Raw genomic sequence first — 46,635 nt, forward strand, 5'->3', positions numbered from 1 at the left:
CCCCTTCCACGGGAATCGGTGATCGCAACGTCACCACCGTGCCATGGCCGCTCGCCCCTCAGAGCAAGCGCCGTTCTCTCTCCAAAACTTTTTGCAGAACCTTCGGCACACTATCCCGGCTGGCGGCCGCCGCCCTGTGGAAGCAGGCGCGGCGCCGTCGGTCACGACGGCTGGTTGTCGTTGCCGGATTTGCCCTTGAACTCAACCGCACCCGACCAGGCTGCGCAACCCCGACCAGCTGCGCCTGGCCAGTGCTCTACCTCAGCCAAGTCGTGAGGGACCACGGCAGCAGCTAGCGCCGGTGGCGGGAAAAGTCATGCTCTCCTAAAGGGAGAGACGAGCGCCTTTGTCGGAATGTCGCAGTGGGGTGGAAACCGGAAGTTCGACGCGAACCCAACAGAGAGCTTGCCGGCTGTTCACGGCTGCTCTACGCGCTCAGTCCTCAGACAAGCCGGCCAGAGAACTGTCCTTCCAGAAGCGAAGGGGTCAAGGGAACGTCGCCTCGCCGGGCATTGCAACCGCGACGATCACTCCGGCACGCCGGAGATGCCCAGCGCCTCGACGTAACGCTCGGCGAACACCTCGTCCAGCCACGGGTTGATCTGTCTCTGCAGGGTGAGCGTGTAGGTCGGGAACCCCTTCATAAGCCGCCGCGCCGCCGCCTGCGCTTCGTCCAGCCGGTTGAGTTTGATCAGCGCCATGATCACCACCCGGTGCGAGGAGCCGTAGTTAGGCATCTCGTGCAGCGCACGTTCTCCCCATGCCAGCGCTTCCTCGTAGCGCTCGAGCATCAGGTAGCTCATCCCGATGCCGGAGAGCGCGATGCCCTTTTCGGGGTCGACCGGGCTCAGCCGCATTGCCCTGTGAAAGTGCTCGATGGCGACGAGCGGGCGGCTGGAATGTGCGTTCACCCAGCCGCTGCCCATATGGCCCTGCGCCGAATTGGGGTTGAGCATCAGGGATCGCTCGATCGCGCCCAGCGCCACCTCGTAGTCCTTCGCGCTGTAGGCGAGCACCTGCGCGGCGAAGCGTAGGCTCGTGGGGTCGTCGCGCGCTTCCGCCAGTACCTCGCGCGCCATGCGCGCGGCGACTCGGGTATCGTCCGGCTCGTGCCAGCACTGGCTCACGGATAGGCTGCGGATATAGGCGCCGAGTGCCTTCGCCAGGATGAAGCCAGGGTCGATGCTGAGCGCCTCGTTGGTGAGCCGGCGCACGTCGGCAAAGCCTTCGCGCGTCATGCTGTAGAAGCGCGGCAGCGCGCGAAGGTAGAGGTCGTAGGCGCTGATGTACTCGGTCGGCTTCATGCGCGCCTGTTTGATCTCTTGCAGCCGGATGCTCGGTTCGACTGCGCCGACGACGCTCTCGGTCACTTTGTCCTGCAGGTCGAAGATGTCGCTCACGTCGCCCTCGAAGCGGTTGGTCCAGACATGGTGCCCGCTGATCGCGTCCACCAACTGCCCACTGATGCGCACCCGCGATCCTGCTCTGCGGATGCTGCCTTCTAGCACGTAGCGGACGCCCAGCTCGCGCCCGACCTGGCGCAGGTCAACCGCCCGGCCCTTGTAGGTGAACGACGAGTTGCGGGCGATCACGAAGAAGGAGTTCACCCGGCTCAATCCCGTGATGATGTCCTCCACCAGCCCGTCGGCGAAGTATTCCTGGTCGGGATCGCCGCTCATGTTTGTGAAAGGCAGAACCGCGATCGAGGGTTTCTCGGGCAAGGGAGGCGGTGCAGCCACCGAGGCGCTGGCGTCGCTCTCGACGCGGTAGGCGCGCACAGGCCGCTCGATGTTCTTGAGGCGCAGGTTGCCGAGCGGCGTGAAGCCGCAGTCGAGCTTGCCCTGAAGGTGGTCGTACGCGGTGCCCGAGACGACCACGGTGCCGGGATCGGCGATGCTGTCGAGGCGGGCGGCGATGTTGACCCCGTCGCCGTAGAGGTCGCCGTCGTCCTCGCAGACCACGTCGCCGAGATTGACGCCGATGCGCAAGCGAATCCGCTCTTCCTCGGGCATCTCCGCCTCGTGTTCTGCCAGGGCCTGCTGGATCGCCATCGCCGAGGCCACCGCGTTGACGACGCTCGCGAACTCACACAACATGCCGTCGCCGGTGAGCTTGACGATCCGACCCCGGTGCTCAGAGACCAGCGGTTCGAGGAGGTCCTTGCGGTAGATCTTCAGCCGCTCGAGCGTGCCGCGCTCGTCCCGCTCCGTCAGGCGCGAATAGCCGACCACGTCGCAAGCCAGGATCGCTGCGAGGTGGCGCTGCGTGGCCATTGCACCACTCAGCCAAGCGCCTGCACGCGGGCCGCCCCGCGTCCATGTCCTGCCAACTTCCTGACTCCCCGTGTGCATGGTATCCATCTCTCCCAGTCGCCGCCCGTCGACGATTCAGAACGCAGAACGCAGCTCGACCTTGCCTTCACGAGATTTCGCTATCCCGCTTGCGAGGCGTGGAGCGTTCCAGTCGCCGCGCTAACAGCCAAGCGACGACACGCCCACGCAGCCTGTAGAGACGCTGACACGCCACTCCCAGAAGGCCGGAGATATTTCCTGCCCTGCGTAACCGGTTGATGCCACCGTGGCGGTGCTTTTGTCACCGCGATGTAACAGCGAGATGCCCTACGAACTCGCGCATCGGGCATCACACCAGACGTTCGCGCTTAGAGGTGCTGAGGTTGGCAAGTGGCGCTATCGACTCCTTGCTGAAGGCGCCGCCCGAGTACCGAATCCTGCTGGAGGCGAAGGAATGACCCAAAGCGGACACCACTTTCGCGGCGCGCTTGAGACAGGTATCAATATCGCATGCTCGACATCGAAGCGGAAGCAGCAGCATTGGCAGGACTTTTCGGCACGGGCCAATCGGCGCCCGTTGTTGACTGCTACTCATCCATCCCTCGACATGCCCACCGCATACCAGATTGACTGTTCAATCTCGCGATCGACAGCAAGTTGCGGGGTTGCGACCTGGTCACGATCACCGTCGGAGACGTTGGATTGGACCCTCGACCTCTACAAAAGCACACGGAGCTTCTGGTCGGACTACGACGGCATTCCGAAGCGATCGCTTCGGCGAGAAGTCGTCGTTCTCAATCGGGCGACGGGGGATACATCGGCGAAGACGGCATAAGGGAGGATGGGCCAGACCGAGCCGACGGAATGGTCGTAGCCAAGGCCTTGGAGCGCATAGCGCCTGGCCGGGAGGCCGCCGCCAGCCAGATTTACGCGGCGCGTCGTTGAGCGAGGTGAAGACCCGAACGGGCTCGACGAGGGTCCACTGCGGTCACAATATTGTGGTGGTGATCGCAGTAGACGCGATCCGGCGAAGTTGGCCCAGCACAAAAACGATAACCGCCGGGTACTGACGGGTCTTCGCTCACCGGGAAGCGGCACTGATAGAGGCCTAGCTGAATGAGGGGGACATCTCTCGAAGTTAATCTGATATTTTCAGGCATGATGGTTTCCTAGTTCATGGCAATTGCCGGCTGACGGCCGCAGTGCGACCCGTCGGGGCGAGCTTGTCTCGTTTTGGAGGGCTATGGATCACCATATGGTGTTGGTAGCACCGTCAATGAAGCCCGACGTCCTGCTTCTGAAGCCAATAGTTTGCGACTTAAGGCCACACGCGCGAACGCATTGGCAATCTACCATCGTGTCCCCGAGGCACCCGCCCGCCGGGGTTTGTCGGCGGGGGGTGGCACTGGCTTGTGGGCCCCCTATGAGACGCGCTCTGCCGACACCCCTCGTTCACAGTCCGGACCACCTCATGCCGGGCCGCTCTAGCCGCCAAAACCCAATCACTCTGAACGACCGAGTTCGACCCTTTGCCGTCATCCAGTTGGGAGCGTCGCATGACGCGATCTGACCCTGAGGCGACCTTCGGCGGCCGATACGCCAATGTCGGCAGTACGACAAAGAACAGACGCTGGTCGGTAGCCCGCGCTGCATAATAGGGAGGGTAGGCGACAGCAGCAGCCTCGGCCGAGCGCGATTGTAGCGGATGTTACGCTATAAACAGAAAGCAGCTAACGCCCGATGTCGTCCGGCCCAGCCGCGGGATTCGACCATTCGCGTGAGAAGATCGCGGTCGATCCGGATAGGGAGTGCCCTCCGGTGTCACCACGCTCACCCTGTCATGGACGCCCACCACGCGCTGACGGTGCGATCCAGCCCAAAATTAAAGGGCCAGCGACTATCGTCGAAGCGAGAGGCAATCAACCAGGCGATCTACGAAACCGACTTCGACCTGCGGCTGCAAACGGTCAGCTGCTTGATCGAGACCTCCTCTAGAAACTCTGGAAATAAATTACCAGCGCGCATTCATATGTGATATGGTCAAACGTTGGCCAAGAAAAATTAACAAAACAAAGGAGGCCGCGATGAGAGATTATTTTTCATTTCAGCTATTCATGAGAATGTCGACCGTGTTGTTTATTGGAACCGCTATCTATGCAATGGTCTTTGGGACTACATGGTAACGTTTAGGCTCAACGCTTAGACTATCTCGCGACTACCCCTGACATTTGGCACTCCGCGCCGGAGCTACGAGGCGGCGCGCAAGCGCATCGCGAACCGCGTGGACCTGCCAGGCGATCGTTCAGGGAAGAATCCATCCCCATGGACTAAATCCGCGGCAGCTCTTGACCCCCTGAGCGGACGTTGATGCTGTCCAGATGCTGGGTGGAGAAGCCCAGCCTCGCCAAGCCCCAGCGCACTTCCGGCGCGCCCATGAACAATCTCCACAAAAGCCCTGTACGGTGGTTTTCTATCATAGCGATTATTGGCCCCTGATTGATCGCCAGATAGGTTCGGGAGTACCAGTTGCGACCTTCGCAAAACGCGTCGACAAAGCCGAACCGGCCCCATATGCGGTTTAGAGGCTTGGTCAGGAAACCACGCAGTGCGCGCATCGCTTCGGCCGGGGCATAAGGGAAACTCGACAGGGCAGCGGACGGAGCGATTACGCCAAAGTCCCTGTCAGGTGCACTCGCGATGTATCCCCGCGGCCCATGGCTCGCGGTCAAACCCCAGCAGTCAGGGCTGTATCCCAAATGTTTATGGGGATTGCGAACGCAATGCCGATAATTGATCTGCGTATGACAGAGGTTCTGTTGCCAGTAGTCGGCATATCGGTCGCTTAGGCCTCGCGGATCGAGCCCGCAGAAGGAATAGTGCGAAAAGAAGAGCGGACCACCAGAATTCATTCCCAACGGCAGGGCGATCCCGTAATGGTCGCGCCCGTTTCGAAAGTCGGGTCCACCAGCAAAGCCTTCGTGATAGATGCCCGGATCAATGGAGTGGCGCGCTGATCCCGCCGCCAGCACGAAAGTGAGCAGGCATTCGTTCCAACCCCTGATCGGGCTGTCCATCGCCCAGCCGTGGTTGGGGCTCCAGTGCCACATGAGTTGCCGAGCCCCGCGCGTGAACCAGTTCCATTCGGCCTGTGACAATAGCTCGTCTACGCTCTGGCGAAGGCGCGCCTCCTCGGTTGCCATCCCGGCGAAATACTCGCGGGCGCAAATCAGGCCTTGAAACAGGAAAGTGGTTTCGACCAGATCAGCGCCGTCGTCCTTGCGACGGAATGGAATTGTCGCACCAGTGCGGCCGTTGATGAAATGAGGAAACACGCCCTGATAGCGCGGCGAGCTTTCCAGAAAATCCAGCATTCCCTGTAATCGGCTTAACGCCGCCGTGCGATCGATCCATCCGCGTTCAACCGCAACGATGATGGCCATGATGCCGAAGCCAGAGCCGCCGATCGCCACGAGATCGTTGGCCGGAGCACCGGTGGTCTTCTGTCGATCACGGGCAAGGCCGCTAATGGGATGTGCGCCTTCCCAGAAGTACCGGGCCGTATGCCGCTGCACGATGTCCAACAGCGCGTCATCGTCAAATTCGAGAACATTTGCCGGGAGGTCAGGGGCTTGGAGCGTGCTGGGAATCATCAAGCCGGTTCCCGAAATTGGCATACAGACCACCGGTCATTGTGCCATGTCAGGTCAAATGCCGCCATAGGTCCAACCGCCTCGCCCGCGCTTCGTTTGGCTAGTGCGGATGTTCCGCAGCGGCTGCGGTTATCTTGCCTCGCTATTGCTAGCCAGTTCGGGAGTGCGTCCAAGATTTAGCCGTCCTGTAACTTGCTAGCCGCAAACGGTTCATTCGGGGGGTCGAGAGACATCGAAAAGAGCAACGCCGAGCCCGCAGCGATCAAAGCCACGCATACGATTGCGTACATCGTTCGTTTCATGCCCGCCTAACCCCAATCCATCAATACACAACGCTTGGCCGCTGCATGTTCGAGAATGTGCCTCCCATGACAGCGAGATTGTTTTTGATCGGAATCGCAAAATCGGTGCCATCGCTGCACTTCCGCACCGATCGCCTAAGCAGCCTGGCGTGGGTGACGTTCCCGACCATCCCGCCGCTCATTCCATGGCAGGCACATCTCCGCTGACGAACAAGGTCGAAGGCTCGCCATACTCGCCGAGCGCCGGATTGGCTTCTCGCGACCAGGCGATGACGCCGGCATGCTTGGGTGCCAGCGCCTTCGCTGTCCGAATTGCACGCTCCTCGCTCTGCTGCTCGGCTGGGCCGAATACAACCTGAAGCACGCCGTCGTCATCAGGGTCGAACGCCATGACGACGACCAGCTTGGGCATCTTCTGCTTCGGAAGGATAGCGTCCGACATGTGTTGTTTCCTTGTGGGCCGCTCTCAACTTTAGATTTGGAGCGAGTGGAGTCCGAGATTTGGACGAAATCGACTTCAAAACGGCAGGGTTGTCGGCAGTTTATCCGAAGAACACGATGAGGATAATAACTAAAACCCATAATGTTGATCAGAAACCCGACCATCGCGGTTCGGTCCGACGACGTCAGATACTCTTTTATCGGGGCGCTCCAGCGAGCCGAGTGGCCTGCTGCGACTGCCTTGGTGGGGTTGTTTGAGGTCCCCGGATGCCAAAGGCACGGGATACTGGTTTTCTCATTCTGCTGCCCAGGTCGTTCGATCCGGCATCTCAGATTGCCAGTGGCGCATGCGATGTGTACTTCGAGAGAGCATCGCCAGTTGTTGTGGTCGAATATTTCGCTGAAAGGCACCGGGCGTTCTAGTGAGGTAGGCCCGATCGCTACATCGCGTGGACGCAATAAAACTGACATACGCCTATATTTGCCGGCCTGATAACTCGATCTCGAAGGTCATTGTCGCCTTCAAGATTGGTTGGCTGTGTTCGTCGCGAACCTCGATTGCAAGGCAGCAGCGGCGGTCGGGTGGTGCGATTTCTCTCACATAGTCCGCCAGGGCCGCGAAAGCCTTCGCACGAGCAGCATTGAGGCTTCCAGCAAGCCTTGTCCCCTCATCGTCGGGAAAGAGCCGGTCATTGTCGCGCACGTCGAAATAATACAGCGCCATGGCGACCGAACTACACTTAGGTCGGCCTGTTTCATGTCTTATTTTGTACGATGCCGCTCCAGCTCGCCTCAGATAAGCCGGTTGTCCTCGGCCGTCGAGCGAGCACGGCGACGGGTGCCGTCCGTATCCGCCTTCCGGTGCCGTTCCGCGGCCTCCTTGCGGATCTGCTCGAAGCGATTGTCTTCGACTTCCCTGCTCGTCGGCGTCGTGTCCGTCTTTTTCACAAAAGAGATCATTATCGTGTTCCTGGTTTGACGCGAAGACGTCCGAAGACGATTACATTTGCGTGGCTTAGGCTGCGAGTGCTGCAGCGCAGCCTTCGGCGGCGCGCCTGTCGGGAGACGTCTGACCAGGCATCGTCGCCCAGCCTCCTGCCTCCACGAACAGCCGCCGCTTGTAGCTGTCGGAGATTGCGTTCAATGCGGTGAGTTGCGCCGACTTATCCGGAGACGCATTGAACTTGTCGATGCAGATGACTGAGGCCAATTCGCTGCGCGCCGAGTCGCCGGCGGCCTTTGCCTGTGCTAGCGACGTGCCGCCCGTGACCCACCCGCCCCAGCTGAAGCCGACGATCATCGTTGCGACAGCCGTCGCAGCGCACGCCCAGACGAGCGCCGATTTGGATGGCTGATAGGCTTCCCAGCGCTGGGCGAGCGATTGCTTGGTATTGGTCTGCATGGCCATGTAAGTTCTCCTCCTTGAGTGTTGTTCTGGATTGCGCCCGGCCGCCAGCCGCCGGGCATTCAGCCGCTGCTTAGTGTCCCATTCCACCCATGCCGCCGCCATTGCCCGCAGCGGCTGCATCCTTCGGCGGAACATCCGCAATCATGGCTTCGGCGGTAATCAGAAGCGCGGCGATGGAGCCCGCGTCCTGCAGAGCGGTGCGGACAACCTTGGCGGGATCGATGATGCCGGCCTTGATCATGTCGACATAGGTTTCGGTCTGGGCATCAAATCCCTCGCTGGGGTTCTTGCCGCCGGCCAACTTGCCGACGACGACCGAACCTTCAAAGCCAGCGTTCTCGGCGATCTGCCGGATCGGTGCTTCGAGTGCTTTCAAGACAATCGAAATACCCGCCGTCACGTCGGCATTGGTTCCGGTAAGCCCGGCCAAGGTTGCCGTGGCACGAAGAAGCGCTACGCCGCCGCCTGCCACGATGCCCTCTTCCACAGCGGCGCGGGTGGCGTTCAGCGCATCATCGATGCGATCCTTCTTTTCCTTGACTTCGGTCTCGGTCGCGCCGCCGACGCGAATGACGGCAACACCGCCGGCAAGCTTCGCCAGCCGCTCCTGCAGCTTCTCCTTGTCGTAGTCCGAGGTGGTCTCCTCGATCTGCGCTTTGATCTGCTGGATGCGGCCGGCGATCGCCTGCTTTTCGCCGGAGCCGTCGATCACCGTCGTCGTGTCCTTTTCGATGACTACGCGCTTGGCTCGGCCGAGCATGTCGATGGTGACATTTTCGAGTTTGATGCCGAGATCTTCCGAGATCAGCTGTCCTTGCGTCAGAACGGCGATGTCTTCCAGCATAGCCTTGCGGCGGTCGCCGAAGCCTGGGGCTTTGACCGCCGCGACCTTCAGGCCGCCGCGCAGCTTGTTGACGACCAAGGTCGCCAGCGCTTCGCCTTCGACGTCCTCGGAGAGGATCAGCAGCGGCTTGCCGCTCTGCACCACGGCCTCGAGGATCGGCAGCATGGCCTGCAGATTGCCGAGTTTCTTCTCGTGCAGGAGTATGTACGGATCCTCCAGTTCCACGCGCATCTTCTCTGGGTTGGTAACGAAGTAGGGAGAGAGATAGCCGCGATCGAACTGCATGCCCTCGACCACCTCGAGTTCAGTCTCGGCCGTCTTGGCTTCCTCGACTGTGATTACACCTTCATTGCCAACCTTCTTCATCGCCTCGGCGATCATCGCACCGACGGACGCGTCGCCATTGGCGGCAATCGTGCCGACTTGGGCGATCTCCTCCGATGATTTCACCTTTTTGGACCGGGCCTGGATGTCCTTCACGACGGCGGCTACGGCAAGGTCGATGCCGCGCTTCAAATCCATCGGGTTCATGCCGGCGGCAACAAGCTTTGCACCTTCGCGAAGAATGGAGGCGGCAAGCACAGTTGCGGTCGTGGTGCCGTCCCCGGCCAGGTCATTGGTCTTCGAGGCCACTTCGCGCACCATTTGCGCGCCCATATTCTCGAACTTGTCGGAAAGCTCGATCTCCTTGGCGACGGTGACGCCGTCCTTGGTGATGCGCGGCGGGCCATAGGCCTTGTCGATGATGACATTGCGGCCCTTGGGACCGAGCGTTACCTTGACGGCGTTGTTCAGGATTTCGACCCCGCGCAGCATGCGGTCACGAGCGTCGGTTGCGAATTTGATTTCCTTGGCAGACATGATTTTTCGTCCAGTTCAGTCTTGAAATGAGGAGAGCGGGAAAATCGCTCGGTCAGGCAGCTTTCTTGGCCGCTTTGGCCTTGTCGATGATGCCCATGATGTCGGTCTCCTTCATGATAAGGAGATCTTCGCCGTCGATCTTGACCTCGGTTCCCGACCATTTGCCGAACATGACGGCGTCGCCAGCCCTCACGTCGAGAGGGATCAGCTTGCCGCTTTCGTCGCGCGAGCCCGGACCGACGGCAATCACCTCGCCTTCCTGCGGCTTTTCCTTGGCATTGTCGGGAATGATGATCCCGCCCTTGGATTTGATATCGCCTTCGGCGCGTCGGATGACGACGCGGTCGTGAAGTGGCCGGAATTTCATTGGGATTCTTTCTGCGGCCGGCGCATAGGTGGGCCGCGCCTTTGTATTAGGCCCTTTGGCACTCGAATGATAGGAGTGCCAAAAATAAAACCTGATAGCCTGGAAACAGGAAAATATAAATTGGTGGCTGTCTAATTATTTCCGTGTAAAGGTAGTTGGCTTAGCCTCTCCTTTTGCCGTTACGCGAAAGTACCCAAATTTAAAAGTGCTCGCGCCTTGTTCGCAGCTCGATTGAGGAGCATATATAGAGTGCGTTGATTTTGGCCGATTGGCTTTCGCGGTGTCAGAGACCTAGACCCGCCATGCACCCCGAATCTCGACAGTGAATGCATACCGCCGATCCGGCGCGCACTTCGCTCTGTTCGATCTGGATTGGACCCTGGCGCTGACCACGGATGTACTGGCAGCATCGGGGTCGTCCGGTTCGAGCGGGAATGATGCAGGAGGCGCATCCGCGTGCTCCTGCGGAGGCCTGCAATATGACCAGCCGCACCACGCAAACTGTCGTTCACTTTTCATCGGATTTCCGCTTGCCGGGTTTTGACGCGCCGCAACCGGCGGGAGACTACCGCGTCGACCACGACGAGGAGCTGGTAGAGGGCACCTCCCGGCTTGCCTGGCGACGAGTCGGCGCTTTCATGCACCTGCCGGCGGTCGCCACGCAGGCTCCGACGCAGCAGATGGTGCCGATCAATCCAGCGGACCTGGAAGCCGCCCTCGCAAAGGACCTTGAACAATCATGATGGCACCATCCCGCCGTGCAACCCCGCGCGACGCTGCAAAACATCTTTTTTCGATTGGGCAGTGCGTCCGGCTGAAGGGCGGGTTCCAAACGTCGCCCAAGCTTGGGGATATATACCGGATCACCGCAACGCTACCTCCGCGCGACAACTCGTTTCAATACCGCCTTCGCAATGACGACGAGCGCCATGAACGGGTTGCGACCCAAGACCGCTTGGAACCGCTAGGCCCGGATCAACCGGATGGCGCAACACTCATAAAAAGGACGTTCGGCAATGGCCAAGGGACAGAAACGCAGCAGCCGCGAGATCAGAAAGCCGAAACAGGTGAAAGCACCGCCGAAACCTGAAGGCGCATTCGGCGCGCAGAGTAAGCAGGCCGAGGCCAATGCCCCACGTGGCAAGGGCAAGAGCTGACAGCCATGGCGCTCGTTCGGAACGGGTCCGGTCAGTGATGAAGATCGTGATCGAATTCTACCGCACCCGAAACGCGGACGACGCTCATGCCGTCGTCGGCCGCGAAACGAAGGAAGCGGTGAATACCAGTGACGCGATCGAGATTGCGCGGCTGCTTTCGCAAACCCTCGACATGCCGCAGCGACCAGACGCCATGACGATCACCGACGCCAACGGCGCGACACTCTATTCTGGCGTCACTAACGCTGAAGCGGCCAATGACGAAAGGCAACAATCATGAACGGTCAAAACAATCAAACCGAGCTGCGACGCAATAGTGTCGCGATCGCCATCTGGGAAAATGAGGGCGGCGCACCGGGCAATGATTTCACGGACCACCAATACGGTCGTCGTATCGAAGCGGATAGGTCCTGGACGGTCTATCATGTCTTCACGGGCGTTACGGCGCGTGTCGGCAACGATGACTTGACTGGCCTAGACAGGTCACAGGCCACAAGCAGGATGATGTCTCTCAATATTCGCAACGCCGAATGCCGCAAACAGCCCATCAGCCTGCCGGCACTCGCCCGGGATGCGTCGGGCGAAGCGATGGGATGCCGGTCATGACACTGTCCTTTCCAAACCCGAGCCGCAGCTTCGATGATGAGCAGAACGTCGTCCGCTTCAGCGGCCATGACGGCATGTCCCAAGTGCGATTCCTGGTGGAGGCCGCTGCACTGGAGAAATCGGGCGCGGAGTTACGTGGGACAGCGCCATCGGAGGCGAAGTGCCTCGCCGCGTTCGATTCAATGCGCACGTCCATCTACGACGCAGCGCGCAAGGCTTATTCTCACCGACGTCGCGAATTCTATATTTTAACGGCCGCCGATTTCCGGTAGTCGGATCAGGAGCGAGTATCCTCATGCTGATCCGCTATGGCTATGAAATCACGCTGACCTGCCAGCAGCCGACCGCATTGGTATGTCTCCTGTCGGTCCACGAAGATCGTGCGGCCGACATCAGGGTTCCAGAAACGACATTCACCGCCCCCGACGTTCCGGTATCGACCTACGCGATCTCTTCGGCAACCGATGTCGCCGGCTGGTCGCGCCGGCCGGCGACCTGACGATGTGGGGCGATGCGACGATCGAGGATGACGGCAAGTTGGACAGGGTGCTGCCCAACGCACGGGAACTCGCGGTGGCGGAATTGCCGGACGACTGTCTCGTCTACCTCATGGGCAGCCGCTATTGCGAAACCGACCGTCTCAGCCAGATTGCGTGGGACCTGTTCGGCACGATCCCGCCCGGGTGGGGTCGCGTGCAGGCGATCTGCGACTTCGTCCACAACCACATACGCTTCGACTACATGCAGGCCCGGTCGACCCGGACAGCTTTCGAGGCATTCAACGAACGCATCGGCGTCTGTCGCGACTTCGCGCATCTCGCGGTGACCTTTTGCCGCTGCCTTAACATCCCCGCCCGCTACATCAACGGTCATCTCGGTGACATCGGCGTCCCGGTCGTCGATCCGATGGACTTCAGCGCTTGGATAGAGGTATTCCTCGATGGCGAATGGCATACCTTCGATCCGCGCAACAACACGCCGCGGATCGGCAGGATAGTAGTCGCACGCGGCCGAGATGCGGCCGACATACCGCTCATCAATTCCTTCGGCCCGCACGTCCTGAAGGCGTTTCGAGTTTGGACCTATGAAGTGGTGCCGGATTTGCAATGACTCGAAGCGTCGTGGATGAGACCTGGGGATCGATATCAAGTGAGAGGATAACCTCACTCGATAGAACGATTTCGAAAAGGGGCTTGGCTGAGATTTCCTCCTCCCGAAAGCCGAAACCCATGACTGGTGACGGCCCCAAACCCGACTTTCCGCGCTTGTAGCGCGGAGGTCAGCAAATGGCGCCACTTGCTCGTTCCCATCGATGAGACGAATGGCAACGTTCCGACCCTTCTCTGCCCTTCGTTCGGAGGACTTCTAAGGCAAGCACTGACCCGAGTCGGCCCTTTGACGCTCACCTCGGCCTTCAGAGCAGCTGAATCGCCCGCCGCCCGGGTAGCGCCAGGAGCTGCCATTCCCGGCGCTTCTCCAAACCTGAGCTTCGCGCTACGGCTTGAATCGACCCGATTGAGACGTAGGACGCTCCATCGCGATATAATCCGAGCCCATGCGCCAACGCAGTGTCGAAGAAAAAGGTTTTATGCGGTATTGCGCGAGCAAGCTGGACTGCGATGCGTGTTCGCTGACGCTGCGGTGTTGTCCGAAGGCGCCAGCGCGCAAAGAGGGTCGTTGGCTAGCGCGGAACGTCTGCCAACGAGCTTAGTGCCCGGCGGATAGAATCGCGCGAAAACGGCTTCTCGACAACTGGTCGACCGGCCCGTTCAAGGAAGCGCGCCGCAGCGCCGCCGAGCGTGTCGCCGGTAACGAAAACGAATCGCTCCGCTATGCCCGGGATTGCCTGACAGGCCCAATCGAACAAGGCGGGGCCGTCGATGTTCGGCATCCGCAGATCGCAAAAGATCACATCGAAAACAGCACTCATCAGCGCTGCCTTGGCGCCGGCGCCGTCCTCGACGATCCTGACGGCAAAACCTTCAGCCTCTAGTAGTTCTGCCATCGTTTCCCCAACCTCCCGCTCGTCATCGACCACAAGGGCGGTGCAACCGATGCCCGCGACCGAGTGCGCCGCAACACCTTCGACTGAATCTGACGAAGTGCAGGCCTCCACCGGCAACAGCAACCGGAAATGCGCGCCGTCCGCACGGTCAAGCAGGGCCAGCCGTCCATTGTGCGACTGCACCACGCTGAGCGAGAAAGCGAGCCCGATCCCGGTGCCCGCACCCTGAGCCTTGGTGGTAAAAAACGGATCGAAAACGCGATTCCGGATCTCGGCGGGCACACCGGGGCCATTGTCGGCGATCACGATCTGGAGGTCATTGCCTTCAAGCGACGTTTCGATCTCGATCCGCCGCGGTGCCGGTATCTCCTGCAGGGCGTGTTGCGCGTTGACGATCAGGTTGTAGAACACCTGATGCATCTGGTCAGGGTCGACTTCCAGAGGCGGCAGGCCCTCGGCGAGCCGGCATTGCACCTCGATGCCTGCCGTGCGCAAACCGTAGCCGGCGATGTCGAGAACTGCGCGGATCAGATCGTTGACGTCGATACTGCGGCGCTCCGGCTGGCGTTGTCGCGCCATTGCCAGGAAGGTCTTCACGATGCGCGCGCAGCGCTCGGCGGCGAGTCTGATCTTGCCGGCCCGCTGTGCGTGGGCGGTTCCGCCTAGAAATTCTTCCAGCAACTGGGCCTGCGCGACGACGACCGCCAAGGGGTTGTTGAGTTCGTGCGAAACGCCGGCAAGCAGCGAACCAAGTGCGTTGAGGCGCTCGCTCTGAGCCAATGCCTCGCGCGACCGCGCCAGTTCGGCTTCAGCCGCCTTGGTTGCGGTGAGATCAAGAATGCTGCCGACGATCACCGGTCGGTCGTCCATCTCGATGTGGCGCCAACTCAGCGACACGGGAAACATGGAGCCGCCCAGACGCCGAAGTTGAGCCTCCACGCCGTCGGCGCGCGGCTGCTGACGTGACAGCGCTTTGAGGCGCCGATAGTCTTCCCGTGTGGCGAACCAGCGGTGCTGCCGCAAGCTGTCCTCGTCCTCCGGGCCTATGCCCATGATCTCGCGGAAGGCGGGATTGGCGTTAATCAGCTGCCTCGTTCGCGAGTCTATGAAAACGACCGGAACCGGATGATAGTGAGTGAGGTCTCGGAAGCGCCGCTCGCTTTGCTGCAGGCGCTCGGCTGCGCGCTTCTGCTCGGTTATGTCGATATCGAAGCCGCCGATGCGCGCCTGCTGCTGATCGGCTCCCAGAACGGGAAAGCGGACGACAAGGCTCCAGGCATAGTCGGCCGCGTTGCTTAGGAATTCCTCAATTGCAATCGCCTGTCCTGATTCCAGGACGCGGCGATCGTTTTCCGCGATCATCGCGGCTTCCTGGGGCCCGAAAATGTCGGCCGCGCTTAATCCGATTGCGCTCTCGGCCGGCCGGCCGAAGACCTTTCCCATTTCCGGATTGGCGACCAGATAGCGACCGTCGGTATCCTTCAGGTACATGCCTACGGGAGCATGCTTCATAAACGCCGCCAATCGGGCTTCGCTGGCACGCAGAGCGGCGTCGGCAGCCTGGCGCTGCGACAGGTCGCGCAAGCTCGCCGTGAAGAAGCGACGTTTGCCGCTCCGGGCTTCGGTGATCGTGAGTTCCACCGGAAACTCGGTGCCGTTCGCTCGCATGGCAGTCTGCTCTGTGCGACGCCCAAGCAACAGCGGGACGCCACCCGCAAGATAGGCCGCAAGCCCATCTGCGTGCGCCTTGCGCAGATGCGGCGGGACGATGAGCTCCGAGATCTGTCTGCCGACCGCTTCAGCGCGCGAATAGCCGAAGGTCTCCTCGGCCGCCGGGTTGAATTCCACAACCAATCCGGCTTCGTCCGTGACGATCACGCAGTCGAGCGATGAGCGAACCACCGAAGCGAGGATCGCCTCTTGGAATGCGTTTCCGGCGTCGTCTTCTTGCAAGGGCGGGCACTCCGTGACGACCGGTCGGAACGCTGGCCGTCGGGCTGGCAAGGATGACGATTATCGTGAGTTCCGGCAAGATGCCTGAATCCGACCGCAGTACGGTGCGGGGGTGGGGAAACGCTTGCACCAGCAGGAGAAGGAGCGCTAGTTGCCGACGTTTGGTTACACGCCGGAATGCAGACCTTCGGGAACGACGATGTAAGCGCCAGGACTTCAGGAGCCTTCCGAAAGTTGATCGCCTTCATTGCGCATTCGCGACAAAACGAAATGCACTGCCGATTCTCTCGACCGCGCCAAGGCCAGGATAGGCGAAATGGTAGCCAAGGAGCCGGAAGCGATCTGTCGCCGACCGGTCGACAAAGCGTTGGCGACTGGCGATAGCGGCTTGCTTGTCGGTGTCATTGCCGAAGCGCCAGGCCGGATGCTCGAACGAAACGATCTCGTTGGTAACGACGTCTCCGGTCACGACAAGCGTCTCAGATCCGGTAAGCGCATAGGAGAAATGTCCGGGAGTATGTCCCGGCGTGGCTATCGCATGAATACCCGGTAAGACTTCGTCCTTATCCTTCACGGTCATTACACGCTCGCGGATCGCGGAAAGATCCCGTTGCGAGCCTTGCGCGAACGGATGTAGCACTTCGAGCATGGAGGACGCGTAGTCCGGGGTCATCCAGAAGTCCCACTCCGCTGCGCCGATGTAGTAGGTGGCATTCGGAAAGCGCAGCTTGCCCGTGGAACCTAGCATGCCCCACAGATGATCTGGATGCGCGTGGGTGAGCAGCACCTTGGTGACGGCGGCAGGGTTGTGTCCTGCGGCCGAAAGTGCGGTTTCCAGTTGTCCCTCCGTTGGCTGGAATTTACCGCCCCGCCGATGTCGACGAGGATTAGGTCGTTCTCGCTTTGGATCAGCGGGAAGTTGCATTTTGCCTCTATGGTGCCGCCGCTGCCGCCCAACCGCTTCTCAATGTGTGCCCATTCAGCGAGGATGGCGTCTGGCGCGACGATTTCCGCCGGACGTCTTGGACGCCGCTGTTGTGGCCTTATATGTCGAGCGCCGGTCGCAGAGAAACCGCTGGGCAGACGAATTTGCGACAGTTCCATAAGATAGATTACGCGACTTTCGACAATAAACTAATGTATTTCTCGGTATTATTAAGTTGGCACGTGCGCTTACTGTAGGTCTTAACGACAGTATCCGGAGATTACCGATCAGTGCGGCAACAATTTCCTCAATGTCTCGGTTTTCGACGGATCGATGTTACTTAAGGCCATCATCGTCCGATGAAATTGGACGGAAACCCCTGAACTCTTCTGAAACGCTGGGGGTCCGGCGCCCCTCAGGTCAGACCATCAACCTTCGCTCGCCTGCCCTCTGGGTGCACTCACTTGTGCGGCATGCAATAGACTCCCTCGGATTCCATCAGTACCGCGCCACCCTTCAACTCGCTCAGTGCGCCGACCCAGGCTTCCGAATAAGTGCGGCTGGCATCTACGGCCGTCAGCCAAAGAACGCGATTGTCGGCCAGTTCGACTTTAACTTCCTGCTGCAAAGGGCTTGCCTGAACGGTCTGTTGATAGTGGCGTTTGATCCTGACATTGCTGGCCGGGAACTCAACTTCGTTGCTGCCGTAGTTCAGAACAAATCCAGTGTGATCCTCAGCCACCAAGCAACTGCCATCACGCTCACACACGATTTTGGCAGCGCTCTTGCAATCCCATTTCAGTGAAGCGGGCCACATAGGGTTGTCCACGCTTGATCGGGGCCTGTCGCTCTGACCAGCCGCCGCCAACATTGCGGCTGTGTTCAGGACAGCAAACGACAGGATAAGCGACTTGAACACTACAAACCTCCCTGAATTGTGACCCTCATAGTGCCTCGTCCTCGTGATCGCCCGGCTCATGGCATGTCGAGATTGAACCAGCTTTTCTGGCGCATGCCGTTCGCGTCGTCATACTCGATGAACCAGGGCTCTCCGCGCATCGGTCGAGCGATAGTGTAGTAGGTTGGGTCATTACCCAGGGAATGCCCTTTGTCGTTGCCGCTTGTCTGGATTTTTGCCGTCACCACCTTACCTTCGATTTCGATTTGGACCTGTCGTGATCCGTCTCCATCACGTCCGCCGAGCCCGCTGTTTTTGAGAACGACGGGTAACGTGAGTCTGTCGGAGCTGATGCGGCAGATGTTCCGTTCTTGCCCCATTCCGGGCCGGTCGGAGTTGGCACCAACTGCTTGCCAGCCAAGCGGACAATCCTCATACTTCTCAAATTTCGCGGCGCTGGAGTTGGCTTGCGGACAGGTCGGCCAGTTAAAACCCGGGGCTTCCATCGCCGCAATCAACTTGTAGATTGGCGGGTGGCAACAAGGAGTGCCCTGCCAATCACCGGACAGACACAGGAGGACCTGACAGCCCCATTCCGATGCCTGTGATTGGGATGGGAGAGCCGCGGCGCCCGCGACGGCGGCGGCACTCACCAAGAAATGTTTCAGCATGGTCATAGCCTTTTCCTCGTTGCGGATTTTGATAGTTTACTATGGATGATCCGCGCGAAAAAGGACAGATCGAAAAGGCAGGTTTGTGCGACTACACCGATTTATGAAACGAGACGACGCGGGCGCGGTCAACAACCCGTTGCGTGCCAACATTGCCCTGACGCTTGAGCGGGAGAGAGCCAAACGTGGCCTATCCCATATGCACATGGCCGAGCTGTTTCGCACCCCTGAAGGCGAAGGGCTCGCTTACCGAACTTACATCCAGACCGTTCGGCAGAAAAATAATGTCACATTGACGACGCTGCAGATCATGGCAAACGGCCTGCAAGTGTCTGTCGCAGAACTGCTCTCCGGCGGGAAAAAACTCCCCGAATGGGTGCATCAGCTGGACGAAACTGCGATCCGCAAGCGCCTTGCACACATCATCGACATGGAGCGGCAACGACGCGATATGCTCCGCTATGAGATGGCGAAGCTGATCGGCGTGGCGGAGGCGACATTCATGAAACTGGAGCGCGCGAGCGGCAACATCAGCGTGGACACGATTGCCGCGATCGCCAAGGCGTTGAAGCTTGATCCACGGACGTTCCTATTTTGGGATAAGGTCCCACCAACCTGATCTACGTGTTATTGGCTGCAGCCGGACGCGCAGGCACGCCTAACAGAGAATTTTCTGGTGAACTGACCGGCCAACGCCACACTCATGCTCGCCGGGCCGACTTGTCAGCACACGACAGAAACCGCTTCAAGCTCAAACCGGCCCACAAAATGTAAGGCGGCATGGCGAGCGAATAGTGACCACAGTTTAATTCCAAAATACTTGGCCTAGCACCGGCATCCTTCAGCCTCCGCATGAACCTCTCCGATAGTTCTGGCAACACCACTTTGTCTCTCTTAGCCAACACAACGTGAAGATCGAGATCAGGCCGTGCCAAACAAAGTTCGTAATTCTCCAAGTTAAGCGGACCCCAGGCCCTTCTGAGATCGGTCAGCTCAATCTCAGACTCAATGCTGTCACGTATCAGTCGTGTCGCGCGACCCGTCCAAACCATATCCGCTAGACTCCCCGCCGTCAGAAACAGAGAGGCTTTTGACACAGCCGAGTCGTGCGCCGCGACCAGCCCCGCAACCCACGAGCCTAAGCTCATACCGACAACCGAAATCTCTCGATAGCCTTCGCTCTTCAACAATCGTATGAGTTTTCGCCCATCCAACACTGCCTGCCTTACAGATTGGATCGTTCGACCGAGATTAGGGCTAAGCATATAATCGGCGTGCACGGAGCCGGGACGGCTACGTTCTAAGTGATAAGGCATAGCAATCTCGACAACCGTGATGCCACGCTGCGAGAAAAAGTTGGCAATCTGACGATTCCGGGCGCTTGCATTCCAATGGTGAAAAATCACCATTGCCTGATCGAACGCCCCGCCTTCTGTGATTTTCGCCGAGACAACGTTGTTCTGTTCGACATCAGTAGAAATGTCCGATGGAAATTTGAGCCACCCATCTAGCCTTTCAAACCCCTGATCACTCACACTCGGCTCATCGAAAAAGGCTGGATCAACCACGGCTTGGTCCGCAAGGGCACAGAATCCCTCGATACTTGTCATCTTCTTCGCACCTGGAAAGGCGCGTTCCGCGTCAAGGACGAAATCCGTTGGTTTCTTCCCTTCCTCACCGCGAAGGGCCCGGCGTTCGTCCCAACGATCAAGCCAACTATGATACACTCTGTTTGTTTCCCAAATCACTCTCTCGCCATCGCCCCAACCCTGGATCGAACAGGCCGTAAAGCGCGACTAGCACTGAAATGGCCAGAAGGGTCGAAAAGCCGGCAAACGTGTCGATCAACAAGTAGCTGACAACAAGTAACGCCACGACCGCCGACATCTTCCACAAAGGCGCATGAAATCGACCCCCGACACCTAATCGGATGGTGCCATACAGAAATACAAAACAGGTTGAAATAACGACAAGAAGGCTGCTGTAATGCGTCGGCATGCGATAGCGGAACCCGTTGGTCACATGCTCGCGACCTTGGAACATAAAAGACATATCGCCGACCAACCACGCCACAATATTTTCACCACTGGATGCCAGATACGAGCTTTGGACCTTCATCCATATGGCGACCAGAACCCCCAAAACAGTACACCGAAAAACCGCACGCATCACTGTGAGGCCGGCTTCATTGAGTTCTTGCTGATGATCAACATACGACAGCTTCTTCAATCTGTCCCCAATTCTCCAAAGCTCATGAACAACCGTGTAGACCAAAATGAGACCTGCGAAGAAAAGATAAAACACCAGGCACATGTATAGGTAGGCTAGCCCCGTAAAAGCGACTGTTTCTGGGACAGATACGATCTCAGGACGCACAAGAGCTATTTTCCCCCAATCCATGGCATAGTTGCCACCGCCCCTCATCAACGGGATCAGGGACACGCCGATCCATTGAAAAAGACCCGCGAACAGCAAGCAAATCAAAAAAACCGACCAATAGGTGTACGAGGAAGAGTCAACGTTGCGCAACCAGGCGTCGTCGCTTTCCACCTGATCGCCCTGCACTGCAAGCTTTCTGCGCCCCTCACTTTTCCAGAAGACCAGCAACTCTATAACGAAGAAGAAAAACAGCGGTAAGAACACCATAAAGTCGAGTGTCCAATTTGCAGCCCAAAGAAATCCAACCTGCTTAACGAGCCCGTCGGCTCGCTCGTAGGTGACGTTGTGGATACCAATGATGTACGACAAAAAGCCGAGGGCGGTCATGCCGGCAAACACCGACGCCGGTAAATTCAGGGGAGATCCGTAACTAAAAAACGCCTCCGATTTCCTCGCCAAACTAAAACGCCGCCTCGGCCCCTTGGCGTCAGTATCCCGTGTCAGCTCTGCCGGCGCGTCTGTCTTGTCATCGAAAGTCCCAGTCAGTGCCGTATCTGGAGTCTCCTGTGCAACGCTGCTTCCGGCTCTCTTCCATTCTCGTCTCTTGGCCGATAAGCGCGATTGCGCCGCACTAAGCTCCATCTGCCATTCGCTAGTCGCGATCGGATCATCGCATCCAAAAATCCTCGCCAGCCAACGAATGTTGGTAGTGCTAATCCCCTTCTCGTTCTCCTGAAACCAAAGCTGCACCGTTCGCAGATCAACCCCAACCTGATTGGAATCAATCTGTGAAATCGCCTCTGCAAGAAGCTCGGGCGTCCATGGGCCTGCAGGAAACCCGTCTTTGCCTAACGGCCGACCCGCACCCGCCGCCGCCAGTCGTTTGAATAATTCTTTGAAATCACTCCCGTCTCTCGGCGGAGGGAGAAATAACTTTCCGTTCGTAAACAATGACTTACGGGCTCTAGTTTCGTTCCATTTCGCTAGGCTTCGTATTTTATCGTGCCTTCGTCCTCAATCAACGGTTTTGTCAACTCGATTTTGGCCGGCCGGGAGAAGATCGAATGACCGGAACCCGCTGGAGAGGCTGAACACGGTTGTTGCGTGGGAGGCCAGCCAAGGCAGTGAACTGCCCGGATCGGTCGCAGGGCGGGCGCCCACCTTACGAGACGGTTATGATGTTAAAAAATCCTGGTGTTACAGACTTTACGGGCTGTCAGATGAGCAGTCCGAGTTCAGATCATGGACCGGCGCACCTTCGGCCGGTCCCTTGGTCTTCTCGTTGCCGGCGACAGGGTCGACGCGGGTTGCTGGGCCAGCACCAACACCGGCGCCGAAGGCAGGCCGATGCCGAAGAATATCAAGCACGGCAACCGGACATGCTCCCGAACCCGCGCCCGTGTCGGGCATCCTCTCGCCGACCAGAAGGACCGCATGGGACTGTTCATTCGCACCATCGACTGGTCGAGCCCGCGCCAAGGTCAAAATCGGGATGGGCAATCTCGGCGTACAAGCTGAAACGTTTTGTCTGGTGGCAGGGGCGGAGTGTGCTCGCATGAGCGAAAGGCAGGGGAAGCCAGGGCTTCGGGAGCCCGAGAAGCAGAGGGATGAACCTATCGCTACTTTCTCGCCTCCCCAAGTATCAGTTACGTGGAGCCGGTCGATGTCTATTCAATTGGTCTGTAGCAACGGACAGGTGGTAGCGGCTGAAGGCGTCGCGAAACTGATAGCGGAACATCGTCGGAGTATTGCTGAGCTTGAACGTCTCGGCAAGCGAGCGATGGAGGCCGAGGGTACGGACGCGATCTTGCTGGGTCGGAGGCTGGACGTGGTCATGGCGGAGGAGGCCGCACTGCGAAGGCGTGCTGCCATTGCCCCGGTAACCAACATCGCAGAAATGAAAATGAAGGCAGCTTATTTCCGGCGGTTGTTGGGGCAAGGCTGGTGCGAGATTGATGTCGACGATCTGCGCGCGTTGCTCGGTTCTTTCACGAAACTGCAGTCCTAGAAGAAGAGCGCGGAAATCCAGGAGATCACGGTATTCCAGGCCGCATAGAGTCCTGCTGGTACCAAGATGATCGCGATGAATGCAATAGCATCGCCAATGGCGCCGTCGGTGCGCCCTTCCACGGGATAGTAATATCTGTGCGCTTCATCATCATGCTTCATGGCTGTCTCTCCGACCGCTGGTTCAGCAGCAGTTGCACAGGATGCTGAAACGTTGTGCTCCACAAACCTGCACGTTTCATCTTAGCGTTGATTTCCGCGACGAGGTAGTTGTCATTGACGGTTTTGCCTTTTGCTGTCATTGCGGCAAACGCATATCCGGTCGCTATCAGCGCGGTGCCAACGTCGATTGTTTCGCCATCGAGCTGAGCACCGCACACGACAAAAACCGCCTTGTCGAGGGCGTAGCCGATTGGCTGGCATGTAACCGCGGCGCTATCGAACAGCGCAGCAAGGTGCGCCAGCGAGGTGTTCCCGCAATCGATTTTGTTTCCATTTGGCTCTTCGGCTGATGTGCCTCGAAGACATGACTGGACGCCATAGAGGCGGAAAAGGTGATCTCCGTCACGCCAGGTATCTCCGGTCAGCAGTTGAGCCGATTTCGATACCGCGAAGGGCGCGGGTACGGCAGGATCGGTGGCATCCTGCGCCTGTGCCGATGCGCACACAGAAAATGCGGCCAGCACTGCAAAGCACGCCTGTTTCATTCCTGGAACTGTCCGCCGAGGTCGGCGGAATGCTCCAGATCGGGGCGCAGCGATTTGCCGTCCTTGTTGCGTCTGATTGCCGCCATGTCGAAAAAAACCATTTCGTCATCGTCGTAGGCGACGTTGTACGGGTCGTTTGCGTTGCCCGCACCCACGAGCGAGAAACACGACACAGCGTCGGGTTCACCCTTCTTGCTTTGCAGCACAAGTGTTTTGCAAAGCACGACAGACGCACGGTCGTTGTAGATGCCTTCTTCATAGTCCTGCGCGGCCTTCGTGCAGTCCCATTGCTGCGTCTTGTACGTAATCTTCGGTTTGGGGCAGGCCGCAAGGCCGCGCAGCCGGTACGTCACGCCGTTGATGACGCGCTCGGTCGCCGACGGCACCTTGACCGGCGAGATGAGGGTCGCCGCATCGCGCTGAAAGAGCGCGCCTTTTGCATCGTAGCGTTCATAGACGAACACCTTCTCGCCCGGCTTCGCAAACTGGAGCAGGTAGTGCTCCGACGGCTGCGCGAAGGCACTCGGGGCGTCGACGCCTGCAGCATAAGCCACGGTGCCCTGGAGCAGAAGAACCGTGCAAAGGGCCGCCTGTTTCATCGAAATCCGTCCTTGCGATGACATACCGTGTTGACACTTTACTAGGGCTGCGTGTAGCCATAGTAAAGTGTTAAATTTTGGCGACACTATGAACGCTCGATTCGCTCTCCTGCTCACCCTGTGTGGCGCCATGATGCCGTTCAAAGCGCACGGCCAGGAACTGGCATCAGACCGCGTAGCAGTTGCCTTTGCAACGCCGGCAGAAGCCATCGCCGCGCAAAGGCCGGCGGCGTGTACCACCGGAAATCGTGCTGAGGTCTCGCGACTTGTGCGTTCAATCGCGCAGGAGGAAGGGTTCGACACCGATCTGGCCGAGGCGATTGCATGGGCCGAAAGCGATCTCGGCGCCAGTCAGGGTCCGTCGAAGGCGGGGGCCCTGGGGATCATGCAGCTGATGCCAGGCACGGCGGCCGATCTCGGCGTGAGCGACCGTTGCGACATAGAGGCAAATGTCCGGGCTGGCCTCCGCTATCTGAAGTCACTTTATGACGAGTTCCAGGATCCGCTGCTGATGCTGGCGGCTTACAACGCCGGGCCCAACAGCGTCTACAAGGCGCAGGGCATTCCGGTGAATCCGGAAACTGCAGAATACATCGTGAAAATACTGAACCGCTGGAAGTTCGGCGGTGTCGTGAAGAAGTACGCCCTGACCAAATCCGAAACGCTCGCGGCAGTTCCGCCAGCAAGCGAGGACGCTTGGCAGGATGGTCATGTCATGGATTTCGGCAACTGAAAGGAGCCAAGGGTGAACTACAGGAAAGCGGGCAAATTTGTCCTGAAACTGGCCTTGGCCTCGGCGATCGGAATAGCTCTCGCACCGGCCACTGCCTACGCCCAGTCGGCGGCACCAGTGGAAAACGTGCTGGAGTGGTTCGTCGGAGTTCTGCAGGGCAACATAGCGCGCTCATTCGCCATCATCGCTGTCTGCTTTCTTGGCTTCCTCGCCATGACGGGCCGGCTGGCGTGGATGATGGCTTTCTCCATCATCATCGGCATCGCTCTGATCTTCGGCGCTGCCCAACTGGTGGATGCGGTTCGCGCGACTGCGGGAGGCAGCTGAGACATGGAGGACGAGGAAGTCTATGTCGAGCCGGTCAGCCTGCCTTTGACACGCCCCCCGATGAAATGGGGCGTGCGCTACGAGGTTTTCGCGCTGAACGGCATCCTGGCGGTGATCGGCTTTATTGCCACCAGCAGCTTCATGCTCGGCCTTGGCGTGTTCGGCGTGGTGCATCTGGTCAGCGCATATCTGTGCCAGCGTGACCCCTACATGTTTCATATTTTCGAGCGGCGCGTCTCCAAACGCGGAGCGGTGGCGAACATTACTTTCTGGGGCGCGAGGAGCTATTCGCCATGAGCCTCGATGCCGACCTGAAATTTGGCCGTGAGCGCCGCCGCGAAAAGCCCGCGGCGATGCACATCCCTTACCTCCGCCATGTCGATGACAATCTGATCGTGACGAAGAGCGGCTTTCTGGTCGGCGTCATCCAGCTCAGTGGCCTGCCCTTCCAGACGATGGACCAGGCCGAGTTGAACAGCCGCATGTTCAATCGCAACACGACGTTCCGCAATCTCTCGACCTCTCGCTTTGCGGTCTCCACAACGATCATCCGCCGCCACGTGACGCCGGAGATCGAAGGCGATTTTGACAACCCTTTCGTGGCCGAGCTCGACGCCCGCTACATGGATGAGCTTGGCGCAAAAAACCTTTTCGTCAACGAAGCGTATCTGGCGGTCATACGCCGACCGATGGTCGGCCGCGTCGGCTGGGTGGACAAGGCGCTCAATGCATTCCGCATCAGCACCGCGGGCGAAGAAACCCGCGAAGAGGCGATGGCCGAACTGCGTGACGTTCTCGACGGCGTCGTCAAGGATTTCACTGCTTATGGTGCGCGTCTTCTCGGTGTCGTAAAGCGCCGCGACAGCTTCTTTTCCGAGCCTGCGGAGTTTCTGGCGAAGATCCTCGCCGGCGGTAGCGACGTGGAAATGCCTTTGCCGCGCATGTCCCTTGGCGATGTCCTGGCGACACGACAGCTGTTTTTCGGCAAATCCGCGCTGGAACTTCGCGGGCCGGACGAAGGCACGATCGGCGCCATGGTGTCGATCAAGGAATACCCACCGTTCACCGCTCCGGGCTCATTGGACGGTCTCTTGCGCCTGCCACATGAGTTTGTGCTGACGCAGAGTTTTGCGATCGAAGATCGTGTAACGGCGATGCGCAGGATCAACACCATCGCGAACCAGGTCGAGGGCTCAGACGAGGCGGGCACGACGGTCGAGGAGTCCGTCCACGACGGCGCCGACAAGCTGGCCGGCGGCGAAGTCGTCTTCGGACAACATCACATGAGCGTCATGGCCTTGGCACCGGACATGACTGGGCTCAACCGTGCGCTATCCGACATCACGGCCGAGCTTTCGCGCATGTCGATCGTGCCGGTTCGCGAGACATTGAACACGGAACTGGCCTTTTGGGCGCAGTTGCCGGGAAATTTCAGCTACATCGCGCGACGTGCGTTGATCTCGTCGCTGAACTTCGCCGGCCTCTTTTCAGGACACAATTTCCCCTCCGGCCAACGTGAGCGGCTGCATTGGAAACGGCCCATCGCGTTGCTCGAAACGACCAGCCAGACGGCCTATTATTTCAACTTCCACGTTCACGATGTCGGGCACTTCACGGTGTTCGGCCCGACCGGCTCGGGCAAGACCGTCGTGCTGTCATTCCTGATGGCGCAGGCTATGCGCATCATGCCGCGGCCGCGATGTGTGTATTTCGACTATATGCGCGGCGCTGAAATTTTCGTTCGGGCGCTCGGCGGCCGCTACGAGGTGATGGAGCCTTCTCAGCCGACCGGGTTCGCGCCATTGCAGCTCGAAGACACCGCAGAAAACCGTTCTTTCCTTGAAGACTTGCTCATCTACATTTTGACGCCGGAAGGCGGCGCGCTGGACGTGGCGGAAATGCGCGTCATCAACGCCGCCGTCGACATGATCTACAAGATTCCGCGCGAACAGCGGACCTTCGACCTGCTGCCGGAAGTGCTGCGGGGCTCGCTCATGCCTGGCATGAATGATCTGGCGGCGCGGATACAACCCTGGCTCGACCCGAAGGACAAGGGCTGGCTTTTCAACAATCCTGTCGATCTGGTCGATTTCTCGAAACCCGTTGTCGGGTTCGACATGACGAAGATCCTAGGTGACCGTAAGCTGCGCTCGGCGGCGCTGCTCTACATCTTCCACCGTCTTGAGGACGTCATCGACGGCTCGCCGATCATGCTCTTCCTCGATGAAGGCTGGAAGCTGTTGGACGACGAGGTTTTCGCCGCTTTCATCAACGAGACACTGAAGACCATTCGTCGCCGGAACGGCGTTGTCGGCTTTGGCACGCAGACGGCGGAAGACGTCGTCAATTCCTCCATCTCGTCGTCGCTGATCGAGCAAACGAAGACCAACATTTTCTTCCCCAACCCGAAGGCGAGCAAGGAATCCTACATGGAGCGCTTCTCGCTGACAGCGAAGGAATTCGAGTTCGTGCGCCGGACCGCCAAGGAAACACGCACCTTCCTCGTCAAGCACGACAGCGACTCGATCGTAGCCAAGCTCGATTTGTCGGCGATGCCCGATCTCATCAAGGTCTTGTCCTCGAACGAAGCCAACAGCAAGGAATGCGCACGGCTCCGGGAGACCTTCGGCGATGAGCCGGAGATGTGGCTGCCATACTTCTGCGGGTGGGAGAACGAGCATGACGAAGCGGCTTAGCAGCGCTTGTCTGGCCGTGGCTCTCGCTACGGCGGAAAGCATGAGCGTGGCTATCGCTCAGATCGCGGTGATCGACGATTCGAACCTCGACAAGCGGCAAGAGGACGAGCAGCACAGCACGAAGTCGGATGAGGCAAAGAAGGACGAAACCGACAAGAAGAAAAGCGTCGTCTGCACCTATTCGAACAAATACCGCTCACAGATGTTTCGTCGGTCGCCGGCCGACGCGTTGCAGCGCGACGCCGGCAACGTAAAGCTAATCCGCTACTATGCGCAAAAGTACGGTGTGCCCGAAGGCCTGGCGCTTTCCGTTGCCTATCAGGAATCGCGCTTCGACACATGCGCCGGGAGCCACACCGGCGTCAAAGGCGTCATGCAGCTGACCAAAGGCACCGGCAAGTCCATGGGACTGGACCGCGACGTGAACGAGCAGAATGTCGAAGGCGGTGTCAAATATCTCGGAATGGGCGTGAAGCAATGCGGGGCGACGAATTACAGCTGTCTCGCCTCCTTCTACAACGGATCGAACGCAGGCGAGCAAAGAGAGTGGGCCGGCGGCGTCGGCCGCTGGAACAGCTACTTCAACGAATATGTATCGAGCGGCAAGGCTCCAGCCGCTGCGCCGCCACCATTCTCGATCGTAACGGCGGACGGCGCCGGCGGCACGGCCCAGGACGCGGCCATGGGCACGGTGAGGAAGGCGGCTGGCGGCCTTGATGCAAGCTCATCGCAGATGGGCGCCAACGATGCGGCGATCGACGCGCTAGCGGGCAACGTTGGCCCGGTGACCGAATACAAGGACGCCTGGGAGCTGAACTCGTCGGCTCGTGGGATCAACGCGGATGTCACCAACCAGTACCTCGCCCAGGCGGGGGACTTCACGGCGTTGCTGGCCCAACTTCTGTCGTTGCAGAACGTTCAGGCATCGCAGGCGTCGAAGCTGGTGCAACAGCCGAAGAGCGGTTCTCCAAACCCGTTCTCTTGCAATCCCGCGGAACTGGAACGGTTGAAGATCGATCGCGGCCGGTGGCTACCATGCGCGGTTGAGAACGCGGGGACAAGCTCAGCCGACAGCCGCTCGATGATCATCACCACTGACCCTGCTGGCGCTGCCAGCGTCATCGATTCTCTAGAGCAATAGGAGGCTGACATGAAGAAATTCGCGATTGCCGCCAGTCTGGCGCTTTGGGCAAGCACGGCCCACGCACAGATTGCCGTCATCGATGGCGCCAATCTCGATGTCGCCCGCAAGAATGCGGACAACACCAACTCCATCATGGATTCGAACAAGGATATCCTGAAAAAGAGCGAGGAGATCCTCCAGGCTCTCAGCGGCAGTCGTGACGGTTCGCTCGGGATCGGACAGATGGGCCTCGGCGGCAACATGTCGATCGCCCAGGCGCCGTCGTTCGGATCGATCCTGAACGGCGGGGCTCTTTCGTTTGGTGGCCTGTCGCCCGAAATCCAGAAAATCGCCGGCGCGGTCATCAATGGCCTGCAACTGGTGAAGCAGCTCCAGCAGATTGCCGGCAAGGAGACGAGCGCCGTCAACACCGCCTACGGCGGCAGCGTCAACGTGGCCTCGCTGCTAAGCGCGTTGACGTCGCAGGCTTCCCAGGGCGTCACCCAGCGCCAACAGTCATTGCAGTCCGCGAGTGGGCAGATCGGGCAGTCGCAGGACGTCAAGGGTTCGGTGGACCAGAACACACGAATGCAGCTGGAAAACGCGCGCGCGGTCAACGAACTGATCGGCGTCCAGAACGGTGCGGTCGCGGCCTTGAATGAGAAGCTGAAGGGAGATCTTCTTCGCCAGAGTCAGGTGCAGAAGATGATGACGCCGCGCAACGTCAATCCGTTCGCGGACTTTGGCAAGAGCGGGGGCTAGCACTTGTCGAGGCGGGCGTTGCGGATATGCACCGTGATTGGGCTCGGCGCAGTGCTTTTCGGTTGCGCAAAACGTGAACTGAAAGCGCCGTGCGGGCCTTTGGCGTATGCCCAGGCTGACAACTGCGGCGCGCCGAAGCCGGTCAATTCAACGCCGTTCGCCAGCATCATTGACGAGGATCCATGAACGGTCTCGCCGCAAGCATCCTCGGTGGCATTGACAACATCGGTGAGGACTTCGTTCGCACCGTCTATATGCAATTGGGCAATGCGATGGGCAACGTCTTCACCCTCATGCTGACCCTCTATATCGTGTGGTGGGGCTATTCGATCCTGAGCGGGCGAGAGTCGATTTCGCCAATCGAAGCGGCTTATCGCCTGGGCCGCGCCGTCATCATCTATCTGCTGCTGACGGGATGGGGGACATTTTCCGCGACGATCTACCAGCTTGTGCAAAGCATTCCAGATGAGGTCGGAAAGGTGATCGTTGGCGCCGTGTCGCGAGCCACAGGCAATCAGCTCAGCGATCAGGCGGCAATTCCAGCGCTTATCGACAACCTCTACCAAGGGGCGCAGGACGTCGCCAATCAGGTCTATAGCGGATCCTTCTATGACATTTTTGGCGCGCTGCTGTCGCTGCTTGTATTGCTGTCGGCCATCATCTTCGCAGCGCTTGCCATTGCCGCGATCATCGCTGCCAAAGTGATGTTGTTCATCACGCTCGCCCTGGCGCCGATATGGATCATTCTTTGGCTTTACCGCTGGTCCTCGCGCATGAGCGAAGGCTTCCTCTCGCTCACCACGTTTCTGATGATCCAGCAAATCCTGATCTACGGCTTCCTCGGCTTCTACTTCGCGCTCGTCAATGCGGCGCTGAACACCGCCACGTCCGGCGGAGCGACCATGGACAGTAAAATGTCGCTGGTGCTGCCGCTGGTGCTGGTGACGATCATCGGGATTTACGTTCTCATGCAGATACCGTCGATTGCTTCGATCCTGAATGGCGGCGGGTATCTCAGCACCGTGGGAGCTCGCTATTCCTATGGGACCTTCGGCAGGAATGCCGTGCGCTATTCCGGCGCGCGATGGGCCACCGGCCGTGCCGCTCGGCGCGCCCGGCAACTCGCGGCAAACAGTTTTCGATCTTCGCGAGCAGCGAGGGCGGATGCCGCAACCCGGTCCGCCATCCAGCAAGGTGCGCGCGATAACTCCAGGCCTCTGGCCTAGAACACAAGAACGATCACCGATCGCGGTGCTGGATCAGATGCGTCGCGCAAACGAGGCAATAGTAAAGTGGCAATTCCAATGGAAACAGCTGCTGACCGCAGCAGCGAACTCGTCGACAAGCGCTATTACAGGGCGGGCGCGACCTGGGAAGACGACACGCACCGGTCAATGCGTCGATCGCGTACATTGGCGTGGATCGTCAGCGGCGTTTTCGGACTGGTTGCGGTGCTGTCGCTGCTGGCGCTCGTGCTGGTCCTGCCGCTCCGGCAGTTCGAACCGTACGTTGTCGAGGTCGACAAATCGACGGGCTACCTCGAGATCATGCGCGCGCTGAAGCCTGGAGATTTGTCCCAGAACGAAGCCGTCACCGCAGCCAATCTGGTCCGCTACATCAGGGCTCGCGAAACCTACGATTCGCGTGAACTAAAACAGAATTACGATCTGGCGCAGCTCTACTCCACCGACGCCGCGTCCAAGGATTTGACATGGCTGTTCACGCCCGCAAATCCGCACTCTCTGGACAAGACCTATGGCCGCAATGTCACCATCTCCGTCGAGATAAAGTCGGTTTCCCTGCTCAATCGCAACACCGCCTCGGTACGCTTTGCCACGACGACGCGGCGGGACAATTCGTCGACGGCCGACAATTGGGTGGCGGTGATAAAGTTCCGCTACACCTCAACGCCGCTCAAGAACGAATGGCGTTTCGACAACCCGCTGGGATTTCAGGTTACAGATTACCGCCGCGACCAGGAATCGGCGCCCGCTGCGGGAAGCCTGCAATGAGATGGCGCATGGGCCTCACTCTGTCGGGCGCCCTTCTGCTCGGCACGATCCACGGCGCGGCCGCACGCGACGGCCGCATCCGATATGTCACCTTCAACAATGACGACGTGACGTCGGTGCGCGCAGCTCTTGGCATTTCAACGATGGTCGAGCTCAGCCCGACCGAAGTCATCGAAACCGTCTCCGCCGGCGACACGAAAGGCTGGTCGATCATCCCCAAACGCGGATCGCGATTTCTGTTCGTCAAGCCCCTGGAGCGCGATGCTTGGACCAACGTCAACGTGGTCACCAACCGGCGCGTCTATTCCCTGCTGCTGCAGGCGACTGACAATGACCGGGACCGGGCATCCTTCCAGGTCCGGTTCAAATACCCGGACGAGGATGTCAACGCGCGCCTGCTCTCACAGGCCAAAGAGAGCGCTGCTGATCCGGATTTGAAGGACCTGAACTATGCCGATCTCAATTACGACTACGCCTACAAGGGCGACGACAGCTTGAAGCCGCGCACCGTATTCGACGACGGCACGAGGGTGTTTCTGGAGTTCAAGGGTGACATTCCGGCGATTTTAGTTGTCGACGACAAACGCCATGAGTCACTGGTCAACGTTCGCACGCAAGGCAAATACACAGTCATCGACAAGGTCGCGCGGCAATTCACCTTGCGAGCCGATGGCAAGACGCTCTGCCTCTACAACCGGGCGCGACCCAACGCAATCGATCCGGTCGAGCAGGTCTACGGTCCAACGAAACTGACGGGCGGTTCCACCCTGTTCGGACCGAGCGGAGGGCGGTGATGACCCAGATCGACTATAACCAGCTGGACGGCAGCCCGACGGTCGCGCGCCGCGGTGCGGGCGTGGGTACCAGGATCGCCCTGGTCGGCCTCGGCGTGGTGCTGGTTGGCGCGCTGATATGGCTGAACTGGCCTCGAGAGCCGGTATCGCGCGATGTTCGCAGCGATGGCGAGGAAAACTTCAACCCGCCCGAGTTCCGCCCGCCGGCGTTGAACGAACCGCCGCAACCTGCCGACGGCACGATCGACCAGATCGTGGTGCCGCCACCGGCCGCCGACCAGAACGGCACGCAACAAGCCGATAATGTCGATCAGACCGTGCAGGAGGGAGCGGATCTCGATGCGCAGCGGCGCGCGCTGGAGGCGCAAATGGCGGCCGAGGAAGCTCGCCGCAAGGCCGAGGAGGAAGAAGCCCGACGCAAGGCCGCAGCGGAGGACGAGGCACGCCTTAAGGCTGAGGCCGCCGAGCGTGAAAAAGCGGTGTGGGAACGCCTGCGGTCGAACCAGATGGTGACGAATGATGAAACCGGCTCAACAGATGCCGGCGCCCAGGCGACACAGGTCGAAATCGCGCCCGACGGTCAGATCATCCCGGTCCTCGGCGCCGACAGTGATCCCAACGAGGCATTCCTGGCGCAGTCTGAGGCAAATTCTTCCGGCATCGTCAAAGCCAGGGTCTTTCGACGCACCGATGCGCTGATCCCTGAAGGAACGATCATTCGCGGCTACTTGGAAACCGCGATCAACACCGACCTTCCCGGCGCCGTGCGCGCTGTCGTGCGTGAGGATGTCTTCTCGCTCGACGGCAGGCGGATCCTCATTCCAAAAGGCTCGCGCCTGACCGGGGAATACCGCTCGGGGCTTGCGCGCGGTCAAAAGCGTGTTTTCATCGTCTGGAGCAGGGTCGTCCGCTCGGACGGCATTTCCGTCGATATCAAGTCGCCCGGGGCAGACGCGCTCGGCCGCGGTGGCATGGGCGGCCGTGTCGATACGCACTGGGTTGAACGGTACGGCAACGCCATCATGCTTTCCGTCGTTGGCGGTGTCTCTGAATATCTGTCCTCGCTTGGCGATCGCAGTCCGGATGGACAACAGCGCCAGGTGTCGACGACCGATCCGGTAACCGGCGAGACCACGACCGTAACTTATGGCGGCAATGGCTCGCAGCGCGACGCCCGCAGCATCGCGTTCGACAAATCATCGACCGCCCTGCAGCAACTCGCGCAAGAGGCGTTTCGCGACACGCAGAACATTGGCCCGACAGTCTACGTCGACCAGGGCACATCGATTGTCGTGCTGGTGCGGCGCGATCTCGATTTCTCGGATTTGTACGCCGATCCCGTTCAGGAAGAAGTTGCACGTCTGAAGACAGGTGGACGGCCGAAGACGGCGGTCGATCCGACGCCTCTCTACGGCACCCCAAAGGATAATTTCTATCCCGGCTATGGGAGCCCGGTGAAATGAATGCCGTCCATCCCCTCCCCGACCCTTGGGCGAGAGCCCCGGTCCTGCGCGCTCATCTGGAGCCGATATGGTCCTATTTGAACGAAGATGCGGTGTCCGAGATTGCGATCAACAGGCCCGGTGAATTGTTCATCGAACGCCTCGGCGCGAAGGAAATGGAGCACGTCGTCAAGCGCGAGGTCACGCCCGGCTGGATTAGGCATATCTCGACCGGCGTCGCCTCGGCGACAAATCAGGTCATCAACGAAGAAAAGCCGGTCCTGTCGGCCGCTCTACCCTCAGGCGAGCGCATCCAATGCATCTTGCCGCCGGCGGCTCCCGAAGGCGGGGCGATCTCGATCCGCAAGCAGGTCATCATGGATATGAGCCTTGCTGCCTACAAGGATCTCGGCGCCTTCGAGGACACGGCGATGGGCAGCGGCCTGGCGCTTTCGACCGAAGAAAAGCGACTTGTCGAGATGCTGCACGACACGTCGCCGCTGGACTTTCTGCAATATGCGGTGCGCAACCGCGTCTCGATCGTCGTTTCGGGCGGTACTTCCACCGGCAAGACGACGTTTTTGAATGCGCTCTTGAAGGAGATCCCTGCCCATGAACGGATCATCACGATCGAAGATACCCGCGAACTGAGGCTGCCGGCTTCCAACAACGTGACCCTGATAGCCTCGAAGGGCGACCAGGGCCTTGCAAAGGTCTCCGCGCAACAGCTGCTCGAGGCCTCGCTTCGCATGCGGCCCGACCGTCTGTTGCTGGGCGAATTGCGCGGCGCTGAAACCTTCACGTTCCTCCAGGCGATCAACACCGGCCACCCGGGTTCCCTCACGACCGTTCATGCCAATTCCGCCCGATCCGCCTACGAGCGGCTGGCGCTCATGGTCATGCAGGGCAGCTCGGGCCTCTCACGAAGCGAAATCCTCGGCTATCTGCGCGAGGTCATTCCGGTGGTCGTCCAGATGGTTCGGACAGAAGGCGGACGGCGCGGCATCAGCGAGATCAAGTTTACCAAGGCGGAGACAATCTAGCGGGGCCATTCATGCAGAAAATCGCAACAGCAATTTTCATGGTGCTCATGGCGATGGCCCTGGGCGTCCTGCTCTTCACGGTCGGCTATGCCGCGACTGATTGGTACAGGACTGGCTCCCACGTCCTGTTCGACCAGCTGAACGCCAATCCGTTGCCGGTCTTTCGTCAGGCCTGGGCGGACGCGATGGCAAGGGATCTTGGCCGGGTACAATACGCCGTTCCGGCGGGAGCATTAGGGTTTCTTGCGCCCCTGGTCAGCCTGTTCCTCATGCGCCCGAGAAAGCGCAATGACTCTCGCTTCATGACCGTGAGCGACGTATCGAAAACCGGCCTGACGAAAGTGGGCGGCGTCTTCGTCGGTCGAGCCGGCGGCAGGCTTGCCGAAATTTTTTCGCCGGGCCGCGATCAGCGCTCCGGCAAGATCCGCTTGACGCAGCGCAAGCTGATCGGCGGCAAGAAATTGTGGATTGATGGCGATGATGTCGGCGGCTTCGTCATAGGGCCGCCGCGCTCCGGTAAAGGCACTTCTCTCATCATCCCGAACGCGTTGACCTGGCCGCATTCGCTCGTGGTTCTCGACCTGCGCGGCGAGACCTATGCGGCGACTGCCGGTTACCGTTCAACCATGAGCCGCGTGGCGCGCTTCGCGCCGGCTGATCCGGACGGCAATACCGCATGCTACAATCCGATGGACTTCATCTCGCTGGATTCGGCGCAGCGCGACATCGACCTTCGCAATATCGCTGCGGCGCTGTTTCCCCGGCCCCCATCCAACGCAGATCCCTATTGGGTCAACGACGCTCGCCTCCTTTTTACTGGCATAGCGTCCTTCGTCATTGAGTCGCCCGCGATCCCGAACGAGAAGAAGACCTTTGCCACAATCCTCGAGATCATGAACGGCGCCGAGCAGCCGCTCCTGGAATTCATCGGCTCGCTGCGCGAGGAACGCCGCCGCGAATGCTCGCATTTTACGCTGCAAACCCTGCTGCCATATTTCGAAATGTCCGAGCGGCAGTTTTCCGGAATCTATGCCGGCGTACGCACCGGCATGGCCCCCTTTCTCAACGAGCGCCTGATGCGAGCTACGTCGCGCAGCACGTTCGATATTCGCAGGCTCAAGCGTGATCGGATATCTCTCTATCTCGACGTGCGGCGCGAGCAGATTACGTCGCTCGGACCGTTGTTCAACGTCCTGATCACGCAGATGATGAACTTCATGTCGGAAAACCTGCCGCGTCCGGACGAACATCCGGTGCTTGTGCTGCTCGACGAGTTCCAGAATCTCGGCAAGCTCGAGAACGTGACCGAAATGGCGAGCGTACTCGGCGGCAACGGCGTTTCGATGTGGTTTTTCGTACAGTCGCTGAAGGCTGTAGACGAGATTTATCGCCAGGAAGGGCGCAAGACCCTCATCAATGCGGCTCGCGTGCAGATCTTTTTCGGTGCGCAGGACGCTGACGATCTGCGCTACGTTTCCGAGCAGCTCGGCGAAACGTCGGACGTGCAAAAAGACGTGACGCGCACCAAGGCAACATTGTTCGACACTTATTACACACGCTCGGTCCACCGCAAGGAAGTGCGTCGGCCCCTCATGCGGCCGGATGAAATCCGTACGCTCGACAAGAACAAGGTCATCATATTGCCGCGCGGCGAACTGCCAATTCTCGGCACGCGCAATTTCTATTTCGCCGACGGCCAGCTCGCCAAACGCGCGTTCATGCCCCTGCCCGCCTCTACCGACGCTTCGCGCACGAAAAGCCGTGCGTTGGACGCTTCCGCGGCGGTCCCATCTCCTACGCTCCCGACGATTGTGCCGAAAGCACCCGCATACCGCTCAGGCCTCTTGCAGACGCGCCTGCGGCGCGGCGCAACATTTGCCGCAAAAGCCGGCCGTATGGCTCCGCGGCGGGGCCGGCGCGCAGTCGTGAAAGACCGGCTGAGAGCAACAGATGCTGCAGCCGTACCAGCTTATGCCGCCATAGATTTTACCGCTTTGGCGGCCAAAGCGGTGACAACACGCATAGCACCCGACAAAGAAGCGGCGGTTGCGGCGATCCTAAACAAGGTGCGATCTCTCCGAGCCCACGCATCCGACACCGAGGCTTTCGATAGGAATTTGAGCGTCGTCGAAGATACTTTGCCTGATGTAGTCGATGGGTAGGCAAAGGCGTTGGGCTTGCCTTGGTTAGTGATGCAGGCCTGCGTGTCATCCAGGCGGCCGACACCAACGGGATTCGTGGGATGATCGTGCATGCGCATTGGTCATCCTGGGATGCGGCACGTAGCTAGATTTCAAGATCATGCGCGGCAATGAAATCTGCGTGGCTCATGATCCTAAACCTCTGAGGCGCCGAGCGGGCCTCGGCGACATTGTGGTTTCCCGACACTCTCGGCCACTTTAGCCAGAAGGCACGCAGCGATCTTTGCTCAACGCTCATAATCGTTCTCGTTTGAGCGCTGGGTCTTACGGTCCTGCTCTTCTGCCTGATGAGCCTTCTGCTTGTTGGCGTCCTTCTGCTTGGCTCTCACCTTCTCCTGCTCGGTGCCTGTGCGCGGCTCCTCCGGCTGGCGGGGATCGTCCCGAGTTGGAAGGTCTCGCCCTCGCGCCTCGCGCTCGGGGATCGGCTCGCCACCACCACCACGCTGCTGCTGCCGCTCGAATTGCAGCCGCGCCAGACGGTCGCGCATCTTGTCGTTGACCTCTTCACGATACTGTTCGAACTGCCCTTGATGCGCCGCCGGCAGCGTCTCGCGCATGTTGTCGAGAGCCTGATTGACGCGGGCCATCTGACGCCGCATTTCCAAGGGGGTCTGCGCCATGTCCAAATCTCCTATCAGTGCGTTCAATTCTCTCATACCGGGATGGGACAGGAAAGACTTCTGCCCCGATTGATCAGCTCCGCGACCCGCGCCAGGACGTGGTTGGCTCTCCCCTGTCCGATCGCGACGGAACTGCAGAAAATTGCTGCCGATCGACTCCGCTGCCGCGAGAGCCTGACCAACTACGCCCGCGCTCCGCATCGTCGTCACAGTCTTTTGCCATGCGGCAGCGATTGCATCGCCGTTCACGACTAGGGACTGCCCATCGATACGGCGTTGCCGCTTGGCCTCCACTCGCTCGATCGTCCTGGCGCTGACCTGGTAGCGCGGATCGCTCTGGGCGCGGCTATAGGCTCCGGCATGCTCCTTCGTGAATGGCCGCGTCATCGCATGATCCATGCGCCGCGTCGCCACCATCGCAATGCCGTTCTCGCGTGCTTTTTCCGCAAAGGTCTCGCGCCAGGCGACCAGATCTGGCTTGTAGAATTTCAGGCGCTCGCCGTCGGCTGACCGTGCCTGCACCATCGCATGGATATGGACGTGCTTAGTGTCCTTGTGATGCGCCAGGACGAACTTGTATCCTGGCGCGCGCTCCTCGAGCACGGCGCGTGCCGCGGCCATGACCGCGTTGGCATCGGTGCCGGCTCTTGCCGAGAAAAGCAGGTGATAGGCATTGCGGCGCTCACGCCCTGAAAACTGCGGGCGCCATTGTTCATAGACCGAAGCGGCCGCCTTGGTGGAATTCTTCACCCCGGGTACAGGCTCGCCATTTGCGTGGCGAACCTGGCTGTGGGTGCGGATGAACTTCTGCAGGAAATATTTCGCTTTGGGTTCACGGCTCACGGCCGCCGTTACCTCTGCCTTGGCGACCACCCCCGCCGCGCCCATTTCCTCAGACAAACGGGCCTCGATCTTATCGAGCGCCCTGCTGCGCGAATTCTCCCGACCGCCGGCCAGCACTTTGGCAAGCGGTCCGGCCCGCTCATCGGTGTGTGCGTAAACCTGAACCGTCTGTCCGTCCTGTGCATAGATGAACGGTTTTGCACCGAAGGCCTTGTTCAACGCCTCGCTCAAGTCGGCACCGGTGACCTCGCCGGCGAGTTCGAAACGAAACTCGAGAAAATTGGTATTTTCCAAGGGCGGTTCGAACGTCTCGCAAAACGTCTCCAGGAACGCCTTTCGTGCGGCGCCTGTCGCAAGGACCTGCCCATCCTCGTCGAAAATCTCTATGTCGTGTTTCTCGCCTTTTTCGTCCTCGCGCTTTCCGATGTAATTGAGCAGCCGAGCGGCGGCTTCCTTGGTCGATGGCGGATTGGGCATGACCTTAAACACAGCAGGCTGCGCACCCGCCGCATAGCCTGCCCGTGCCGCCACGGCCCGCGCCTGATAGCCCGCCCGCGCCGCTCGTCCTGGACTGCTCGGGCGCGCAGCACCACGGCCGCCGCCGCCGCGCCGCTTCCAGTCTTCCTCCTCCTCTTCCGGCCGGAAACCGGCGAGCGTGGCGCCATAGACCATGATCGGCGCGCTAGGGGCCTTGGGCGAGCTCGCAGCCGCGGCGGACTTCGGTGCCTTCCTGGACATGGAACTCCCCGCCGCCCCCAATCCTCCCGGCGAAGAACGAGGAGCGTTTCTGCCGCCACCTACCGCAGAGCCGACTTGTCCTTGCCCGAGGCGTCCGCCACCGCCGGTCAGCTCATAACTCTTCATCGCCTGGAATTCACCGCCCGCGCGTCCGGCGCCCGTCACGGACTTGTCGTCGTCCAGGTCCTCACGCTTCATGCCGGAGCCGCCCCGCAGATAGCGTTCGATTTCGGCCGCGTAGCCAGCAAGACGACCGCTCATGGCCTGGCCTCCCTAGCCTTGCGGGGCTCGACGGTCATCGCCTTCAGTTCCTCGCGGAACTGCCGCACGAGGTCGCCCACGGCGACCAGCGCTTGCTCAAGATCCTCATCATGGGCAACACGGCCGTCGTTCATGGTGCGCACGGCCTGATTGAAATTGACGCCGACGCGCCGCAGCTGATCGGTCATGTCCACGATTGCCGGCCGCAACGCCTCTGACGCGATAGGCAGGTGCCCGACCTCTGCCCGCACGAGACGCCGGACGACCTCGCTAACGGTTACGCCGTCCCGCTCCGCAATGGCTTTGAGGCTGGCCAACTCGTTAGCCGAAAACCGGATGTGCGTCACCTCGCCATAGCGTCGTGACGCGCTCTTGATCGCTGCTTTCTGGGCGTCTGCATCCATCTCTCAAGCCCGCTTGCGGGCGCTAAGGCCCGCCAGGGCCGCGCCGCCTATTTTGTGTGTATCACAAAATAGGCTATCCTCCCAATAAAAGCAGGCAAGGGGCGGGCCGGCGTTCCTTTCAAACGAGCGCATTTGTCAGCGGCAGCGGTCCGGGCAAATGTCTCCATGACGCGTTGAAGACTTGTTTCCATGTAAACATGGAAACATCAGAGCGATCCGCACCCCGGTCAGCCTGCCAGACCCCTTCCTCACTGATAGCAGCTGCGCAATGTCTGCACCCCAAGCGGGCCTTACGGCGCGCGCCTGGGTTGCCAAACCGGTTTGCCCCGTTGACTATGTCACCATGTTTCGACCGTGACATTATTCCATGTGTCCATGATGACTTGTTTCCATGTTAACATGGAAACAAGGAGACAACGCCGGAAGGAGGCCCCCATGATCATCTCCGCTGCGATCCCAAAGGGCGGCACTGGCAAATCAACGATGCTGCGTGCCCTCGCATCCGTCGCGCTGCATCGGGGTTATTCGGTCACTCTTATCGATGGCGATCGGCGGCAGAACATGAACCGCTGGTTCCAGATGCTGGGTGACGCTGGCAATCGCCCTGACAGCCTCCAGCTGGTGAGCGCGATGACCCCGCAGGAGATCCTTGACGCTGCAGCCACTCACAACGGGGAACGCTCCGTCGTATTGATTGATACGGAAGGCACCACAAATGACAACCTCATGGCCGGGCTCTTTGCGGCCGACATTGTCGTCGTGCCGGTCTATTTTGCCCTCGACGATGTGACCGCCGCCATCCAGATCACGGATCACTACATCCCGCTGGCGGTCGAGAGCCGGGGTAGGCAGCTGCCTGCGATATTCGTGCTGACCAAGCAGACCATCATCGATGGCAGGGCGCGAGCCCTGACCGAACTGCGCGCCATCATCCAGGCCAACGGCACGCCGATTGCAGAACACGTCCTGCACAATCGCGTTGCCTACCGTGACCTTCAGACCGGGCAGACCCTCTACAGCCCCGAGGTGCCTGACGCAAAGGCGGTTGCCGAGAGCGAAGGGGTCTTTGACGACCTTCTGCAAACCTTCATCGAAGCCACAAGGAACGCGGCATGAAAGAAACCGCACCGAAAGCCGGTGACGACAAGAAAGCTCGCATGATGAAGGCGATCTCCACGCAGCCGCCAGCGCTGCCGAGCATGTTCATCCCACAGAAGGTCGAGACGTCAGGGGCCAAGGAGCAAGCTGCGCCACAGATACAGGAATCGGTAAAGCCGTCCCCGGCAGTCGGGCCCGATTTCCGCAAGCTGCTGCGGCAGGGTCAGAAAAAAGACCCCATCGCCGGAAAGAAGATTCGCGAGGAGGAGATGATCCGCTGCGGTTACTACCTGACGGCCGTGGAGCAGCGGCAGTTCAAGTTGCTGGCGATCAGCAACGGGCACAGCATGACCGAACTGCTGCGAAAGGCTGTCCAGGACTATATCCGCATTCATAAGCACAAACTGCCGAAGGAATAATCGGCGGTTTGGAGTCTCCATCGCATGCTGTGACGGGTGATGTTCGTGGCTCTTTGCGACGCGCAAAAAAAGGGCCCGCGACGGAGTGTTCCGTCGCGGGCCCTTTTACGTGTTGCCTACTTGGGTTGGTTGAGGTGTTTCAGCACCTCGCCGAGGGTGTCCCGCTCCGGACGCCCGCTGGCTGCAGCTTTGTCGTCGACCAGCTTTGCGGCCAATTCAGGCGGCAGCGGGACTAAGTCGTAGCCGTGTGAGATGGCTGCATGGCGAAGATCCTCAAGCGTTTCGAACGCGCGGTCGCGGGTGCCAAGCCAGAGCGCGGGCTCGTCGGTTTCTTCGTGCGGGAACGCTTGCAGGAAGTAGGTTCGAAGTGGCGGGTCGTAGCCGATGACAGCGTCTGGATCCGAGCGGCCCTGTCCGGTGACGGTGCCAGTGACAGTGACAGTGATGGTGTAGCGACTCATTGCAACCTCCTTTTGCCGGGGGAGCCGGCCCCTTGCGGGGCCGGCCACCGATGCCTCACTGGGGGTTGTTCCAGAGGATGACCTTCTTGTTTTCCTCGCCGCCCGGGGCGGGAGCGAGGTTGCCGAAGATGACGCCGATCTCGGGGGCTTCCAGCTTGATCGAGAGGTATTCCTCGCCCGAACGCTGGGAGATGCGGTGCCAGCCGGCTCCGATCTCGAAGCCCGTGCGCTTGTTGACGATCCGGTAGTCGGGCGCGTCCTCGCGCGACTTGTTGGTGTTCGGGATCAGGGTGATCGGGGCGTTGACCCGGAGCGTGGCAAAGATGCCTTCCATCGAGCCGTCGGCCTTGGTGGTGAGGTTTGCGATCGTGGTGGCCATGGTAGTTCTCCTTCGGTTGCATCGGGACCATTCCCGATGGCGCCAAAGGAGAGGGCCGTCCTGCTGCGGTCATCTCGGCGAAAATTCTGGAAAATTCTATTTACCGAAAAATAGCGGGCAGGCCCTTCGCCTGCCCGCAGATAAAAACAGAAATCGAATTTTCCTGAATATTCGCCGAGTGTACCCCCAACGGGGGTTGACCGCACAAAGCAGGCGGTCGTCTACAAAGGCGACATGAAACGGGAATGGCCCCGGATGCGACAGATGGACAAGAACTCAGGCCGCCATCGCTTAATCGCCGACGCAATGCTGCCGGATCGCAGGAACAGGCTGCAGCCTCTCGGGTCATGTCGTCGCCATCGCCAACACATCGAACAGCAGCATGGCGCGTGAACCGCCTTGCGTGTTCGGTATGGCGGCATAGTGGTATGAGATCGGAGCCGACTGGCAGCGAACTTCACGCCCCTCGGTGGTGATGCCTCCCAGTCAGTTTGGATGACCCGGCAAGCCAGGATGTTGTTCGGCACGCTTGCACCCGCTTCAGATGCGAGAAGGGTCAAGATGATCATTCTGCACAACGCCCCGCGGCTCTGCGCGTGGGCCGGTTCGAAAAGGGCCGGCTCCGGCCGTTCATAGAAGTGGATTAGGCGGCGCGGGTCGGATCAAGCATATCGAATCGGACCCGCCGGGCTGTCGGGGGACCGCGCGTACATCATCCCGGCAACGCCAGACGCTCGTCCGGCGTCATGCGGGCTTCGGCTTGGCGACGAATGTCCGGACCGGCATGGCGGAGCATGGCGCACCAGTCTTCCGCATTGTACGTCGTCGCCATGCTGCCCCTGGCCAGATCGTAAATGACGCACGGCTTGTTCGCGATGGCGAGCCGAAGCACGTTGACGGCCGTCCCGGGTGATGCACCGTCCCAGACCATCATCCCAAAGTCGGCGCGCCGCGCCATCTCCCGGTCCTTGGCAGCGTGGAACCAATACCCGTGAGCGCCTTCAGGAGACGGGACATGGTAGGCGGCCCAGTCGCCCAGATTGTTGCGGGGTTCCTTGCCCGCATGGAAGACCCCGACATGTTCGTAGCCGTAGCCAGCGAGCAGGCCCTGCGCCTCGGCATCGGCTCCGGGCGCGTCGCCAATCAGCACGCCGTGCTCGGCAGCAACGACTGCGCCGATGCGAGTGATGGCAGGTTCCGGCAGCTCGAATATCTCGCGTGATCCACCTATGAATATCATCGACATCGTGACTTTCCCTTCTCTCCAGGGTCCCCGCCCCGCGCCGGCCGCCCTCTCCCTCTGGCCCTGCGCGAGGGATCGTCACCCAAAGGCCGAGACGGCGAAGCCGGCGCGGGGAGCGGCGGGACGCCGCGACGAGAGCCCGGCCGGCCGCAGGCCGGCGCGCCCGGACCCTGCCGCTGCCGGAGGCGTTACGCGCGTGGAGCTAATGGCCTTTGTCGGCCAGCCAGAGGTTCATGTCCTGGATCGAGCGCATGAGCACCGACGGATTGTCTCGCCCAGGAATGAAGCCCCAGCTCTGCCAGTAGCGCTCGGCCTCGGCGTCGATCGCCCTGACAATGACCGCGCGGCCGCCAACAATATCGGCCCCAGCGATACAACGCTGCAGCGCGTCCTTGACCAGTCCGCTGCCGATGCCCTGCCCTGCATAGCGTTGATCGACTGCAAGTTGCCCGATCCGGAGACAGGGGATCGGATCCGGCCGTCATGCGGTGCGGATCGCGCGTGGCGCGCTGTTTGGTTGGATCACACCCTCAGTCCGTAATTGCCGACCACGGCCCCGCCATCGTGAACGACCAGGACGCGGGTGAAGCGGCGGCCTTGGTTGGTTCGCGCAAATCCGGTCAGCCGGGCATTGAGCGCCGGCCTGCCGCAGCCGAACGCGTCGAGCCGGTGCATGTCATCGAGCAGTTCAACGGCTGAAATCGCCACCTATCGTTCCCACGGCGCTGACCTGCGCAGACGCTCGGCCGCCTTTGGCGATGGAGCCGCGGCAGGCGGCGAGATCGCCTGCATGAACGCGTCATAGGCGTCAGGCGAGAGCCCGATGACGGTCTCGTTCAGGACCGCGGTCTGGGCTTCATGGAGTGCTGCGCGGCGCATGAACTCGGTGCGCGACAGGCCAAGCAGTTCCGCGCCGCGGTCGATGATGGTGAGATCATCGCTACGAAACCGCATCGAAACGGATATCTTCCTATTTGCGGCGGCGGCCATGCTGCGTTCCTTTCCTGAATGGAATACGTCGGCGCAAAGCAGCATGACACCGGATTTGCGTGACGAAGCCATTCCTGTTCCCGTGACCGGCGTAAAGGCATCGGAAACGGCGGACTGGTCCGATCCGAGGTATGCTCCCTGCCGCTAAAAGAGAAGGTCAATCCAGGCGGCTGACGCGGCGGCCCTCGCTGCGCGCTTCGATAAAGGCGCCTGCGATCTTCATCATGAATGCCTCGCTGAAACGACCGAGGGGCCTACCGTCGGATTCGATGTACCAGGAGCGTTCGGCAATATCGTAGTTGTATTCGTCAACCACGATCCAGCAGCGTTTGAGATCGCTCAGACCGGCGCGGCGGCACTCGATAGCGGAGACTTCCAAACCGACCCGATCGCCGGTCGGTGGCTGGGTGGTTATCGCCAGGAGCGCGAGATGTCAGGCCGTCTCTTGCGCCGCGGACAGCGATGACCACGCAGGTCGGCCGGCTCTTGCGGCCTTCCGTTTCGCCGCGCTCGTGTTGCCATGCCCAAAGATATGGGTAGGAGATCACCTGACCGGGCAGAAATCTACCGCTCATCATCGTATCCTTCGCCGCGCGCCAGTCGGTCGATCTCGGCGGCGAAGAGTTCCGTGTGTTCCTCCGGCATCTCGGAGACATGGTATGCGCGGCGGGGATCGCCGCCGATGCGCATCCGTTCGTAGTGCTCGTAGCTCATCAGCACGAACCGGGGTTTGCGGTGCTTGGTGAGAATAACGGGTTCGCGGCTGGCAACGTCGGTGACGTCGCCAACCTGCTTGTTGAGATCCCCCGTCGTGAACTGACGCATGGCTGGACTCCTTTTCGATCTCCATATTATCCAGATTTTCTGGATTTGCAAGAAAAACGGCGTTCACGCGCCATCCTCCGCGAACCGCCAGACGGGGATGCCGAGCCGACGGGCCTTGTCGACAAGGTTGTCGGTGATGCCGGAGCCGGGGAAGACGATCAGGCCGTAGGGCACCACCGAGAGAAGCTGGTCGTTGCGGCGGAACGGAGCCGCCTTGGCGTGCCGGTTCCAGTCCGGCTTGAAGGCGATCTGGGTGACCTTGCGGCTCTCGGCCCAGCAGGCGGCGATGCGTTCGGCGCCGCGCGGGCTGCCGCCGTGGAGCAGGACCATGTCGGGATGCTTCTCGCGGGCCTTGTCGAGCGCCTCCCAGATCCGGTCGTGATCGTTGCAGTCGAGGCCGCCGGCGAAGGCGATCTTGGTGCCGGCCGGGACGAGCACCTCGGATTCGGCGTGGCGGCGGGCGGCGAGGAAGTCTCTGGAGTCGATCACCGACGCGGTCATCGCCTGATGAGAGACCTTGGAGCCGGTGCGCGGCCGCCATGCCGATCCGGTTTGTGCCTCATAGAGGTCGGCGGCCTCATCGCGCATGATTTCGAGCACGTTGCGGCGCTCGACATAGCTGATGCCTTCCGCGGTGAGCCGTTCCAGCTCGACCGATTTCACCTCCGAGCCGTCCTGCTCGCCCTGGCTCAAACGCTGCGCCTCCTCGTTGCGGTCGAGGCTGCGGGCGACGCGCTCGGCGGCGCGGTGGAAGACGTTTGCGAAGGACCAGAGCAGGTCGTCGAGATCGGGTTCGAGCCTGGTGTCGCCAAGCATGCCGGCGAAGGTCTCGACGATCCCGGCGAGGCCGGCCCGGATCACTTCGTCGTCGGGAAGTGGCCGAGGATCAGGTTCGTCCTGATGCGGGCGATAGCCATACATCTGCAGTTCGAGGATGACGCGGTCGGTCGGCGAGGAGGCGTGGTAGGGTTCGTAGGCGTCGTCGAAAGGAAGCTCGTAGGTCATGGCGTGTCTCCGTCGGTTGCGGCCGCGCCTATCGCGGCCTGACAGCGCTTCCCGGCCCCGCCCCGGGCCCGGCCCCCCCGAAAGCCCGAGCGCGAGCCGAGGACCGCGCCCCCGTTGCGGCCCTGCCAAGGGCGTGGCAGGGGTG

Annotated in this window: 51 protein-coding genes and 2 pseudogenes; 24 read left to right on the forward strand and 29 right to left on the reverse strand. The window is 60.3% G+C overall.

Annotated features, from left to right (window positions below; all coding sequences use genetic code 11):
* On the forward strand, positions 1-296 hold a 296-nt coding region (locus NKJ20_RS27315), incomplete at its 5' end, for a hypothetical protein (RefSeq protein ID WP_352748320.1).
* A 231-nt stretch (positions 297-527) separates the two neighbouring features.
* Here NKJ20_RS27315 and NKJ20_RS27320 read toward each other — a convergent pair.
* From NKJ20_RS27320 to NKJ20_RS27360, 8 genes are all read right to left on the reverse strand, one after another.
* Complete coding sequence (locus tag NKJ20_RS27320) at positions 528-2,273, reverse strand: adenylate/guanylate cyclase domain-containing protein (RefSeq protein ID WP_352748322.1); 1,746 nt, start codon at positions 2,271-2,273, stop codon at positions 528-530.
* A gap of 2,345 nt (positions 2,274-4,618) precedes the next feature.
* Positions 4,619-5,941, reverse strand: coding sequence for a glucoamylase family protein (locus tag NKJ20_RS27335; protein WP_352748324.1), 1,323 nt, complete (start codon positions 5,939-5,941; stop codon positions 4,619-4,621).
* A 480-nt stretch (positions 5,942-6,421) separates the two neighbouring features.
* Entirely contained in the window at positions 6,422-6,685 is a 264-nt protein-coding gene (locus NKJ20_RS27340; protein ID WP_352453103.1) for a hypothetical protein, read from the reverse strand.
* A gap of 474 nt (positions 6,686-7,159) precedes the next feature.
* Positions 7,160-7,408 carry a DUF6894 family protein gene (locus tag NKJ20_RS34215; protein WP_502894985.1) on the reverse strand — a complete coding sequence of 83 codons (249 nt, stop codon included), beginning with the start codon at positions 7,406-7,408 and terminating at the stop codon, positions 7,160-7,162.
* A 68-nt stretch (positions 7,409-7,476) separates the two neighbouring features.
* A complete protein-coding gene (locus NKJ20_RS27345) occupies positions 7,477-7,644 on the reverse strand; it encodes a hypothetical protein (RefSeq protein ID WP_352453104.1) in 168 nt (55 codons plus the stop codon).
* Positions 7,645-7,699: 55 nt separating this feature from the next.
* A complete protein-coding gene (locus NKJ20_RS27350; protein ID WP_352453105.1) occupies positions 7,700-8,092 on the reverse strand; it encodes a hypothetical protein in 393 nt (130 codons plus the stop codon).
* A gap of 70 nt (positions 8,093-8,162) precedes the next feature.
* Positions 8,163-9,797: a chaperonin GroEL gene (groL, locus tag NKJ20_RS27355; RefSeq protein ID WP_352748328.1), complete on the reverse strand. Its 1,635-nt coding sequence runs from the start codon at positions 9,795-9,797 to the stop codon at positions 8,163-8,165.
* Between the two features lie 52 nt (positions 9,798-9,849).
* Complete coding sequence (locus NKJ20_RS27360; protein WP_352453106.1) at positions 9,850-10,164, reverse strand: co-chaperone GroES; 315 nt, start codon at positions 10,162-10,164, stop codon at positions 9,850-9,852.
* A 479-nt stretch (positions 10,165-10,643) separates the two neighbouring features.
* Here NKJ20_RS27360 and NKJ20_RS27365 point away from each other — a divergent pair, with 479 nt between their 5' ends.
* The 6 genes and pseudogenes from NKJ20_RS27365 (at position 10,644) to NKJ20_RS27390 (ending at position 13,037) form a co-directional block, all read left to right on the forward strand.
* On the forward strand, positions 10,644-10,907 hold the full coding sequence (locus NKJ20_RS27365; RefSeq protein WP_352748331.1) for a hypothetical protein: 264 nt from the start codon (positions 10,644-10,646) through the stop codon (positions 10,905-10,907).
* Complete coding sequence (locus NKJ20_RS27370) at positions 10,904-11,254, forward strand: hypothetical protein (RefSeq protein ID WP_352453108.1); 351 nt, start codon at positions 10,904-10,906, stop codon at positions 11,252-11,254. The genes NKJ20_RS27365 and NKJ20_RS27370 overlap by 4 nt, the downstream gene beginning before the upstream one ends.
* Positions 11,255-11,358: 104 nt before the next feature.
* Positions 11,359-11,601, forward strand: coding sequence for a hypothetical protein (locus tag NKJ20_RS27375; protein WP_352453109.1), 243 nt, complete (start codon positions 11,359-11,361; stop codon positions 11,599-11,601).
* Positions 11,598-11,927 (forward strand): hypothetical protein, encoded by a 330-nt coding sequence (locus tag NKJ20_RS27380; protein ID WP_352453110.1) that lies wholly within the window; start codon positions 11,598-11,600, stop codon positions 11,925-11,927. Before NKJ20_RS27375 ends, NKJ20_RS27380 begins: the two co-directional genes overlap by 4 nt.
* Positions 11,924-12,199 (forward strand): DUF1488 family protein, encoded by a 276-nt coding sequence (locus NKJ20_RS27385; protein ID WP_352453111.1) that lies wholly within the window; start codon positions 11,924-11,926, stop codon positions 12,197-12,199. The genes NKJ20_RS27380 and NKJ20_RS27385 overlap by 4 nt, the downstream gene beginning before the upstream one ends.
* Before the next feature lie 23 nt (positions 12,200-12,222).
* Positions 12,223-13,037: pseudogene (locus NKJ20_RS27390) on the forward strand (transglutaminase-like domain-containing protein).
* 571 nt (positions 13,038-13,608) lie between these two features.
* Here the strand turns inward: NKJ20_RS27390 and NKJ20_RS27395 are convergent.
* The 4 genes from NKJ20_RS27395 to NKJ20_RS27410 all read right to left on the reverse strand — a co-directional run bounded on the left by NKJ20_RS27395 (position 13,609) and on the right by NKJ20_RS27410 (position 18,385).
* Positions 13,609-15,885, reverse strand: a complete 2,277-nt coding sequence (locus tag NKJ20_RS27395) for a hybrid sensor histidine kinase/response regulator (RefSeq protein ID WP_502902836.1) — start codon at positions 15,883-15,885, stop codon at positions 13,609-13,611.
* A 244-nt stretch (positions 15,886-16,129) separates the two neighbouring features.
* Positions 16,130-16,810 carry an MBL fold metallo-hydrolase gene (locus NKJ20_RS27400; protein ID WP_352453114.1) on the reverse strand — a complete coding sequence of 227 codons (681 nt, stop codon included), beginning with the start codon at positions 16,808-16,810 and terminating at the stop codon, positions 16,130-16,132.
* Positions 16,811-17,270: 460 nt separating this feature from the next.
* The gene (locus NKJ20_RS27405; protein WP_352748336.1) at positions 17,271-17,729 is read right to left on the reverse strand and encodes a hypothetical protein; all 459 of its coding nucleotides are present in this window, start codon (positions 17,727-17,729) and stop codon (positions 17,271-17,273) included.
* 56 nt (positions 17,730-17,785) lie between these two features.
* Positions 17,786-18,385, reverse strand: coding sequence for a hypothetical protein (locus NKJ20_RS27410; RefSeq protein ID WP_352748338.1), 600 nt, complete (start codon positions 18,383-18,385; stop codon positions 17,786-17,788).
* 97 nt (positions 18,386-18,482) lie between these two features.
* Between NKJ20_RS27410 and NKJ20_RS27415 the strand changes: the two genes are divergently transcribed.
* A complete protein-coding gene (locus tag NKJ20_RS27415) occupies positions 18,483-18,998 on the forward strand; it encodes a helix-turn-helix domain-containing protein (RefSeq protein WP_352748340.1) in 516 nt (171 codons plus the stop codon).
* A gap of 82 nt (positions 18,999-19,080) precedes the next feature.
* Here the strand turns inward: NKJ20_RS27415 and NKJ20_RS27420 are convergent, their stop codons facing one another.
* A complete protein-coding gene (locus NKJ20_RS27420; protein WP_352748343.1) occupies positions 19,081-20,106 on the reverse strand; it encodes an RcgR family putative quorum lactone hydrolase in 1,026 nt (341 codons plus the stop codon).
* Positions 20,096-21,709 (reverse strand): RcgA family putative transporter, encoded by a 1,614-nt coding sequence (locus tag NKJ20_RS27425; protein ID WP_352748345.1) that lies wholly within the window; start codon positions 21,707-21,709, stop codon positions 20,096-20,098. The genes NKJ20_RS27420 and NKJ20_RS27425 overlap by 11 nt, the downstream gene beginning before the upstream one ends.
* A 291-nt stretch (positions 21,710-22,000) precedes the next feature.
* Here NKJ20_RS27425 and NKJ20_RS27430 point away from each other — a divergent pair, with 291 nt between their 5' ends.
* Positions 22,001-22,276 (forward strand): hypothetical protein, encoded by a 276-nt coding sequence (locus NKJ20_RS27430; protein ID WP_352748347.1) that lies wholly within the window; start codon positions 22,001-22,003, stop codon positions 22,274-22,276.
* A gap of 145 nt (positions 22,277-22,421) precedes the next feature.
* Positions 22,422-22,766, forward strand: a complete 345-nt coding sequence (locus NKJ20_RS27435) for a hypothetical protein (RefSeq protein ID WP_352748350.1) — start codon at positions 22,422-22,424, stop codon at positions 22,764-22,766.
* Here the strand turns inward: NKJ20_RS27435 and NKJ20_RS27440 are convergent.
* From NKJ20_RS27440 to NKJ20_RS27450, 3 genes are read right to left on the reverse strand one after another with little or no spacing between them, the layout of a single operon-like run.
* Complete coding sequence (locus tag NKJ20_RS27440) at positions 22,763-22,927, reverse strand: hypothetical protein (RefSeq protein ID WP_352748351.1); 165 nt, start codon at positions 22,925-22,927, stop codon at positions 22,763-22,765. The genes NKJ20_RS27435 and NKJ20_RS27440 overlap by 4 nt on opposite strands.
* Positions 22,924-23,472: a thermonuclease family protein gene (locus tag NKJ20_RS27445; protein ID WP_352748353.1), complete on the reverse strand. Its 549-nt coding sequence runs from the start codon at positions 23,470-23,472 to the stop codon at positions 22,924-22,926. The genes NKJ20_RS27440 and NKJ20_RS27445 overlap by 4 nt, the downstream gene beginning before the upstream one ends.
* Positions 23,469-24,071, reverse strand: coding sequence for a hypothetical protein (locus NKJ20_RS27450; RefSeq protein WP_352748356.1), 603 nt, complete (start codon positions 24,069-24,071; stop codon positions 23,469-23,471). The genes NKJ20_RS27445 and NKJ20_RS27450 overlap by 4 nt, the downstream gene beginning before the upstream one ends.
* Before the next feature lie 88 nt (positions 24,072-24,159).
* Between NKJ20_RS27450 and NKJ20_RS27455 the strand changes: the two genes are divergently transcribed.
* From NKJ20_RS27455 to NKJ20_RS27480, 6 genes are all read left to right on the forward strand, one after another.
* Entirely contained in the window at positions 24,160-24,804 is a 645-nt protein-coding gene (locus NKJ20_RS27455) for a lytic transglycosylase domain-containing protein (protein WP_352748358.1), read from the forward strand.
* Between the two features lie 12 nt (positions 24,805-24,816).
* Complete coding sequence (locus NKJ20_RS27460; RefSeq protein WP_352748359.1) at positions 24,817-25,131, forward strand: TrbC/VirB2 family type IV secretion system protein; 315 nt, start codon at positions 24,817-24,819, stop codon at positions 25,129-25,131.
* 3 nt (positions 25,132-25,134) lie between these two features.
* Entirely contained in the window at positions 25,135-25,428 is a 294-nt protein-coding gene (locus NKJ20_RS27465; RefSeq protein WP_352748361.1) for a VirB3 family type IV secretion system protein, read from the forward strand.
* The gene (locus NKJ20_RS27470; protein ID WP_352748363.1) at positions 25,425-27,827 is read left to right on the forward strand and encodes a VirB4 family type IV secretion/conjugal transfer ATPase; all 2,403 of its coding nucleotides are present in this window, start codon (positions 25,425-25,427) and stop codon (positions 27,825-27,827) included. Before NKJ20_RS27465 ends, NKJ20_RS27470 begins: the two co-directional genes overlap by 4 nt.
* Before the next feature lie 67 nt (positions 27,828-27,894).
* Positions 27,895-28,968: a transglycosylase SLT domain-containing protein gene (locus tag NKJ20_RS27475; RefSeq protein WP_352748365.1), complete on the forward strand. Its 1,074-nt coding sequence runs from the start codon at positions 27,895-27,897 to the stop codon at positions 28,966-28,968.
* A gap of 9 nt (positions 28,969-28,977) precedes the next feature.
* Positions 28,978-29,712, forward strand: coding sequence for a type IV secretion system protein (locus tag NKJ20_RS27480; RefSeq protein WP_352571944.1), 735 nt, complete (start codon positions 28,978-28,980; stop codon positions 29,710-29,712).
* Here NKJ20_RS27480 and NKJ20_RS27485 read toward each other — a convergent pair.
* Positions 29,709-29,882 (reverse strand): hypothetical protein, encoded by a 174-nt coding sequence (locus tag NKJ20_RS27485; protein WP_352748368.1) that lies wholly within the window; start codon positions 29,880-29,882, stop codon positions 29,709-29,711. The genes NKJ20_RS27480 and NKJ20_RS27485 overlap by 4 nt on opposite strands.
* A 12-nt stretch (positions 29,883-29,894) precedes the next feature.
* On the opposite strand from NKJ20_RS27485, the gene NKJ20_RS27490 reads away from it, so the two are divergent.
* The 6 genes from NKJ20_RS27490 to NKJ20_RS27515 all read left to right on the forward strand — a co-directional run bounded on the left by NKJ20_RS27490 (position 29,895) and on the right by NKJ20_RS27515 (position 37,165).
* A complete protein-coding gene (locus NKJ20_RS27490) occupies positions 29,895-30,938 on the forward strand; it encodes a TrbL/VirB6 family protein (protein ID WP_352748371.1) in 1,044 nt (347 codons plus the stop codon).
* A 78-nt stretch (positions 30,939-31,016) separates the two neighbouring features.
* On the forward strand, positions 31,017-31,724 hold the full coding sequence (locus tag NKJ20_RS27495; protein WP_352748374.1) for a VirB8 family type IV secretion system protein: 708 nt from the start codon (positions 31,017-31,019) through the stop codon (positions 31,722-31,724).
* 8 nt (positions 31,725-31,732) lie between these two features.
* Positions 31,733-32,518, forward strand: a complete 786-nt coding sequence (locus tag NKJ20_RS27500; protein ID WP_352748377.1) for a TrbG/VirB9 family P-type conjugative transfer protein — start codon at positions 31,733-31,735, stop codon at positions 32,516-32,518.
* Positions 32,518-33,981 (forward strand): type IV secretion system protein VirB10, encoded by a 1,464-nt coding sequence (virB10, locus tag NKJ20_RS27505; protein ID WP_352748380.1) that lies wholly within the window; start codon positions 32,518-32,520, stop codon positions 33,979-33,981. The genes NKJ20_RS27500 and virB10 overlap by 1 nt, the downstream gene beginning before the upstream one ends.
* Entirely contained in the window at positions 33,978-35,003 is a 1,026-nt protein-coding gene (gene virB11, locus NKJ20_RS27510) for a P-type DNA transfer ATPase VirB11 (protein WP_352748382.1), read from the forward strand. The genes virB10 and virB11 overlap by 4 nt, the downstream gene beginning before the upstream one ends.
* 11 nt (positions 35,004-35,014) lie before the next feature.
* Entirely contained in the window at positions 35,015-37,165 is a 2,151-nt protein-coding gene (locus NKJ20_RS27515) for a type IV secretory system conjugative DNA transfer family protein (RefSeq protein WP_502902837.1), read from the forward strand.
* Positions 37,166-37,431: 266 nt separating this feature from the next.
* Here the strand turns inward: NKJ20_RS27515 and NKJ20_RS27525 are convergent, their stop codons facing one another.
* Complete coding sequence (locus tag NKJ20_RS27525) at positions 37,432-39,666, reverse strand: relaxase/mobilization nuclease domain-containing protein (protein WP_352748385.1); 2,235 nt, start codon at positions 39,664-39,666, stop codon at positions 37,432-37,434.
* Complete coding sequence (locus tag NKJ20_RS27530) at positions 39,663-40,070, reverse strand: hypothetical protein (protein WP_352748387.1); 408 nt, start codon at positions 40,068-40,070, stop codon at positions 39,663-39,665. The genes NKJ20_RS27525 and NKJ20_RS27530 overlap by 4 nt, the downstream gene beginning before the upstream one ends.
* A 435-nt stretch (positions 40,071-40,505) precedes the next feature.
* Here NKJ20_RS27530 and NKJ20_RS27535 point away from each other — a divergent pair, with 435 nt between their 5' ends.
* Together NKJ20_RS27535 and NKJ20_RS27540 are read left to right on the forward strand one after the other, a co-directional pair.
* A complete protein-coding gene (locus NKJ20_RS27535; RefSeq protein ID WP_352689100.1) occupies positions 40,506-41,186 on the forward strand; it encodes a nucleotide-binding protein in 681 nt (226 codons plus the stop codon).
* Complete coding sequence (locus NKJ20_RS27540; protein WP_352748389.1) at positions 41,183-41,587, forward strand: hypothetical protein; 405 nt, start codon at positions 41,183-41,185, stop codon at positions 41,585-41,587. Before NKJ20_RS27535 ends, NKJ20_RS27540 begins: the two co-directional genes overlap by 4 nt.
* A gap of 116 nt (positions 41,588-41,703) precedes the next feature.
* On the opposite strand, the gene NKJ20_RS27545 is transcribed toward NKJ20_RS27540, so the two are convergent.
* The 9 genes and pseudogenes from NKJ20_RS27545 to NKJ20_RS27585 all read right to left on the reverse strand — a co-directional run bounded on the left by NKJ20_RS27545 (position 41,704) and on the right by NKJ20_RS27585 (position 46,490).
* On the reverse strand, positions 41,704-42,048 hold the full coding sequence (locus NKJ20_RS27545; protein WP_352748391.1) for a hypothetical protein: 345 nt from the start codon (positions 42,046-42,048) through the stop codon (positions 41,704-41,706).
* A 55-nt stretch (positions 42,049-42,103) separates the two neighbouring features.
* Positions 42,104-42,427, reverse strand: coding sequence for a DUF736 domain-containing protein (locus NKJ20_RS27550; protein WP_352689092.1), 324 nt, complete (start codon positions 42,425-42,427; stop codon positions 42,104-42,106).
* A 712-nt stretch (positions 42,428-43,139) separates the two neighbouring features.
* Positions 43,140-43,673, reverse strand: a complete 534-nt coding sequence (locus NKJ20_RS27555) for a hypothetical protein (protein ID WP_352748394.1) — start codon at positions 43,671-43,673, stop codon at positions 43,140-43,142.
* A gap of 199 nt (positions 43,674-43,872) precedes the next feature.
* On the reverse strand, positions 43,873-44,139 hold the full coding sequence (locus tag NKJ20_RS27560; RefSeq protein ID WP_352748407.1) for a GNAT family N-acetyltransferase: 267 nt from the start codon (positions 44,137-44,139) through the stop codon (positions 43,873-43,875).
* 53 nt (positions 44,140-44,192) lie between these two features.
* Complete coding sequence (locus tag NKJ20_RS27565) at positions 44,193-44,378, reverse strand: hypothetical protein (RefSeq protein WP_352748397.1); 186 nt, start codon at positions 44,376-44,378, stop codon at positions 44,193-44,195.
* Positions 44,379-44,732 carry a type II toxin-antitoxin system TacA family antitoxin gene (locus NKJ20_RS27570; RefSeq protein WP_352748400.1) on the reverse strand — a complete coding sequence of 118 codons (354 nt, stop codon included), beginning with the start codon at positions 44,730-44,732 and terminating at the stop codon, positions 44,379-44,381.
* An 85-nt stretch (positions 44,733-44,817) separates the two neighbouring features.
* A pseudogene (locus tag NKJ20_RS27575) lies at positions 44,818-45,235 on the reverse strand (hypothetical protein).
* A complete protein-coding gene (locus NKJ20_RS27580) occupies positions 45,225-45,485 on the reverse strand; it encodes a type II toxin-antitoxin system prevent-host-death family antitoxin (protein WP_057143280.1) in 261 nt (86 codons plus the stop codon). The pseudogene NKJ20_RS27575 and the gene NKJ20_RS27580 overlap by 11 nt, the downstream one beginning before the upstream one ends.
* 63 nt (positions 45,486-45,548) lie before the next feature.
* The gene (locus NKJ20_RS27585; protein WP_352748402.1) at positions 45,549-46,490 is read right to left on the reverse strand and encodes a DUF2493 domain-containing protein; all 942 of its coding nucleotides are present in this window, start codon (positions 46,488-46,490) and stop codon (positions 45,549-45,551) included.
* Positions 46,491-46,635 lie beyond the last annotated feature (145 nt).

This window comes from Mesorhizobium sp. M0185 (assembly GCF_040322175.1).
Lineage (GTDB): Bacteria > Pseudomonadota > Alphaproteobacteria > Rhizobiales > Rhizobiaceae > Mesorhizobium.

What these genes read in the sequence shown, in the direction of transcription:
- NKJ20_RS27320 (WP_352748322.1), bottom strand. Translation starts at nt 2,273, where the DNA reads ATGGCCACGCAGCGCCACCTCGCAGCGATCCTGGCTTGCGACGTGGTC.
- NKJ20_RS27335 (WP_352748324.1), bottom strand. Translation starts at nt 5,941, where the DNA reads ATGATTCCCAGCACGCTCCAAGCCCCTGACCTCCCGGCAAATGTTCTC.
- NKJ20_RS27340 (WP_352453103.1), bottom strand. Translation starts at nt 6,685, where the DNA reads ATGTCGGACGCTATCCTTCCGAAGCAGAAGATGCCCAAGCTGGTCGTC.
- NKJ20_RS34215 (WP_502894985.1), bottom strand. Translation starts at nt 7,408, where the DNA reads ATGGCGCTGTATTATTTCGACGTGCGCGACAATGACCGGCTCTTTCCC.
- NKJ20_RS27345 (WP_352453104.1), bottom strand. Translation starts at nt 7,644, where the DNA reads ATGATCTCTTTTGTGAAAAAGACGGACACGACGCCGACGAGCAGGGAA.
- NKJ20_RS27350 (WP_352453105.1), bottom strand. Translation starts at nt 8,092, where the DNA reads ATGGCCATGCAGACCAATACCAAGCAATCGCTCGCCCAGCGCTGGGAA.
- groL (WP_352748328.1), bottom strand. Translation starts at nt 9,797, where the DNA reads ATGTCTGCCAAGGAAATCAAATTCGCAACCGACGCTCGTGACCGCATG.
- NKJ20_RS27360 (WP_352453106.1), bottom strand. Translation starts at nt 10,164, where the DNA reads ATGAAATTCCGGCCACTTCACGACCGCGTCGTCATCCGACGCGCCGAA.
- NKJ20_RS27365 (WP_352748331.1), top strand. Translation starts at nt 10,644, where the DNA reads ATGACCAGCCGCACCACGCAAACTGTCGTTCACTTTTCATCGGATTTC.
- NKJ20_RS27370 (WP_352453108.1), top strand. Translation starts at nt 10,904, where the DNA reads ATGATGGCACCATCCCGCCGTGCAACCCCGCGCGACGCTGCAAAACAT.
- NKJ20_RS27375 (WP_352453109.1), top strand. Translation starts at nt 11,359, where the DNA reads ATGAAGATCGTGATCGAATTCTACCGCACCCGAAACGCGGACGACGCT.
- NKJ20_RS27380 (WP_352453110.1), top strand. Translation starts at nt 11,598, where the DNA reads ATGAACGGTCAAAACAATCAAACCGAGCTGCGACGCAATAGTGTCGCG.
- NKJ20_RS27385 (WP_352453111.1), top strand. Translation starts at nt 11,924, where the DNA reads ATGACACTGTCCTTTCCAAACCCGAGCCGCAGCTTCGATGATGAGCAG.
- NKJ20_RS27400 (WP_352453114.1), bottom strand. Translation starts at nt 16,810, where the DNA reads ATGCAACTTCCCGCTGATCCAAAGCGAGAACGACCTAATCCTCGTCGA.
- NKJ20_RS27410 (WP_352748338.1), bottom strand. Translation starts at nt 18,385, where the DNA reads ATGACCATGCTGAAACATTTCTTGGTGAGTGCCGCCGCCGTCGCGGGC.
- NKJ20_RS27415 (WP_352748340.1), top strand. Translation starts at nt 18,483, where the DNA reads ATGAAACGAGACGACGCGGGCGCGGTCAACAACCCGTTGCGTGCCAAC.
- NKJ20_RS27430 (WP_352748347.1), top strand. Translation starts at nt 22,001, where the DNA reads ATGGACCGGCGCACCTTCGGCCGGTCCCTTGGTCTTCTCGTTGCCGGC.
- NKJ20_RS27435 (WP_352748350.1), top strand. Translation starts at nt 22,422, where the DNA reads ATGTCTATTCAATTGGTCTGTAGCAACGGACAGGTGGTAGCGGCTGAA.
- NKJ20_RS27440 (WP_352748351.1), bottom strand. Translation starts at nt 22,927, where the DNA reads ATGAAGCATGATGATGAAGCGCACAGATATTACTATCCCGTGGAAGGG.
- NKJ20_RS27445 (WP_352748353.1), bottom strand. Translation starts at nt 23,472, where the DNA reads ATGAAACAGGCGTGCTTTGCAGTGCTGGCCGCATTTTCTGTGTGCGCA.
- NKJ20_RS27450 (WP_352748356.1), bottom strand. Translation starts at nt 24,071, where the DNA reads ATGAAACAGGCGGCCCTTTGCACGGTTCTTCTGCTCCAGGGCACCGTG.
- NKJ20_RS27455 (WP_352748358.1), top strand. Translation starts at nt 24,160, where the DNA reads ATGAACGCTCGATTCGCTCTCCTGCTCACCCTGTGTGGCGCCATGATG.
- NKJ20_RS27465 (WP_352748361.1), top strand. Translation starts at nt 25,135, where the DNA reads ATGGAGGACGAGGAAGTCTATGTCGAGCCGGTCAGCCTGCCTTTGACA.
- NKJ20_RS27470 (WP_352748363.1), top strand. Translation starts at nt 25,425, where the DNA reads ATGAGCCTCGATGCCGACCTGAAATTTGGCCGTGAGCGCCGCCGCGAA.
- NKJ20_RS27480 (WP_352571944.1), top strand. Translation starts at nt 28,978, where the DNA reads ATGAAGAAATTCGCGATTGCCGCCAGTCTGGCGCTTTGGGCAAGCACG.
- NKJ20_RS27485 (WP_352748368.1), bottom strand. Translation starts at nt 29,882, where the DNA reads ATGATGCTGGCGAACGGCGTTGAATTGACCGGCTTCGGCGCGCCGCAG.
- NKJ20_RS27490 (WP_352748371.1), top strand. Translation starts at nt 29,895, where the DNA reads ATGAACGGTCTCGCCGCAAGCATCCTCGGTGGCATTGACAACATCGGT.
- NKJ20_RS27495 (WP_352748374.1), top strand. Translation starts at nt 31,017, where the DNA reads ATGGAAACAGCTGCTGACCGCAGCAGCGAACTCGTCGACAAGCGCTAT.
- NKJ20_RS27500 (WP_352748377.1), top strand. Translation starts at nt 31,733, where the DNA reads ATGGGCCTCACTCTGTCGGGCGCCCTTCTGCTCGGCACGATCCACGGC.
- virB10 (WP_352748380.1), top strand. Translation starts at nt 32,518, where the DNA reads ATGACCCAGATCGACTATAACCAGCTGGACGGCAGCCCGACGGTCGCG.
- virB11 (WP_352748382.1), top strand. Translation starts at nt 33,978, where the DNA reads ATGAATGCCGTCCATCCCCTCCCCGACCCTTGGGCGAGAGCCCCGGTC.
- NKJ20_RS27515 (WP_502902837.1), top strand. Translation starts at nt 35,015, where the DNA reads ATGCAGAAAATCGCAACAGCAATTTTCATGGTGCTCATGGCGATGGCC.
- NKJ20_RS27525 (WP_352748385.1), bottom strand. Translation starts at nt 39,666, where the DNA reads ATGAGCGGTCGTCTTGCTGGCTACGCGGCCGAAATCGAACGCTATCTG.
- NKJ20_RS27530 (WP_352748387.1), bottom strand. Translation starts at nt 40,070, where the DNA reads ATGGATGCAGACGCCCAGAAAGCAGCGATCAAGAGCGCGTCACGACGC.
- NKJ20_RS27535 (WP_352689100.1), top strand. Translation starts at nt 40,506, where the DNA reads ATGATCATCTCCGCTGCGATCCCAAAGGGCGGCACTGGCAAATCAACG.
- NKJ20_RS27540 (WP_352748389.1), top strand. Translation starts at nt 41,183, where the DNA reads ATGAAAGAAACCGCACCGAAAGCCGGTGACGACAAGAAAGCTCGCATG.
- NKJ20_RS27545 (WP_352748391.1), bottom strand. Translation starts at nt 42,048, where the DNA reads ATGAGTCGCTACACCATCACTGTCACTGTCACTGGCACCGTCACCGGA.
- NKJ20_RS27550 (WP_352689092.1), bottom strand. Translation starts at nt 42,427, where the DNA reads ATGGCCACCACGATCGCAAACCTCACCACCAAGGCCGACGGCTCGATG.
- NKJ20_RS27555 (WP_352748394.1), bottom strand. Translation starts at nt 43,673, where the DNA reads ATGTCGATGATATTCATAGGTGGATCACGCGAGATATTCGAGCTGCCG.
- NKJ20_RS27570 (WP_352748400.1), bottom strand. Translation starts at nt 44,732, where the DNA reads ATGGCTTCGTCACGCAAATCCGGTGTCATGCTGCTTTGCGCCGACGTA.
- NKJ20_RS27580 (WP_057143280.1), bottom strand. Translation starts at nt 45,485, where the DNA reads ATGCGTCAGTTCACGACGGGGGATCTCAACAAGCAGGTTGGCGACGTC.
- NKJ20_RS27585 (WP_352748402.1), bottom strand. Translation starts at nt 46,490, where the DNA reads ATGACCTACGAGCTTCCTTTCGACGACGCCTACGAACCCTACCACGCC.